Annotated in this window: 53 protein-coding genes; 15 read left to right on the top strand and 38 right to left on the bottom strand. The window is 67.4% G+C overall.

Going from position 1 to position 55,420, the window contains the following annotated elements; translation table 11 throughout:
• Both ACR80S_RS11525 and metH read right to left on the bottom strand, forming a co-directional pair.
• On the bottom strand, positions 1 to 575 hold a 575-nt coding region (locus tag ACR80S_RS11525; protein ID WP_435403242.1), incomplete at its 3' end, for an MATE family efflux transporter.
• Between the two features lie 57 nt (positions 576 to 632).
• Positions 633 to 4,364 carry a methionine synthase gene (metH, locus tag ACR80S_RS11530; protein WP_435403243.1) on the bottom strand — a complete coding sequence of 1,244 codons (3,732 nt, stop codon included), beginning with the start codon at positions 4,362 to 4,364 and terminating at the stop codon, positions 633 to 635.
• Positions 4,365 to 4,660: 296 nt separating this feature from the next.
• On the opposite strand from metH, the gene nfuA reads away from it, so the two are divergent.
• Complete coding sequence (nfuA, locus tag ACR80S_RS11535) at positions 4,661 to 5,251, top strand: Fe-S biogenesis protein NfuA (RefSeq protein WP_290909524.1); 591 nt, start codon at positions 4,661 to 4,663, stop codon at positions 5,249 to 5,251.
• A gap of 32 nt (positions 5,252 to 5,283) precedes the next feature.
• Here nfuA and ACR80S_RS11540 read toward each other — a convergent pair whose 3' ends face one another.
• Positions 5,284 to 6,333 (bottom strand): DNA-binding protein, encoded by a 1,050-nt coding sequence (locus tag ACR80S_RS11540; RefSeq protein WP_435403244.1) that lies wholly within the window; start codon positions 6,331 to 6,333, stop codon positions 5,284 to 5,286.
• 296 nt (positions 6,334 to 6,629) lie between these two features.
• Between ACR80S_RS11540 and ACR80S_RS11545 the strand changes: the two genes are divergently transcribed.
• Positions 6,630 to 7,757, top strand: coding sequence for a tyrosine-type recombinase/integrase (locus ACR80S_RS11545; protein WP_435400083.1), 1,128 nt, complete (start codon positions 6,630 to 6,632; stop codon positions 7,755 to 7,757).
• A 27-nt stretch (positions 7,758 to 7,784) separates the two neighbouring features.
• Positions 7,785 to 8,210 (top strand): SufE family protein, encoded by a 426-nt coding sequence (locus tag ACR80S_RS11550; RefSeq protein ID WP_435403245.1) that lies wholly within the window; start codon positions 7,785 to 7,787, stop codon positions 8,208 to 8,210.
• A gap of 20 nt (positions 8,211 to 8,230) precedes the next feature.
• On the opposite strand, the gene yidD is transcribed toward ACR80S_RS11550, so the two are convergent.
• The 6 genes from yidD to ACR80S_RS11580 form a co-directional block, all read right to left on the bottom strand.
• A complete protein-coding gene (yidD, locus tag ACR80S_RS11555) occupies positions 8,231 to 8,518 on the bottom strand; it encodes a membrane protein insertion efficiency factor YidD (RefSeq protein WP_435403294.1) in 288 nt (95 codons plus the stop codon).
• A gap of 66 nt (positions 8,519 to 8,584) precedes the next feature.
• A complete protein-coding gene (gene hisI, locus ACR80S_RS11560) occupies positions 8,585 to 9,025 on the bottom strand; it encodes a phosphoribosyl-AMP cyclohydrolase (protein ID WP_435403246.1) in 441 nt (146 codons plus the stop codon).
• Between the two features lie 26 nt (positions 9,026 to 9,051).
• Positions 9,052 to 9,495 (bottom strand): transcriptional repressor, encoded by a 444-nt coding sequence (locus ACR80S_RS11565; protein WP_435399710.1) that lies wholly within the window; start codon positions 9,493 to 9,495, stop codon positions 9,052 to 9,054.
• 67 nt (positions 9,496 to 9,562) lie between these two features.
• Complete coding sequence (locus ACR80S_RS11570; RefSeq protein ID WP_435399709.1) at positions 9,563 to 10,555, bottom strand: alpha-L-glutamate ligase-like protein; 993 nt, start codon at positions 10,553 to 10,555, stop codon at positions 9,563 to 9,565.
• Between the two features lie 20 nt (positions 10,556 to 10,575).
• The gene (locus ACR80S_RS11575; protein ID WP_435403247.1) at positions 10,576 to 12,081 is read right to left on the bottom strand and encodes a UUP1 family membrane protein; all 1,506 of its coding nucleotides are present in this window, start codon (positions 12,079 to 12,081) and stop codon (positions 10,576 to 10,578) included.
• Between the two features lie 43 nt (positions 12,082 to 12,124).
• Positions 12,125 to 12,967: an ATP-dependent zinc protease family protein gene (locus ACR80S_RS11580; protein ID WP_435399707.1), complete on the bottom strand. Its 843-nt coding sequence runs from the start codon at positions 12,965 to 12,967 to the stop codon at positions 12,125 to 12,127.
• 290 nt (positions 12,968 to 13,257) lie between these two features.
• Here ACR80S_RS11580 and ACR80S_RS11585 point away from each other — a divergent pair, with 290 nt between their 5' ends.
• On the top strand, positions 13,258 to 13,830 hold the full coding sequence (locus ACR80S_RS11585; protein ID WP_435403248.1) for a DUF3833 domain-containing protein: 573 nt from the start codon (positions 13,258 to 13,260) through the stop codon (positions 13,828 to 13,830).
• Between the two features lie 89 nt (positions 13,831 to 13,919).
• Here ACR80S_RS11585 and ACR80S_RS11590 read toward each other — a convergent pair whose 3' ends face one another.
• From ACR80S_RS11590 to gorA, 4 genes are all read right to left on the bottom strand, one after another.
• Positions 13,920 to 14,315, bottom strand: a complete 396-nt coding sequence (locus ACR80S_RS11590; RefSeq protein WP_435399705.1) for an ectoine synthase — start codon at positions 14,313 to 14,315, stop codon at positions 13,920 to 13,922.
• 89 nt (positions 14,316 to 14,404) lie between these two features.
• Positions 14,405 to 15,670: a diaminobutyrate--2-oxoglutarate transaminase gene (ectB, locus tag ACR80S_RS11595; RefSeq protein WP_435403249.1), complete on the bottom strand. Its 1,266-nt coding sequence runs from the start codon at positions 15,668 to 15,670 to the stop codon at positions 14,405 to 14,407.
• Positions 15,671 to 15,765: 95 nt separating this feature from the next.
• Positions 15,766 to 16,344, bottom strand: a complete 579-nt coding sequence (ectA, locus tag ACR80S_RS11600; RefSeq protein ID WP_435399703.1) for a diaminobutyrate acetyltransferase — start codon at positions 16,342 to 16,344, stop codon at positions 15,766 to 15,768.
• A 284-nt stretch (positions 16,345 to 16,628) separates the two neighbouring features.
• Positions 16,629 to 18,008: a glutathione-disulfide reductase gene (gene gorA, locus ACR80S_RS11605; protein ID WP_435399702.1), complete on the bottom strand. Its 1,380-nt coding sequence runs from the start codon at positions 18,006 to 18,008 to the stop codon at positions 16,629 to 16,631.
• Positions 18,009 to 18,182: 174 nt separating this feature from the next.
• On the opposite strand from gorA, the gene can reads away from it, so the two are divergent.
• Positions 18,183 to 18,830, top strand: a complete 648-nt coding sequence (gene can / locus ACR80S_RS11610; RefSeq protein WP_435399701.1) for a carbonate dehydratase — start codon at positions 18,183 to 18,185, stop codon at positions 18,828 to 18,830.
• On the opposite strand, the gene ACR80S_RS11615 is transcribed toward can, so the two are convergent.
• Positions 18,827 to 19,318, bottom strand: a complete 492-nt coding sequence (locus ACR80S_RS11615) for a cytochrome c (protein ID WP_435403250.1) — start codon at positions 19,316 to 19,318, stop codon at positions 18,827 to 18,829. The two genes, can and ACR80S_RS11615, sit on opposite strands and share 4 nt — an antisense overlap.
• Before the next feature lie 155 nt (positions 19,319 to 19,473).
• On the opposite strand from ACR80S_RS11615, the gene pepQ reads away from it, so the two are divergent.
• Positions 19,474 to 20,769, top strand: coding sequence for a Xaa-Pro dipeptidase (gene pepQ / locus ACR80S_RS11620; RefSeq protein WP_435403251.1), 1,296 nt, complete (start codon positions 19,474 to 19,476; stop codon positions 20,767 to 20,769).
• 7 nt (positions 20,770 to 20,776) lie between these two features.
• A complete protein-coding gene (locus ACR80S_RS11625; protein ID WP_435399698.1) occupies positions 20,777 to 21,811 on the top strand; it encodes a hydrolase in 1,035 nt (344 codons plus the stop codon).
• A 21-nt stretch (positions 21,812 to 21,832) separates the two neighbouring features.
• On the opposite strand, the gene msrA is transcribed toward ACR80S_RS11625, so the two are convergent.
• The 4 genes from msrA to ACR80S_RS11645 form a co-directional block, all read right to left on the bottom strand.
• Entirely contained in the window at positions 21,833 to 22,363 is a 531-nt protein-coding gene (gene msrA, locus ACR80S_RS11630; RefSeq protein ID WP_435399697.1) for a peptide-methionine (S)-S-oxide reductase MsrA, read from the bottom strand.
• Between the two features lie 29 nt (positions 22,364 to 22,392).
• Positions 22,393 to 26,409: an autotransporter assembly complex protein TamB gene (gene tamB / locus ACR80S_RS11635; protein ID WP_435403252.1), complete on the bottom strand. Its 4,017-nt coding sequence runs from the start codon at positions 26,407 to 26,409 to the stop codon at positions 22,393 to 22,395.
• The gene (gene tamA / locus ACR80S_RS11640; RefSeq protein ID WP_435403253.1) at positions 26,373 to 28,226 is read right to left on the bottom strand and encodes an autotransporter assembly complex protein TamA; all 1,854 of its coding nucleotides are present in this window, start codon (positions 28,224 to 28,226) and stop codon (positions 26,373 to 26,375) included. The genes tamB and tamA overlap by 37 nt, the downstream gene beginning before the upstream one ends.
• A gap of 68 nt (positions 28,227 to 28,294) precedes the next feature.
• The gene (locus ACR80S_RS11645; RefSeq protein ID WP_435403254.1) at positions 28,295 to 29,206 is read right to left on the bottom strand and encodes a coiled-coil domain-containing protein; all 912 of its coding nucleotides are present in this window, start codon (positions 29,204 to 29,206) and stop codon (positions 28,295 to 28,297) included.
• Positions 29,207 to 29,427: 221 nt separating this feature from the next.
• On the opposite strand from ACR80S_RS11645, the gene ACR80S_RS11650 reads away from it, so the two are divergent.
• The gene (locus tag ACR80S_RS11650) at positions 29,428 to 30,009 is read left to right on the top strand and encodes a superoxide dismutase (protein ID WP_435399693.1); all 582 of its coding nucleotides are present in this window, start codon (positions 29,428 to 29,430) and stop codon (positions 30,007 to 30,009) included.
• A 97-nt stretch (positions 30,010 to 30,106) separates the two neighbouring features.
• Here ACR80S_RS11650 and ACR80S_RS11655 read toward each other — a convergent pair whose 3' ends face one another.
• Both ACR80S_RS11655 and ACR80S_RS11660 read right to left on the bottom strand, forming a co-directional pair.
• On the bottom strand, positions 30,107 to 31,393 hold the full coding sequence (locus ACR80S_RS11655; RefSeq protein ID WP_435403255.1) for a UDP binding domain-containing protein: 1,287 nt from the start codon (positions 31,391 to 31,393) through the stop codon (positions 30,107 to 30,109).
• A gap of 4 nt (positions 31,394 to 31,397) precedes the next feature.
• Positions 31,398 to 32,288: a UTP--glucose-1-phosphate uridylyltransferase gene (locus ACR80S_RS11660; RefSeq protein ID WP_435399691.1), complete on the bottom strand. Its 891-nt coding sequence runs from the start codon at positions 32,286 to 32,288 to the stop codon at positions 31,398 to 31,400.
• A 235-nt stretch (positions 32,289 to 32,523) separates the two neighbouring features.
• Here ACR80S_RS11660 and ubiG point away from each other — a divergent pair, with 235 nt between their 5' ends.
• From ubiG to ACR80S_RS11675, 3 genes are all read left to right on the top strand, one after another.
• The gene (gene ubiG, locus ACR80S_RS11665; RefSeq protein WP_435399690.1) at positions 32,524 to 33,249 is read left to right on the top strand and encodes a bifunctional 2-polyprenyl-6-hydroxyphenol methylase/3-demethylubiquinol 3-O-methyltransferase UbiG; all 726 of its coding nucleotides are present in this window, start codon (positions 32,524 to 32,526) and stop codon (positions 33,247 to 33,249) included.
• A complete protein-coding gene (locus ACR80S_RS11670; RefSeq protein WP_435399689.1) occupies positions 33,246 to 33,929 on the top strand; it encodes an HAD-IA family hydrolase in 684 nt (227 codons plus the stop codon). The genes ubiG and ACR80S_RS11670 overlap by 4 nt, the downstream gene beginning before the upstream one ends.
• A 431-nt stretch (positions 33,930 to 34,360) precedes the next feature.
• Positions 34,361 to 34,861 (top strand): hypothetical protein, encoded by a 501-nt coding sequence (locus ACR80S_RS11675; RefSeq protein ID WP_435399688.1) that lies wholly within the window; start codon positions 34,361 to 34,363, stop codon positions 34,859 to 34,861.
• On the opposite strand, the gene ACR80S_RS11680 is transcribed toward ACR80S_RS11675, so the two are convergent.
• The 13 genes from ACR80S_RS11680 to ACR80S_RS11740 all read right to left on the bottom strand — a co-directional run bounded on the left by ACR80S_RS11680 (position 34,856) and on the right by ACR80S_RS11740 (position 45,773).
• Positions 34,856 to 35,620 carry a YciK family oxidoreductase gene (locus ACR80S_RS11680; RefSeq protein WP_435399687.1) on the bottom strand — a complete coding sequence of 255 codons (765 nt, stop codon included), beginning with the start codon at positions 35,618 to 35,620 and terminating at the stop codon, positions 34,856 to 34,858. The genes ACR80S_RS11675 and ACR80S_RS11680 overlap by 6 nt on opposite strands.
• Before the next feature lie 16 nt (positions 35,621 to 35,636).
• Positions 35,637 to 36,413: a tol-pal system protein YbgF gene (gene ybgF / locus ACR80S_RS11685; protein ID WP_435399686.1), complete on the bottom strand. Its 777-nt coding sequence runs from the start codon at positions 36,411 to 36,413 to the stop codon at positions 35,637 to 35,639.
• A 31-nt stretch (positions 36,414 to 36,444) separates the two neighbouring features.
• Positions 36,445 to 36,990, bottom strand: a complete 546-nt coding sequence (gene pal / locus ACR80S_RS11690; protein WP_435399685.1) for a peptidoglycan-associated lipoprotein Pal — start codon at positions 36,988 to 36,990, stop codon at positions 36,445 to 36,447.
• A 44-nt stretch (positions 36,991 to 37,034) separates the two neighbouring features.
• Positions 37,035 to 38,321, bottom strand: coding sequence for a Tol-Pal system beta propeller repeat protein TolB (gene tolB / locus ACR80S_RS11695; protein ID WP_435403256.1), 1,287 nt, complete (start codon positions 38,319 to 38,321; stop codon positions 37,035 to 37,037).
• On the bottom strand, positions 38,321 to 39,535 hold the full coding sequence (tolA, locus tag ACR80S_RS11700) for a cell envelope integrity protein TolA (RefSeq protein ID WP_435403257.1): 1,215 nt from the start codon (positions 39,533 to 39,535) through the stop codon (positions 38,321 to 38,323). The genes tolB and tolA overlap by 1 nt, the downstream gene beginning before the upstream one ends.
• 9 nt (positions 39,536 to 39,544) lie before the next feature.
• Positions 39,545 to 39,985, bottom strand: a complete 441-nt coding sequence (tolR, locus tag ACR80S_RS11705) for a protein TolR (protein WP_435399682.1) — start codon at positions 39,983 to 39,985, stop codon at positions 39,545 to 39,547.
• Between the two features lie 12 nt (positions 39,986 to 39,997).
• Positions 39,998 to 40,687, bottom strand: a complete 690-nt coding sequence (tolQ, locus tag ACR80S_RS11710; RefSeq protein WP_435399681.1) for a protein TolQ — start codon at positions 40,685 to 40,687, stop codon at positions 39,998 to 40,000.
• A gap of 11 nt (positions 40,688 to 40,698) precedes the next feature.
• Positions 40,699 to 41,115: a tol-pal system-associated acyl-CoA thioesterase gene (gene ybgC, locus ACR80S_RS11715; RefSeq protein ID WP_435403258.1), complete on the bottom strand. Its 417-nt coding sequence runs from the start codon at positions 41,113 to 41,115 to the stop codon at positions 40,699 to 40,701.
• Positions 41,112 to 42,149, bottom strand: a complete 1,038-nt coding sequence (ruvB, locus tag ACR80S_RS11720; RefSeq protein WP_435399679.1) for a Holliday junction branch migration DNA helicase RuvB — start codon at positions 42,147 to 42,149, stop codon at positions 41,112 to 41,114. The genes ybgC and ruvB overlap by 4 nt, the downstream gene beginning before the upstream one ends.
• 4 nt (positions 42,150 to 42,153) lie before the next feature.
• A complete protein-coding gene (gene ruvA, locus ACR80S_RS11725; protein ID WP_435399678.1) occupies positions 42,154 to 42,765 on the bottom strand; it encodes a Holliday junction branch migration protein RuvA in 612 nt (203 codons plus the stop codon).
• Between the two features lie 151 nt (positions 42,766 to 42,916).
• Complete coding sequence (gene ruvC / locus ACR80S_RS11730; protein WP_435400081.1) at positions 42,917 to 43,456, bottom strand: crossover junction endodeoxyribonuclease RuvC; 540 nt, start codon at positions 43,454 to 43,456, stop codon at positions 42,917 to 42,919.
• A gap of 127 nt (positions 43,457 to 43,583) precedes the next feature.
• On the bottom strand, positions 43,584 to 45,383 hold the full coding sequence (aspS, locus tag ACR80S_RS11735) for an aspartate--tRNA ligase (RefSeq protein WP_435399677.1): 1,800 nt from the start codon (positions 45,381 to 45,383) through the stop codon (positions 43,584 to 43,586).
• Positions 45,384 to 45,437: 54 nt separating this feature from the next.
• Positions 45,438 to 45,773, bottom strand: coding sequence for an FmdB family zinc ribbon protein (locus tag ACR80S_RS11740; protein WP_435403259.1), 336 nt, complete (start codon positions 45,771 to 45,773; stop codon positions 45,438 to 45,440).
• 181 nt (positions 45,774 to 45,954) lie between these two features.
• On the opposite strand from ACR80S_RS11740, the gene ACR80S_RS11745 reads away from it, so the two are divergent.
• The 3 genes from ACR80S_RS11745 to ACR80S_RS11755 are packed head-to-tail and all read left to right on the top strand — an operon-like array spanning position 45,955 to position 48,749.
• On the top strand, positions 45,955 to 46,890 hold the full coding sequence (locus tag ACR80S_RS11745) for a D-2-hydroxyacid dehydrogenase (RefSeq protein ID WP_435399675.1): 936 nt from the start codon (positions 45,955 to 45,957) through the stop codon (positions 46,888 to 46,890).
• Positions 46,891 to 46,905: 15 nt separating this feature from the next.
• Entirely contained in the window at positions 46,906 to 47,808 is a 903-nt protein-coding gene (locus tag ACR80S_RS11750; RefSeq protein WP_435403260.1) for a ribokinase, read from the top strand.
• Complete coding sequence (locus ACR80S_RS11755) at positions 47,805 to 48,749, top strand: nucleoside hydrolase (RefSeq protein WP_435399673.1); 945 nt, start codon at positions 47,805 to 47,807, stop codon at positions 48,747 to 48,749. The genes ACR80S_RS11750 and ACR80S_RS11755 overlap by 4 nt, the downstream gene beginning before the upstream one ends.
• Positions 48,750 to 48,758: 9 nt before the next feature.
• Here the strand turns inward: ACR80S_RS11755 and ACR80S_RS11760 are convergent, their stop codons facing one another.
• Complete coding sequence (locus tag ACR80S_RS11760) at positions 48,759 to 49,031, bottom strand: acylphosphatase (protein WP_435399672.1); 273 nt, start codon at positions 49,029 to 49,031, stop codon at positions 48,759 to 48,761.
• Positions 49,032 to 49,171: 140 nt separating this feature from the next.
• Positions 49,172 to 50,116: a YihY/virulence factor BrkB family protein gene (locus ACR80S_RS11765; protein ID WP_435399671.1), complete on the bottom strand. Its 945-nt coding sequence runs from the start codon at positions 50,114 to 50,116 to the stop codon at positions 49,172 to 49,174.
• Between the two features lie 136 nt (positions 50,117 to 50,252).
• On the opposite strand from ACR80S_RS11765, the gene ACR80S_RS11770 reads away from it, so the two are divergent.
• Positions 50,253 to 51,353, top strand: coding sequence for a bifunctional nicotinamide-nucleotide adenylyltransferase/Nudix hydroxylase (locus tag ACR80S_RS11770; protein WP_435399670.1), 1,101 nt, complete (start codon positions 50,253 to 50,255; stop codon positions 51,351 to 51,353).
• 4 nt (positions 51,354 to 51,357) lie between these two features.
• Here the strand turns inward: ACR80S_RS11770 and ACR80S_RS11775 are convergent, their stop codons facing one another.
• From ACR80S_RS11775 to ACR80S_RS11785, 3 genes are all read right to left on the bottom strand, one after another.
• Positions 51,358 to 52,275: a LysR substrate-binding domain-containing protein gene (locus tag ACR80S_RS11775; protein ID WP_435399669.1), complete on the bottom strand. Its 918-nt coding sequence runs from the start codon at positions 52,273 to 52,275 to the stop codon at positions 51,358 to 51,360.
• A 64-nt stretch (positions 52,276 to 52,339) separates the two neighbouring features.
• Positions 52,340 to 53,755 carry a cardiolipin synthase gene (gene cls, locus ACR80S_RS11780; protein ID WP_435399668.1) on the bottom strand — a complete coding sequence of 472 codons (1,416 nt, stop codon included), beginning with the start codon at positions 53,753 to 53,755 and terminating at the stop codon, positions 52,340 to 52,342.
• Positions 53,756 to 53,847: 92 nt separating this feature from the next.
• The gene (locus ACR80S_RS11785; protein WP_435403261.1) at positions 53,848 to 55,353 is read right to left on the bottom strand and encodes a fumarate hydratase; all 1,506 of its coding nucleotides are present in this window, start codon (positions 55,351 to 55,353) and stop codon (positions 53,848 to 53,850) included.
• Between the last annotated feature and the right edge of the window lie 67 nt (positions 55,354 to 55,420).

Genomic DNA, 55,420 nt, shown 5'->3' on the forward strand with positions numbered 1-55,420 from the left:
CCGGCGGCCCCCATGGCGGGCAGGCCCAGATAGCCGAAGATCAACGCCAGGCTCGCCGCCACATTGATGGCGTGCATCATCAGGATGATGCGCAGGTAGATGCCGGTCTGCTGGATGCCGTTCCAGTAGCCGCGAAAGCAGAAGATCATCGCCACGGCGACCAGCGACAGGACGCGCCAGCGGAAGTACTCCACCGCCACCGCATTCACCGCCGGGTCCTGATTGATCAGTGCCAGCAGGCGGGGCGCCTGCCACAGGCAGAGCGCCGTGATGGGCAGCGAGGCGATGACCGCGATCACCAGCCCCGCATTCAACGGCACAGCGCGGTTATCCCAGGCCTCTGCGCCATGGCGGCGGGCAGTCTGGGCCTGGACACCGGAGGAGAGGCCGAACACCAGGGCGGTGATCAGGAACATCGCATAGCCGCCGATGCCGACGCCGGCCAGGGGTTCCTCGCCCAGGGACCCCACCATGGCGGCATCGATCAGGTTGATCAGACTCTGGGAGAGCATGCCGGCGATGATCGGCAGGGCGAGGCGCAGGATCGTCTGGCGTCGAGTGGGCTCGGGGAGCATGGGCGTCCGTCGGGTCGGGGCCCGTCCGGCGGGCCCACTGGCAGCTGGCATGCCCGGTCAGGCCGGGTCGTAGGAGAGCACCGGCGAGAGCCAGCGCTCCATCTCGGCCAGGGTCATGCCCTTGCGCACGGCCAGGGCCTCGACCTGATCGCGGGTGATCTTGCCGGTGGCGAAGTACTTCGACTGGGGTTGCGAGAAATACCACCCGGCCACGGCCGCCGCCGGCCACATGGCGAAGCTCTCGGTGAGGGTCAGGCCGCTGTTGGCCTCGGCGTCGAGCAGGCGGAACAGGGTGGCCTTCTCGGTATGGTCCGGGCAGGCCGGGTAGCCGGGGGCCGGGCGGATGCCCTGGTACCTCTCGGCGATCAGGTCGTCGTTGTCCAGGGTTTCTTCCGGCACATAGCCCCAGATCTCCTTGCGCACCCGCTCGTGCATGCGCTCGGCGAAGGCCTCTGCCAGGCGGTCGGTGAGGGCCTGCACCATGATAGCGTTATAGTCGTCACCGGCGGCCTTGTAGTGCTCGGCCAGCTCCTCCACGCCATGCCCGGCGGTGACCGCGAAGCCGCCTATCCAGTCGGGCTTGCCGCTCGGCACGCCGTGGTCGTCATAACGGGGCGCGATGAAGTCGGCAAGGCTGTAGCAGACCCCGTCGCGGTTCTTGGTGCTCTGCTGGCGGATATGGTGCAGCCGCTCGATCACTGCCTGGCGCGACTCGTCGGCGTAGACCTCGATGACGTCGTCATCGACGGTGTTGGCCGGCCAGATGCCGATCACCCCGCGTGCTCGTACCCGCTTCTCGTCGATCAGCTTGGCGAGCATCGCCTGGGCGTCTGCGAACAGGTTGCGAGCCGCCTCGCCGACCACCTGATCGTCGAGGATCTTCGGGTACTTGCCGGCCAGCTGCCAGCTCATGAAGAAGGGCGTCCAGTCGATGTGCTCGACCAGCTCGGCGAGGTCGTACTCCTTGAACACCTGAAGGCCGGTCATGGTCGGTTGTGGCGGGGTGTAGCGCGTCCAGTCGATGGTGAACTTGCGCGCCCGGGCCTCGGCATAGCTGAGATCGGCGGCCTTGGGGCGTCGCTTGGCGTTGCGCTCGCGCACCTGCTCGTACTCGCTGCGGATGTCGGCGACATAGGCCTCCTTGAGGCCGGGAGAGAGCAGCTTGCCGGCCACGCCCACGGCCCGGGAGGCATCGGGCACATAGATCACCGGATGCGCGTAGCCGGGCTCGACCTTGACCGCGGTGTGGGCCTTGGAGGTGGTGGCGCCGCCGATCAGCAGCGGCAGGGTGAAGCCCTGGCGCTGCATCTCCTTGGCGACGTGGACCATTTCGTCCAGCGACGGAGTGATCAGCCCGGAGAGGCCGATGATATCGGCGTTCTCGGCCCTGGCTGCCTGCAGAATCTTCTCCGCCGGCACCATCACGCCGAGGTCAATCACCTCGTAGTTGTTGCACTGCAGGACCACGCCGACGATGTTCTTGCCGATGTCATGGACGTCGCCCTTGACCGTGGCCATGACGATCTTGCCCTTCGCCTGGCTCTCGCCCTGGGCCAGCTCACGCTTCTCTTCCTCGATGTAGGGGATCAGGTAGGCCACTGCCTGCTTCATCACGCGAGCCGACTTGACCACCTGGGGCAGGAACATCTTGCCGGCGCCGAACAGGTCGCCGACCACGTTCATGCCATCCATCAGCGGGCCCTCGATCACCTCGATGGGACGCGCCGCGGCGGCACGCGCCTCCTCGGTGTCCTCCTCGATATAGACGGTCACGCCCTTGACCAGGGCATGCTCGATGCGCTTGTTGACCGGCCAGGAGCGCCACTCGAGGTCCTCCTTTTTGGCCGGCCCCGATCCGTCGCCCTTGTACTTGTCGGCGAGATCCACCAGCCGCTCGGTGCTGTCGGCGCGGCGATTGAGCACCACGTCCTCGACCGCCTCGCGCAGTTCCTCGGGCAGATCATCGTAGACCGCCAGCTGGCCGGCATTGACGATCCCCATGCGCAGACCCGCGCGGATGGCGTGGAAGAGGAACACCGAGTGGATCGCCTCGCGCACCGGGTTGTTGCCGCGGAAGGAAAACGACACGTTGGAGACCCCCCCGGAAACCAGGGCGTGGGGCAGGTGCTCGCGAATCCACTGGGTCGCCTCGATGAAGTCCACGGCGTAGTTGTCGTGTTCCTCGATGCCGGTAGCGATGGCGAAGATGTTGGGGTCGAAGATGATGTCTTCCGCCGGGAAGCCGATCTCGTCGACCAGGATGCGGTAGGCCCGCTGGCAGATCTCGATCTTGCGCGCGAAGGTGTCGGCCTGGCCGGTCTCGTCGAAGGCCATCACCACCACGGCGGCACCATGGCGGCGGCAGATGGTGGCCTGCTCGCGGAAGGCCTCCTCACCCTCTTTCATGGAGATCGAATTGACCACGGCCTTGCCCTGCACACACTTCAGGCCCGCCTCGATGATCTCCCACTTTGAGGAGTCGATCATGATCGGCACCCGGGCGATGTCGGGCTCGCCGGCGATCAGGTTCAGGAAGCGCACCATGGCCTCCTGGGACTCGAGCATCCCCTCGTCCATGTTGATGTCGATCACCTGGGCGCCGTTCTCCACCTGCTCGAGGGCCACCTCCAGGGCGGTGGTGAAGTCCTCCTCCACGATCAGGCGCTTGAAGCGGGCCGAGCCGGTGACATTGGTGCGCTCGCCAACGTTGACGAACAGCGAGCCGGCGTCGATGTTGAAGGGCTCCAGGCCCGACAGGCGACAGGCCTTGGGGATCTCCGGCACCCGACGCGGCGTCAGGCCCTGGATCGCCCGATGGATAGCCGCGATGTGTTCCGGGGTGCTGCCGCAGCAGCCGCCGATAATGTTGACCAGGCCGCTCTGGGCGAACTCGGCGACGATGGCCGCCATCTCCTCGGGGGTCTGGTCGTACTCGCCAAACTCATTGGGCAGACCGGCGTTGGGGTGGGCGGAAACGAAGGTGTCCGCCTTGGTGGACAGCTCCTCCACGTAGGAGCGCAGTTCCTCGGCCCCCAGCGCACAGTTGAGGCCGACGCTGAGCGGTCGGGCATGGCGCACCGAGTTCCAGAAGGCCTCGGTGGTCTGGCCGGAGAGGGTGCGGCCGGAGGCGTCGGTGATGGTGCCGGAGATCATCACCGGCAGGCGTTCGCCGCGATCCTCGAACAGCGCCTCCAGGGCGTAGATCGCCGCCTTGGCGTTGAGCGTATCGAAGATGGTCTCGATCAGGATCAGGTCGCTGCCGCCCTCGATCAGGGCCTCGGCGGCCTCATAGTAGTTCTCACGCAGCGCATCGAAGGTCACGTTGCGCTTGGACGGGTCGTTGACATCCGGTGAGAGCGACGCGGTACGCGAGGTGGGGCCGAGCACCCCGGCCACGTAGCGGGGCACGCCGGTCTCGGCGGCCACGGCGTCACACACCTGGCGTGCCAGGCGGGCGGCCTCTCGGTTGAGTTCCACCACCAGCGCTTCCATGCCGTAGTCGGCCTGGGAGAGGCGAGTGCTGTTGAAGGTATTGGTCTCGACGATGTCGGCACCGGCCTCGAGGTACTCGCGGTGGATACGCGTCACAAGCTCAGGGCAGGTGAGCGCCAGCAGGTCGTTGTTGCCCTTGAGGTCGGAGGGCCAGTCGGCGAAACGATCCCCGCGGAAATCGGCCTCGGAGAGGCCGGCATTCTGGAGCATGGTGCCCATGCCGCCATCGAGCATGAGAATCCGCTCGTTGAGGCTATCGATCAGGGAGGCGGTCTGGGCAGTGGGAAGGGCGGCCATGGGCAGGTCTAGTCTCCAGCGAAAGTCGCATCCAGGGGCAGGGCCGCTCGGACGCCTCGGGGCGTCTTCTGTCTCGCGCAGCTGTCTCGCACAGCTGTCTTTGCATTGGGGCGGCCAGGAATGGCGGCCATGTTACCAAAAGGCGCTGCCCAGGGGCAGGCCGCGGCACAAAGACCAACCAATTCACTCGGGATTGTCAGCTCCGGTCCGCTGTCTTACCATGGGGATAGCCAAACCCTGATGCGCGGCCTGGCGAAGGAACCTCCCCAGGCCGCAGCCCGACCAGCGAGAACACCATGAGCAACCCGATCCAGATCACCGATAGTGCCCAGGACTACCTCGCCGAGCTGCTCGAGAAGCAGAATGTCGAGGGTATTGCCGTGCGCATTTTCATCACCCAGCCCGGCACTCCCTACGCCGAGACCTGCCTGGCCTATTGCCGGCCCGGTGAGGAGGAGCCCACCGACGAGCGTCTCGAGCTGCCCAAGCTGTCGGTCCACCTGGACAAGAACAGCCTGCCGTTTCTCGAGGAAGCGGTGGTCGACTTCAACAAGGACCGCATGGGCGGCCAGCTGACCATCAAGGCGCCCAACGCCAAGATGCCCAAGGTCAACGCCGACAGTCCCATGGAGGATCGCATCAACTACATCCTCTACAGCGAGATCAATCCCGGTCTTGCCGCCCACGGCGGCGAGATCAAGCTGGTGCAGCTCACCGACGAGCAGGTGGCGGTGCTGGCCTTCGGCGGCGGCTGCCAGGGCTGTGCGGCGGTGGACCTGACCCTCAAGGAGGGCGTCGAGAAGACACTGATGGAGCGTATTCCGGAACTGGCCGGTATTCGCGACGTGACCGACCATACGGACACCACCAACGCCTACTACAGGTAGGCCGGGCGTCTGCTCGGCCAGCCACCCGGGCATCAAGTTGTCTCTGAAGGCTCCGCTGCGGCGGGGCCTTCATCGTTCTCGGTGTTCTCTTCTTCTCTTTCTTTTTCCTCTCTCCCATGCGTAGCCGGGGTCTGCCACAGGCAGTGGTGGAGCTGCTGCTCCAGGTCGCGCAGGCGGTGGGTCTGCTCCTCCAGCATGCGCTTCTGTTCATCGATGCGCGCCTGCAGCAGGGCCTGCTCGTGCTGGCGGGTATCGGCCAGGGTCTCGGCCTGACGACGTGCCCAGTCGGTCTCCCTCTGGCGCTTCTCCTCCTCGGCCAGCTGTCCGCGCGCTTCCATGAGCTGCTGCTCCAGGCGCTCCAGGCGCGCACCGGCTTGCTTCTCCCGCTCCGCAGCGGCCTTCTCGCCCGCCAGGCGCTCCTGGCGGGCCTCGTCCAGCAATCCCATCAGCCGGGCCTCGGCGCTCTCGTGGCGCTGCTCCTCTCTGGCCAGACGCTCTCGCTGCCGGGCCTCCAGGTTTTCCACGGCCTGCTGGTGCTCGCTCGCCTGCTGGGCTATCTCGCTGCGAATCCGCTCAAGCAATCCCTCCAACTCGGCGTGCCGAGTCTCCAGGCGGCGGGCCGCCTCGTCGAGCTGCTCCCGCTGCGACTCGGCGCGGGCCAGGGCCGTGTTGCGCTCTTCGAGGCGCTGTCCGGTGGTGGCCAGGTGGGCCGCCAGGGCGGATTCGCGCTGCTCGGCATCCTCGGCCTGACGGCGGGCCTCGGCGATACGTGCCTCGGCCTCCTCGACGCGGCGGTCGGCTTCCACGCGGTAATGGATCAGCGACTCGTTGGCGCTCTCCTGGGCCTTCTGCCACAGCCCCTCCGCCAGCTCCTGCAGGGCGCCCGGCATGCCACGGGGCGGGGGCACGTCGCGGTTCTCCTCGCGCCGGGTGCGCCATTCTCGCAGGTGGTCGCTGATGGTGGTGAAGCTGCCGGTGCCCAGCACTTCACGCACCTTCTGCACGCTGGGTGACTCGTCCCGCGCCATCAGGACATCGACCGCCCGCTGTACGTCCTCGTACTGCACACCGCTGCGTGCCATCTCTCTGCTCCTTGCTCGATACAGGCCGGCGCGGGGTTGGGCGCCCTGGCACGGCCGTGAAGGGCGCAGCATAGCTCGAGAAGGGCCGAATGGGAATATAATTACATAAAACGTAATACGTAAAAAACATAATGATATTAAGCATAAAATCAAGATTACGCGGCTTATCTTGATTTTATGGGAAATGCAGCGGGATACTGGCCGGCAGGGAAATGCAGGCAGGGGGAGGCAGGGGAGATATGGACGAGCCGATCGTTGAGACGCACCAGGCGCTGACGCGGTATTACGCAGAGTCGATGCCGGAGACGACGCGAGGGCAGGGCAGCCGTATTGCGGCGGGCAGCGACGTGGAGGCGGTGGGCCAGTGGCTCACCGAGTATCGGGCAAGCCTTCAGACCCAGCGCGCCTATCGGCGGGAGGCCGAGCGCCTGCTGCTGTGGCTCGCCGAGCAGGGCCTGGGCCTGGCCGGGGTGAGGCGCGACCACCTGGTTGCCTTCGAGGCCTTCCTGGCGGATCCCAGGCCCCGGGAGCGCTGGATCGGGCCGCCCAGGCCGCGTCACGCCGAGGAGTGGCGGCCCTTTCGCGGGCCCCTGGCACCGGCCAGTCGCCGCCAGTCTCTAGTGATTCTGCAGGGAATGTTCGCCTGGCTCGCCGAGGCGGGCTGGGTGGCCCACAACCCCTTCCGGCTGATGCGCGACAAGCGCCGGCGGCTGGATAACCGCCAGGGCGGCATCGAGCGCTATCTCGAGCGCCCGCTGTGGGCGTGGTTCTGGGCCTGGCTGAACAGGGAGCTCAACCGGCCGGCGGAGGAGGGCGCGTCGCCACGACAGCGCTTCGAGCATCGGCGCCGGCGACTGGTGTTTGGTTTTGCCTATCTGCTGGCCCCGCGCATCGGGGAGATGAGCGCGGCGTACATGGGGGACTTCCAGCGCCGCGAGGGGCGCTGGTGGTGGCGGGTCACGGGGAAGGGCAACAAGACGGCGGTGATTCCGGTACCGCCGGACATGGCGGCGCTGCTGACGGAGTGGCGCGTGGGTCTGGGGCTCGCCCCGGAGCCGCTACCGGATGACGCCACGCCCCTGCTGCGCGCCCTGGATGGCCGGCGTGGCCTGGGTGACAACCGGCTCTATCGGTTGATCCGTGACGCCTTTCGCGAGGCGGCCGACACGCTGGAGGCGGAGCAGGGGGAGGGTGGCCGGCCCTGGGCGATGCGCCTGCGCGCCGCCACGCCCCACTGGCTGCGCCACACGGCGCTGACCCATCAGGCCCAGGCCGGGGTGGAGCTGCGCTACCTGGCCGCCACGGCGCGCCACTCGCGCCTGGATACCACCGCCCGCTACCTTCACGCCGAGGACGAGGCCTGGCACCACCAGCAATCCCTGCACCGCCTTGGGGCGGACGCAGACCGCGACGAGCCGGTATAATCACGCCATCGACCAGAAGGAGACCCCATGACGACCGAAGCCACCGCCGAGCAGGCGCAGCAGGCGCTGATTGAAGAATTCGAGATGTTCGACAACTGGATGGACCGTTACCAGTACATCATCGACATGGGCAAGGCGCTGCCGGACTTCCCCGAGGCGTGGAAGCGCGAGGAGCTCAAGATCCAGGGCTGCCAGTCCAATGTCTGGATGCGCCATGAGCGCGATGGCGAGCGGATCCACTTCGACGCCGTCTCCGATGCCGCCATCGTCTCGGGGTTGATCGCGGTACTGATGCGCATCTACAGCGACCGGACCGCCGCCGAGATCCGTGGCACCGGCCCGCACTTCCTCGCCGACCTGGGGCTCGACAAGCACCTCTCGCCGACTCGCAGCAATGGCCTGAACGCCATGCTCAAGCGCATCTACGAGGTGGCCGAGCAGGAGGCCGCCTGACGGCTTGACGCACCCGGGGCTCAACGGATGCGGGAGTCGTCCTCCGACTCCCGCGGCCTGAAGTGCTCGTCCAGTTCCGGGTCATCGCGGCAGAGTTGCTCGCTGGGTCCGCCGGGCACCGGGTCGATACCGCCTTCGCCGCCGGGATGGCAGCGAGCGATGCGCCTTGCGGCCATCAGCCCGCCTCTGAGCGGGCCATGGACCTGGATCGCCTCCACCGTATAGCTCGAGCAGCTTGGCCAGTACCGGCAACGGGGTCCGAGCAGCGGGCTCAGCGTCACCTGGTAGACCCTGACCAGGCCGATCATCAGCCAGCCGAGGCCGCGGCGTAGGGCGCGCAGCAGCCGGGCCAGCCAGGCGGCGAGGCAGGACACTCAGGCCTTGCCGTAGAGGGCATCTGGATCGATCAGCGGGGCCGTGGTGATGCGTGCCTCGTCGCCCTCCAGGGCCACGTAAAAACAACTACGCCGACCGGAATGGCAGGCGGGGCCGGTCTGATCCACCTGCAGCAACAGGGTGTCGCCGTCGCAGTCCAGAGCGGCGCCCTTCAGGTGCTGTTGCTGGCCGGAGCTCTCGCCCTTGCGCCACAGCTTGCCCCGTGAGCGAGACCAGTAGCAGACGCGGCCGCTGTGCAGGGTCTCGTCCAGTGCCTCTCGATTCATCCAGGCCATCATCAGCACCTCGCCCGAGTCATGCTGCTGGGCGATGGCGGGGAGGAGGCCGTCGGCGTTGAAGCGTGCGGCATCGAGGATCTCGGCCAGGGGGTAGCGGCTGTCGCATTCGGCCCGTTCGAGGGCCTTGAAGGTAGCTTGCATGGCGGGTCCGGTCGGCTGGGGTCGGCTCAGGGGGCGGCGTGGCACGCCTCGCAGTGGCCGAGCAGTTCAATGGTCTGGCGTTCCACGCGGAAGCCCAGGTCATGGGCCCGCCGCGAGAGCTGGGCGTTGATGTCGTCCAGATGCAGCTCCTCGACTCGCCCGCACAGCCGGCAGATCAGCAGCTGGAAGCCGTGGGCATGCTCCGGGCAGGGGCAAGCCACATAGGCGTTGAGCGATTCGATGCGATGCACCAGGCCCTGGTCGATCAAGAACTCCAAGGCGCGGTAGACAGTGGGCGGCCGGGCGGCGGCATGCTCCTCGGCCAGACGGTCGAGAAGGTCGTAGGCCTTCAGGCTGCCCGGTGCCTCGGCGATCATCTCCAGCACGCGCCGCCGGATCGGGGTGAAGCGCGCGCCGCGCTGCTGGCACTGCTGCGCTGCCTGGTCGAGCAGGGCACTGGAGTCTGGCATGACGACCATCAACTGGCGAAATGAAAGGGCTATTCTACGCGCCGGACCCCGACCCGGCCAGCGGGCGTCAGAGGGCCTCGGCGGTCGCCTCGGTGCTGGCCTCGAGTTCGCTGCGGCGGGCGAAGTGATGCTGGGCGAAGGCCACCCGTTCCTCGGGGGAAACCCCCGGCGGCTGACGCTCGATCAGGTCGAGGCGACGGCGCAGCCCCTCGCCGTTGGCCATCTGGATGGCAAGGCCCGGCCGGGCGTTGAGCTCCAGCAGCATGGGGCCGTGGTCGCGGTCCAGCACCACGTCGGTGCCGAGATAGCCCAGCATCCCGGTCATCTCGTAGCACCCGGCCGCCAGCAGCAGCAGGGTGCGCCAGTCGGGAATGTGCAGGCTGGCCAGCTCGTGGCCCGTGTCCGGGTGATCGAGGCGTGTGCGGTCGAACTGCACGCCGCGAATGGCGTTGCCGGTGGCGATATCCAGGCCCACCCCCACGGCGCCCTGGTGCAGGTTGGCCTTGCCGTCCGAGGCCGCGGTGGAGAGACGCATCATCGCCATCACCGGGTAGCCGAGGAAGACGATGACGCGGATGTCGGGAACGCCCTCGTAGGTGTACTCCGCCAGCCGCTCGTCGAAGTTGATCAGCGCCTCGACCACCGCCACGTCCGGGGAACCCCCCAGGGAGTAGAGGCCCGAGAGGATATTGGAGGCGTGACGCTCGACGTCCTTGAGGGTGAACCGGACGCCACTGGGCTTGACGAAGGCGCCGTCGTCGACGTGGTCAATCACCAGGATTCCCTTGCCGCCACTGCCCTTGGCCGGCTTGATCACGAACCCATCGTGGCCGTGAAGCATCTCGCGCAGGTGCTTGACCCCGAACTGGGTGGCGACGGTGCCGATCAGGGCCGGTGTGGTGATGCCGTGCTCCTGGGCCAGCAACTTGGTCTTGAGCTTGTCGTCCACCAGTGGATAGAGGCGCCGATCGTTGTAGCGGCCGATATAGCGGATATTGCGCCGATTCATGCCGATGATGCCCTTTACGCGCAACTTTGTGGGGGAGGTCCAGTTGCGCATCGTCCAATTCCACATGGCGCTCAATCCTCGGTAATCGGCTTGAAGCGTCGCAGCTCGAGCAGTCGGTAGCCGGTGTAGTTGCCGAGCAGAAGGATCAGCGCCATCAGGATCATCTGCACCCCCAGGAAGTTGAAGGTGATATGACGCACCCAGGGGTTGGTCATGGCCAGGAAGGCGAGCACCGCGGTGAGCAGGCTGCCGCCGCCCTGGATGAGCACCTCCCGGGGCCCTTCCTCCTCCCACAGGATTGACATCCGCTCGATGGTCCAGGAGAGGATGATCATCGGGAAGAAGGTGATGGTCAGCCCGGCATTGAGCCCGAAGCGGTAGGCGAGCACCGAGAACAGCGAAATGATGGCGATCACCGTGATGATCACCGCCGTGACCCTCGCCACCAGCAGCAGGTTGAGGTAGGAGAGGTAGTTGCGGATCACCAGGCCCACCGCCACGATCAGCAGGAAGCCGACCAGCCCGGTGATCAGGGTGGTCTGGATAAAGGCCAGGGCGATCAGCACCGGCATGAAGGTGCCGGAGGTCTTGATCCCCACCAGGATGCGCAGGATGACCACCACCAGGGCGCCGATGGGAATCAGCAGGATGGTCTGGAACAGCGCCTGCTCCTCGAGGGGCAGGCTATGGATGGAGAAGTTGAGCAGGGTGTCCTCGGCCAGCTGGCTGCGCACCGCGGCGGCTGCCGGCTGGTTGCGGTTGAGCATCGAGAAGGTGACCCGCGAGTTGGTCCCCCCCTGGACCTCGAGGACCGCCTGGCCAGAGGCTTCCCAGAGCAGCAGATTGTCGGGGCGCCCCTGTTCGCCGGTGGCCGGGTCGAACAGGGCCCAGCGCTCGCCGTCGAACACCTGCACCCACTGACTGAGGGTCTGGCGGCGGCGAGCGTCCTCCAGTAGCAGGCCACTGACCTCCCTGGCCGGCACGCCGGCCTGGTTGAGCAGCCGCACCAGCAGCGGACCACGCTCGAACTGGGTCAGCAGCAGGCGGGAATTCTCTCCCTGGCGCTCGTCGCCGAAGTCGCGGATCAGCTCACGCGCGAAGGTGAAAGCATCGGCACTGCGATTCCAGGCGCGTTCGATCACCTGGGCAGCCGCGGTATCGTAGGGGCGCTCCCAGAGGATGTCTCCGCGAAGCTCCGGGGGCCCTGTGGGCACAGGGCGGGCGTCCGGGGTCGCCAGCATCTGGGTAGTGTAGTAGAGCTGCTGACTGCCGGAAGCCTCACGGATCGACCACTGGGCGCGGCGGCCGCCGTTCTCTTGCAGGAAGGCGAGGCCATAGCCCGGCGAGGCAGTGTGCTCGGTGAGCAGTCGAAAGGACTGCTGGCTGGAGGGCAGCGCCATGTTGACCAGCACCGGGCCGTCCTGGGCGGTGAAGTTGACCAGCGCCTCGACCTCCCAGACCTCGCGCTGTTCGCCGGGGGTCCAGGGTACCTCTAGGCTGATGTGGCGATGGATGCTGAGGCCGATGCCGGCCACCAGCAGCAGGCCGACGAGCAGATAGAAGGGCAGTCGTGACATGAAGCTTCCTTGGCGAGGTCAGGAGGAGGCGTGGCCGGGCAGTTCAGCGCTCTTCGTCGTCCCGGTCATTCTCATCGGCTTCGGCCTCGTCGGCCGGGCGGCCGCCGGGGAACTCGGGCCGCTCGTGGAGGTAGGTTTCGGCAACGTCGATCACCGCGATATCCATCAGGAAGCGCCGGCCGAGCAGCACCGGATAGTTGAGGTGAGAGCGGTCGTTGAGGGTGAATTCGACGAGTTCGCGGATCGGGCCCAGGGTCATCATCAGGCTAACCACCGGGCGGGAGTCTTCGCCAACAGCCTGGACGATGCGTACCCGGCGTTCCACCGGGGCCTCGATCCACTCATCGCTTGTGCCATCCACCACCACGTCGTCATCGGTGAGGCCCAGCTTGAAACGTACCCAGTTGGCGCCGTCGCGCTCGAAGCGGGTGATCTCGCTGGCCGACAGCGATGAGGTGTTGGCGCCGGAGTCGACCCGCGCCTTGAGGTAGGTACCCACGTCCGGCAGGCCGATCCATTCGCTGCGGCCCACCACGGTCTTGGTGCCCAGGGCGGGCTCATCGGTGGCGCACTCCTGGACGATCGTCGTCGGTTCGCTTTCGACGCGTTCCAGTCGCTCGATGTCGGCGCGCAGGTGGCGCGCCAGGGTGCCGACCTCGCGCACGTCGGCCACCAGAGTCTCCTGACGACGCCCATGTTCGGCAAAGCTCGACTGCTGCAGGTCACAGCGGGCCCCCAGGTCGGTTTCCAGGCGGTCGATGCGCAGTGCAAATGCATCGGGGCTCAGCACGGGCTCAGGCTCGACTTGCTCGATGGGCATGGCGCAGCCGGCGATCAGCAGCAGACCGAGAGAGAGTGCACCGGTGGAGAGCAGGCGTCGCGACATGAGGCAGGGAGGATCCTTGGTTTGGTTGCGTGATGATAAGGAGTCGCTGGCAGGCTTGTCCAACCGGGGATGGGCAGAAGGGTGTGAAGAATGAGGCAATACAGGTGAAGAAGTGTCACCAGAGGGCCGCGAGGTCATGCGTTCATACTAGATTTAACATAATATACATTATGCGAATCAAGGAGCGAAGAAGTATCCAGCTGTTTGACCTGCCAGTTTTCGCTGGTCCTGGGCCTCGTCCGCGGCTAGGATGAAAATAACCTGTACATCTATTTGACGAGAAATGATCAATGTATCGGAAACTTCGATCTTATCCGCTGTGGATCTCGCTGTTGGTCCTGCCCCTGCTGCTCGCCGGCTGCAGCAGCGTCGACGTCGACCATTATGCCGATTCCGCGCCGGTGCTCGATATCGGCGAGTACTTCGACGGCCGCACCCGGGCCTGGGGCATCGTCCAGGATTATCGTGGCGAGGTGCAACGGCGCTTCGTGGTGGACATCGATGGCGAGCATGACGGCACCACCCTGGTCCTCGACGAGCACTTCGTCTATGACGACGGCGAGACCGATCGCCGGGTCTGGACCTTCGAGCGTCAGGGCGATGGCCGCTGGATAGGCAGTGCCAATGATGTCGAGGGTCCCGTGGAGGCCCGCCAGGCCGGCCACGCCTTCAACATGACCTATCGGCTGCCCGTGGAGGTCTCGGGGCGCGAGATCACTTTCACCATGGACGACTGGATGTTTCTGCAACCGGACGACCGCCTGATCAACCGCACGGACATGAAGAAGTTCGGGATCACCCTGGCGCGGATCACCCTTGTCTTCGAGCGCGTGGGCAGCGATCTAGACAACACCGACTCATAAGATACCAACGCAGACGCCCCCGGCACCGAAGGCGCCGGGGGCGTCATCCTGCTCTGGTGTGACTCGGCCTTGAGGCGCAGCCCCTGGGCTCAGCCCTCGTCGGAAGGCGCGTAGGAGCCGTCCTCGCGGTGAACTTCCTTGCCGGTCAGGCCCGGCGTGAACACGCAGGCGAGGTGCATGGTCTTGGACGCACGCAGCAGGTGCTCGTCATGCTGGTCGAGGATATAGATGTCGCCCGGCTTGATCGGCCAGATCTTGCCGTCGGCCAGTGTCTCCACTTCGCCTTCCCCCTCGATGCAGTAGACCGCCTCGAAGTGGTGCTTGTAGTGGATATGGGTCTCGGTCCCCTCGTAGATCCGAGTGATATGGAAGGAGCAGTTGCCGCCGTCGTCGGCCAGGCTCAGCCGGGTGCTGTCCCAGTTGCCGTTCTCGGCCTTGACCAGGCGGTCAGTCTTGCGGCATTCCTCGAGATTGCGAACGATCATGGATGGTCTCCAGTGGTGTCGATGTCAGACCGATAGGCCTCGCCGACCGGTCGTTGAACAGACCGCCCTAGGGCGGTCGTCTCAGACTATCAGGTCAGCGCCTGCCTGGCGCTCTCTTCCAGGATGTCCAGACCCTGCTGCAGATCCTCATCGGTGATGGTCAGCGGGCAGAGGCACTTGACCACCTCGCCGTCCTGGCCGCTGGTCTCGATGACCAGGCCGTTCGCAAAGGCCTGGTGGGTGATCTTGTCGGCGATCTCGCCGGTGCCCACGTCGATGCCGCGCATCAGGCCGCGCCCGCGCACGCTGGCCGCGATGCCCTTGGTGCCCAGCCAGGCGGCGATCTTGCCGAAGCGCTCGGCGACGACTTCACCCTTGCGCTGCACCTCGTTGGCGAAGCTGTCGTCGCGCCAGTAGTGGTTCAGGGCGGCGGCGGCGGTGGTGAAGGCCAGCGCGAAGCCGCGGAAGGTGCCGTTGTACTGGCCCGGTTTCCAGACGTCGAGTTCCGGACGTATCAGCACCTGGGCGAACGGCAGGCCGAGGCCGGAGAGCGACTTGGAGTTGGTGACAATGTCGGGCACCACGCCGGCCTCCTCGAAACTGAAGAACCTGCCGGTGCGGCCACAGCCCGCCTGGATGTCGTCGACGATCAGCAGGATGTCATGGGCCCGGCAGATCTGCTCCAGGCGCTTGAGCCACTCCGGGCTGCAGGCATTGATGCCGCCCTCCCCCTGCACGGTCTCGACGATCACACCGGCCGGTACATCGAGGCCACCGGACTTGTCGGTGAGCAGTTTTTCGAAGTAGTCCAGGGTGTCGGTGCCTTCGCCCAGGTAGCCATCATAGGGCAGGAAGGTGCCGCCCACAGTGGGCACGCCGCCGGTGGCCTCACGGAACTTGCGGTTGCCGGTGGTGGCCAGAGCCCCCATGGTCACGCCATGGAAACCGTTGGTAAAGGTGACGATGTTGTGTCGGCCCTTGGCGTTGCGCGCCAGGCGAATGGCGGCCTCCACGGCGTTGGTGCCAGTGGGCCCGGGGAACTGGACTTTGTAGTCGAGCCCGCGCGGCTTGAGGATTACCTCCTCGAGGGTCTCGAGGTAGTGGCGCTTGGCCTCGGTCCAGAAGTCCAGTCCGTGGATGATGTTGTCCTCGGCCAGGTAGTCGAGCAGGGCCTGCTTGATCTGGGGATTGTTGTGGCCGTAGTTGAGAGTACCGGCACCGGCCAGGAAGTCGATGTACTCGCGGCCGTTCTCATCGGTGATTCGGGCGTTCTTGGCCTTGGTAAAGACCACCGGGAAGGAGCGTGAGTAGGTCCGTACGTCGGATTCCATGCGTTCGAGGATCTGGGTCTGCATTGGCGACCTCCTGTCGGTAGGTGAGTCGAAAGGGAATAAAGGCGTAAGCTTGCCGTGACCGGTCACGGGACCGGCCATGGCGTTACATTCGAGGATCAGATGCGATCGGTCTGGAAGGGACCGATGCGCACCAGGTTCTCCGGGTCGTGTTCCCCGCCGAGCTGGTCGGTGGAGAAGTACTCGCGGCTGTTGAGCGGCGCCTGCCAGCGATCGGCGAGGCGGCGAAACAGCCCCCAGGAGGCCTGGTTATCCGGGGTGATGGTGGTCTCGAGGTGATGCACCTCGACCAGCTCGGGGCGGGACATGACGGCCTCGACCAGGCGTCGGGCCAGGCCGGTACCGCGGGCCTTCTCGCCCACCGCAACTTGCCACAGGAAGTAGGTATCCGGGGCGTTGCTCTTCACATATCCGGAAACGAAGCCGACGATCTCGCCCTCCTCGTTGGTGGCCACGGCGCAGCTGTCGCGAAATTGGGTGGCCAGCAGCAGATAGGCGTAGGCGGAATTCACGTCCAGCGGAGGGCAGGACTTGACCAACTCGTAGATGCCCCAGCCGTCATCCGGGTTGGGCTTGCGGATGAACAGCGACGCGCGCTCGGCGCCGACCACGGCGTCCGCCACGCTGGGGCGGGCCAGGTCGGCGGAGGGTGTGAAGGGTTCGGACGTTGTCATCATGGCAGGTTCGCTGTGCGAATTTGACATAGATTATACCAGCGCGGGCCGACATTTCAAACTGTTAATTATTTTGGAAGCCTTATTCCATAACAAATAATTATGGAGCTTGCCGCCCCTGCCAGCGGTATCGCCTGCCGGAGCCGGGTCGCGTGATGGGATCGGCCCTCCGTCCGATCAGTCTAGCCCAGCCTTGCGACGGTGGCGGGACCTAACGTCGTCGGGCCACACGGAGACTGGCCCGACGGCCGCTGCCGTGATGCGGGCGGCATCGGCGCGGCCCGGTATCAGCGACGCGTCGGCGTGCGCAGGGTGACGAATTCCTCGGCGCCGGTGGGGTGGATGCCCACGGTGGCATCGAAGTCGGCCTTGGTCAGGCCCGCCCGCACGGCGATGGCGATGCCCTGGATCACCTCCCCGGCCTCCTCGCCCACCATGTGGGCGCCGACCACCACGTCGCTGGCATCGTCCACCACCAGCTTCATCAGGCAGCGCTCCTGGCTTCCCGACAGGGTGTGCTTCATGGGACGAAAATCGGTGGCATAGACGCGGATCTCGCCGCACTGCTGGCGGGCCTGCTCCTCGGAGAGCCCCACGGTACCGATATTGGGGTGGCAGAACACGGCGGTGGCGATATTGCGGTAGTCCAGCGGCGCGGCCGGTGGTGTGTCGCCGAAGTGGTGGGCCACCAGGTGCATCGCCTCGGCCAGGGCCACCGGGGTCAGCTCGGGGCCGCCGGTCACATCGCCCAGCGCCAGGATCGAGGGCAGCGAGGTCTCGAAGCGGTCATTGACCTTCAGGTGGCCGCTGTCGGCGAGATCGACCCCCAGGGCCTCGAGGCCGAGCCCCTCGAGATGGGGCCGGCGCCCGGTGGCGGCCAGCACGGCATCCACCTCGAGCACCTCGCCGCTGGTCAGGGTCACCGCCAGGCCACCCTCGCCCTGCTCGATGCGCTCGATGTTGGTCTCGAAGTGCAGGTTGACGCCCTTGGCGGCCATCTGGTCCCGGGTGAACTCGCGCACCTGCTGGTCGAAGCCGCGCAGGAACAGGTCGCCGCGATGGATCAGGTGAGTCTCGCTGCCCAGGCCGTTGAAGATACTGGCAAACTCCACGGCGATATAGCCACCGCCCAGCACCAGAAAGCGCTTCGGGAAAGTATCCAGATCGAACACCTCGTTGGAGGTCATGGCCAGGTCGCTGCCCGGGAATTCCGGCACCCAGGGCCAGCCGCCCACCGCGACCAGGATGCGCTCGGCGCTGTGGGTCTCGCCGGCCACCTCGACGGTGTGCGGGTCAAGGAGGCGCGCTCGGCCCTGGATCAGGCGCACCCCGGCACCCTCCAGCAGGCGGGCATAGATGCCGTTGAGGCGCTTGATCTCGCCGATCTTGTTGTCGCGCAGGGTCGCCCAGTCGAACTGCGGTGCCTCGGACAGCTGCCAGCCGAAGCCGCCGGCGTCCTCGAAGGCGTCGTGGAAATGGGCGGCATAGGAGTAGAGCTTTTTGGGCACGCAGCCCACGTTCACGCAGGTGCCGCCCAGATAGCGATCCTCGGCCACGGCCACCCGGGCTCCGGTGGCGGCCGCCATGCGGGCCGCTCGAACGCCGCCAGAGCCGGCGCCGATTACGAAGAGGTCCCAGTGGTACTGGGCTTGGGAATTATCAGACACGGGAATCTCCTGTTGCTGGGGGCCAGCGGCCCGACACATCGTGGCGGCATGATAGCAGTCGGGCCGAGGCCTCGGCAGGCGTCGATTTGACCCAGCCCGGGTCGCCCGGGTAAAAATCTCCGACAATGGTCGAACGGCCGCCGTCCCTCCCACCCCTGATGCGAGCGTCCCCCGATGAAGAAGGAAATCGAAGGCCTGTTGGAGAACAACCGCGCCTGGGCCGAGCAGGTCTGCCGCGACGACCCGGAGTTCTTTGCCCGCCTCTCTCGGCAGCAGAACCCCGACTATCTGTGGATCGGCTGCTCCGACAGCCGCGTACCTGCCAACCAGATCATCTCGCTGCCGCCGGGCGAGGTCTTCGTTCACCGCAACGTGGCCAACCTGGTACACCACAACGACCTCAACGCCCTCTCGGTGCTGCAGTATGCCGTCGAGGTGCTGGGCGTTCGCCATATCATGGTGGTCGGCCACTACGGTTGCGGGGGGGTGCGGGCGGCGGTTGCCGGGGGCGACAACGGCATGGTGGACATCTGGCTGCACTCGGTGCGCGAGCTCTACAGCCGCCACCGCGACTCCCTCGCGTCGCTACCCCTGGACGAACAGGTGGATCGCATGTGCGAGCTCAACGTCGAGGCCCAGGTGATGAACCTGTGCCGCACAAAGATCATCCAGCACGCCTGGCAGCACGGCCAAGAGGTATCAGTGCACGGCTGGGTCTACGGACTGGCGGACGGCCGGGTCAAGGATCTGAACTGCAGCGTCTTCGGGCTCGACCAGATCGAGGCCCTCTATCGCATCGAGGGCCTCTCACCGACCGGCTAGTAGCGGTAGCGGCGGTGGCAACTGCGGCAGGTCAGGCTGAGATCGGACAGCTCGCGGGTCGCCAGGCGGTAGTCCTCCGCCTCGGCGGCATCGCGCAGGGCCGACACCCGCTCCTCCAGGGCCGCGAAGCCGGCCTCGAACTCCTCCCACTCCTCCCAGATGCGCGCGCGGGCCTCGGAGCCGCGCCCGTGGCTGCCTTCGATGAAGGCGGGCAGCAGATGCGCCCCGCTGGCAAGCTCGGCCAGCTCCTCCAGTCGCGGCGCCGCGCCCTGGGCGTCGCGATTGTTGACCAGATCGAAGCGCAGCTGGCGCACCAACCGCTCGATCCCCTTGAGCTCCTCGCGGCGCCAGGTGACGGCGTGGCGAGGGTCCTCGAAGAGCGGGCCCTCGTCGGCGGGCGTCTCGGCCTGAAGCGGGCCGGCTACTCCCAGAGCCAGTCCCAGGGCCATTCCCGGCGCCAAGACGGCCATCAGCGATTTTCGCAGCATCAACTTCTTTCCCCCATGATCGACGCTGCGCATCATGCCAGCCGAACCGGCCTCTGTCTGCCCTGCCCAGTGACCGGACGGAAGGCTACACTGCATCAGAAATGCGTCAGGCAAGCGTCTCGGCACACCCACCCTGCAAGGATATTTCAGGCCCCATGACGGACTCTGAACGCCAGCAGCACGCCCACCTGGACGGCCTGGCCCAGGCCTACGCCGAGGTGTTGGCGGCCCATGACATCGACGGCGTGCTGCTCTACAGCGGCCGGCCGGCCGGTCATTTCGGCGACGACCAGCACGCCAGCTTCGCCGCCTACGGGCACTTCGTGCACTGGACCGGCCAAGCGCAGCTGGCTCACAGCTGGCTGCTGGTGCGCCCTGGTAAGCCGCCGACGCTTACCCTGCATGCCCCGGCGGACTTCTGGCACCTGCCCGCCCGCCTGCCCGAGGAGCCTTGGATCGAGCGCTTCCGGGTCGAGGCCCGCGAGTCCACCGAGCCCCCTGTCCTGCCATCCGGGCGCTTCGCGGTACTAGGAGACGTAACTGACGACATGGCGCGGGCGCTGGTCGCCGAGGCCAATCCGCCTGGCCTGCTTGCCGCCCTGGACGAGCTGAGGGTACGCAAGAGCGACTACGAGGTGAGCTGCCTGCGTGAGGCCAACCACCGCGCCATGGCCGGTCACCGGGCGGCGCGTGAGGCGTTCGAGCATGGCGGCGCGGAGCTCGACATTCAGCTGGCCTACCTGAGCGGTGCCCGCCAGCGCGAGAGCGAGCTCCCCTACCCCAACATCGTGGGGCTCAACGCCCACGGCGGCGTGCTCCACTATCAGCACTACGACAAGGCGCCCCCGACGGCGCGGCGAAGCCTGCTGCTGGATGGCGGCAGGCGCTACCGCGGCTACTGCGCCGATATCACCCGCACCTGGGCGGGAGGCGATGCCGACCCCGAGTTCGCGCCGCTGATCGAGGGTGCCACCGCACTGCAGCGGCGGCTGATCGCTGCGCTCGCCCCCGGCGTGGACTATGTGGCCCTGCACCGGCGCATGCACGAGGGCCTCGCGGCGCTGCTGGTGGAGCAGCAACTGGTGACCGCCTCCCCTGAGGCGGTGCTGGCCAGCGGACTGACCCGCGCCTTCTGCCCCCATGGGCTCGGCCATCTGCTCGGCGTGCAGGTTCACGATGTGGCCGGCCGCGTGAACGCCGCCGGACACCCGCTGCCGCCGCCCGCCGAGCACCCGGCGCTGCGCCTGACCCGGGAACTGGAGGCCGGCATGGTGGTCACCATGGAGCCGGGGTTCTATTTCATCCCCATGCTGCTCGAGGCCCATCGCCATCGCCCCGAGGTGAACTGGGGGCGGGTGGAGCGCCTGGCCGACCACGGTGGCATCCGCATCGAGGACAACGTGCTGGTGACCGCCGACGGCCCCGTCAACCTCACCCCACAGGAGCCCTGAGTCCGCCATGATCGGTCAGCTGCATTGCGCCGACTTCGTCCCCCCAGCCGGGCTGGCCAACCGCCACCTCCAGACGCTGCTGCCTCGTCTACTGCCGCGTCGCCGCCTGCCCCACCGCTGGGAGACGATGACGCTGCCGGACGGTGACTTCGTGGAGCTAACCTGGGTGGCGCCGGGTCCCGAGAATGCCGCCGCGCCGCTGTTCATCCTCTTCCACGGCCTGGAGGGCTCCTTCGACTCCCCCTATGCCCGGGAGCTGCTGGCCGCGGCCGACGCCCTGGGCTGGCGGGCGGTGCTGATGCACTTTCGCGGTTGCGGCCGCCTGCCCAACCGCCTGCCCCGGGCCTACCACAGCGGCGACACCGCCGACGCCTACTGGCTGATCGGCCAACTGGCCCAGCGCTATCCCCGGGCGCTCAAGGTGGCCGCGGGGGTCTCGCTGGGCGCCAACATGCTGGTCAAGCTGGTGGCCGAACAGGGCGGCGATGGCCTCGACCTGGCGGGCGCCATCGCCATCAGCGCCCCGCTGGATCTCGCCGCCAGCGCCGATTGCCTGCAGCAGGGCTTCACGCGGGTCTACCAGCGGCACCTGCTCTCCTCGCTCAAGGCCAAGGTGGCTCGACGGCTGGCAGACTTCCCGCTGGATCTCGACGCCGAGGGGCTGGGGCGGCTGCGCACCCTGCGCGACTATGACGACGTTGTCACTGCGCCGCTGCACGGTTTTCTCGATGCGGAGGACTACTACCGCCGCGCCTCCGCAGGGCGCTGGCTGGGCGAGCTCGAGCTGCCCACCCTGATCCTCCACGCTGAGGACGACCCCTTCATGCCGCCGGACCTGTTCGACCGGCTGCCGCCGCCCGGCGAATCGGTACGGGTCGAGCTTGCCCGTCACGGTGGGCACGTGGGCTTCATGGAGTGGCGTGACGGCCGGCTGCGCTCCTGGCTGGCGCGCCGGGTGAGCCGCCAGCTCGAGGACTGGGCGCCGAGCTTCGCCGGTAGGCCCCGTCGCCTGCCCGTCGAGAGCGAGCCGCCGGGGCGCTGACGCCGGCGCGAGTTTCCCGCGTCAGCCTTTCAGCCGGTCAGCGAAGCGCTGGGCCAGCTTATGGCGCTTGGGGGGGATCACGAACTGGCAGTAGGCGTTGCCGGGGTTCTTCGTGAAGTAGTCCTGGTGGTAGGCCTCCGCGGGATGGAAGGTCGCCAGGGGCACCACCTCGGTGACGATGGGGGCCGAATAGTCCCTCGCCAGCTCGGCGATCATCTCTCGCGCCTGCTGCGCCTGGGCCTCATCCAGGGTGAAGATCGCCGAGCGGTACTGGGTGCCCACGTCGTTGCCCTGTCGGTTGAGCGTGGTGGGGTCGTGCAGGGAGAAGAAGATCGTCAGCAGGTCGCGAAAGCCGATCACCGCCGGGTCATAGGTCAGCTCCACGACCTCGGCGTGGCCGGTGGTGCCTCGGCAGACCGCCTCGTAGCTCGGCGCCGGGTCCTGTCCCCCGGCATAGCCGCACACCACCTGTTCCACACCCTCCACCAGGCGATAGCTGGCGTCCAGGCACCAGAAGCAGCCGCCGCCCAGTACACAGGTTTCTGTCGCCATGTTGCGTTCCCTCCACGGGTTGATGTCAATCACTCGGTGATCCTCGGCGGCTTGCCGGGACGACTGAAGGCGTAGACCAGATCCACTGCCTGGGCCGCCCCGGAGACCGCCTGCAGATAGAGGTTGCGCCACAGGGTATAGCGCAGCGTCAGCTCGGCGATGGGCGAGAAGACGCCAACACCGTAGCTGATGCGCAGGTCATCGGTCAGCTGACCGCTCACCACCACCTGGCTCTCGTCGCCGGTGCCGGCGGTTTCCAGGCCCAGGTCGGAGATGCCGAAGGCCTCGCCGATGGCGCCCACGGCACCGCCGGTCTGCCCCAGGGTCAGGCCGATCAGGGCCTGCGTCAGGGCCCCGTCGGTATCGCTGTCGTCCGGGGCGCGGCCGCGCAGCAGGTAGGAGAGCGCCCGCACCTCGTCCATGGCCGGTTCGGAGAAGACCCTCAGCTGAGGCTCGGCAGCGGTGCCGGTGACGCGCAGGCCGGCGATCACGCCGTCCTGGGTGACGTTGGGGTTGCGCACCGCCTCGAAGTTGAGCAGCGGCTGGTCCGGCGGGCCGCTAAAAAGCAGCTGCCCCTCGCGAATCAGCAGGTCCTGGCCGTAGGCCCGGAAGCGGCCATCCACCAGGTTGACGTCGCCGAACAGCTGCACCGGCCCGCTCCGCTGGCGCACCTCCAGGGTGCCGGAAAGTCCGGCTTCCAGACCGTAGGCGGCCAGCTGCATGTCGGGCCCCAGGCGCAGCCCGATCTGCACATCCACCACCATGCCGGCCTGGGCCAGGGCCTGGGCGGCATTCGCGCCGGTCTCGCCGTCGGCCATCTCGGCGGCACGTTCGGCCTGGCGCTGAGCGCGCTCCTCATCCCGGCGGGTGATGATGATCTCATCCGGGCTCGGTGCCACGGCGGAGGGTGGCAGCTCGCCCACCTCCAGGCGGGCCCAGGGCACCCTCACCTCGCCGCGAACCTGCAGCAGCGTCGGTGTCACCAGCACGGTCATGTCCGGTGCCAGGCGCAGGCGACCGAAGGCCGGCAGGACCGCCAGCAGCGGCTGGTCGCGGCCATCCAGGGCGATGCTGATACGCCAGTCGTCGGCGCTGGGCCAGGCCGCATCACCGCGAATGGCCAGGCGGCCCTCCTCGGCGGCGATGAAGCCGTCGATGCGGCCCTGGTCGCCGGCCAGCTCGATCGCCAGCTCGCCGTCGCGGACCTCTACCGGGATGTCGGCGCCGCGCAGGCGCAGTTCGGTCAGGGCGATGCGACCATTGAGCGCAGGCGTCTGGCTCGTGCCGGTGATGGCGACCTGGCCGTCGAGGCGGCCCTCCAGGGTCTCCATGCCCGCTACCAGGCTTCGATAGCGGTCCAGGCGCAGGTCGTTCAGGGTCAGGCTTCCATCGAGGCGGCCGCCGCCCACCGGGTCGTCGATGACCAGTTCGAGGCCCAAGCGCCCGGCTTCGGCCAGGGTCAGGTCGAGGTCGACATCGGCCCGGGCCGGGGTGGCGGAGACCCGGGCGGAGAGGCGAGAGGCCGGCAGCGACCAGGGCTGACCGTAGGCGTCGAGCCCTTCGAGGGCCAGGTTGCTGGTCAGGCGCAGGTCGGCCTCCCAGACGCTGCCGCCCTGGCGCCATTCGGCCACCAGGTCGAGCTCGCTGTCGCCCTCCAGGGTCCACTCCTCCGGCACCCACTCCTCGAGCAGCGACATGGGCAGCTCGCGCAGGGTCAGGGCGGCGCGTCCGCTATCTGCAGAAGCCTGAAGCGCCTCGCTCAGGCAAAGCTCGCCGCCCTGCTCGCGGCGCAGGCAGAAGGGCTGAACGGCGACGCTGCCGGCGGGCAGGTTGGCCTCGAATGCCAGCGGCTGGGCCAGGCGGATATCGCCGAACTCGGTGTCGACCTCCAGCGGCAAAAACTCGCCACGGTAGCGCTCCCGGGTGCCATCCAGGCCACCCTCCAGGGTCAGCGCCGCCCGGGAAAGCGGCATGCCGCTCTCGGCCTGGGCCGCCAGGGTGAGACGGTGAGCAGATAAGAGACCCTCGAGCCCCAGGGTGATCTCGCTGAAGCCCTGGCCGGCGGCGTTGAGACGCTCGAGCTCCAGGCTTACGTCCAGGGCGGGGTCCTCGATGCCGCTGACATTGGCGCTCAGGCGCAGCGCTGCCACCCGGTTGTCGGCGAAGGCCAGGTCGCCGCCGCTGAGCTCGAGGTCGAGCTGCGGGGCCTCCAGACTGCCGCCGGCGTTGAAGCGACCGGCCAGGCTGCCGCTGAGGTCCTCGTGAAGGCTCGACAGGGCCGGCATGTCCAACTCGCCGGCGAGATCGATGACGGCCTCGCTGACCTGCCCCGCCGCGTTGAGGCGGTTCTCTCCCTGACGGAAGTCGAGGGTCTCGATCTCCCAGCGCATGTCGCTGTCGCCCGCCAGGCGGGCATTCAGGGAGAGGGGCAGGTCCTGCAGCACGCCGGCGATGGCGAGGGTCGGGATGTCCAGGTGCCAGCCCTCCTCGGTCTGGGTGAAGCGCGCCTCGATGTCGCCATCCAGGCGCCCGTCGAGGCCTTCCACGAACCGCCCGGGTTCGAACCGATCCAGACGCGCCACCGCCTCCACCGCCAAGGCCTCGGCCCAGTCGATGCGGCCGCGGGTTACCAGGGAGCCGCCGGCCAGGCTCACTGCGAGCGGGGTCCAGGCGAAGTGCTCGAGATCGCCGCTGCCAGCCAGGGCCAGGCGGGTGAAGGGCACATCGGGCCCCTCCACCATCAGCGAGGCGGCCAGTCGATAGTCGGTCAGTCGGCCCTCGGCGCGCAGACTCAGCGCCTCCACCAGCCAGGGCTCAGGCGGATCCTCGTCGTCGTCGGGGATGGCGCCAGGCAGCGGCCACTGCAGCAGGTCGCTGGTCATCAACGCGCTGAAGGGCAGCGTCGGCTCGAGGGCATCAAGGCGGGCGTCCAGAGCGGCGTTGACCGGTCCGTCGAGTTCGAGCCGGACCAGCAGGTCGTCCAGGCTGCCATCCAGGGCCAGATCGATGCGCTGGCCGGCGAGTTCGGGGAGCTGGTCCGGCAACCACAGAGCGCTCTGCAGCCGCGCCTGGAGCGGATAGCCGTCGCGCAGCGAGACCCGTGCCTGGAGCCGGGCATCGGCATCGCGGCTGCTCACCTCCAGCGGATGGAGCTCCACGTCGTGTCCGCGGGCGGAGAGCGTCAGCGCCAGGCGCTCGATCTGGTACTCCACGGCGCCTTCCAGGGCGGTGTCCTCCACCAGCAGCTCCGGCACCTCCAGGCGCAGCGGCAGGCGGATCTCGGGCAGTTCGTGGCGGGGCTGCTCCGTCAGCGGCGAGGCAGCGAGCCCCTCGAGTTCGGCGGCCACCTCGGCGGGCAGCGGCGAATGCACGGCGATGGCGGCATCGATGGCCGCGCCGGAGATCCGTGGGCCCTCATGCTCGGCCTCGCTCAGAGCGAGCTGCGCCCCCGCCGAGAGGGGCAGCAGCAGCCGGGTTCCGATCAGGCGCGTGGGCAGCAGGGTAATGCTGTCCGCTTCGGCCAGGGCGCCGCTGGTGAAGCTGTCCCAACGTAGCCGGGTGCCGTCGGCCAGCACCACTTCCACGTCGTTGAGCACCAGGGCGCGCAATTCGACCGGGAATGGCAGGCGGATCTCGTCCGGCGGTCCGCCGGGGTCATCCGGCTCCTCGTCGCTCTCCTCCCCCGCCCCGATCCGGATACGGGCGCCTTCCACGGCCAGGGTGTCGAGACACAGTCGACCCTTCAGCAGGCAATCATCGCCCCAGGCAAGCTCGAGGCGCTGCAGTGCCACCCGGGCCGGGCCCGCCTCGAACTTGAGGTCGTGCAGCACCAGGCGATCCAAGGGCGCGCCCTCGTGGGACGCCAGGGTGTAGAAGCCCTGACGGGCGCCGGTGTCGAGCAGAAGACCCGTGCCCCAGGGCGACAGCGCCACGCCCAGGGCGAGGATGACCAGCCCCAGCAGGGTGATGGGCAGCACGATCAGCAGCCGTAACAGGGCCCAGAGCAGGCTCAGAACTCGGGACCGATGGCGAAGTGGATGCGCCACGCATTGTCCTCGTCGTCGAAGGGGTGAGCGATGTCGAAACGGATCGGGCCCACCGGGGAGATCCAGCGGACGCCGAGACCGGCACCGGTGTTCAGGTCATCGGGGCCCCAGGATTCGAAGGCATCGCCGGTATCGATGAAGGCCGCGCCCCACCAGTCGCCGGTCACTCGGCGCTGCAGTTCGGCGCTGGCGGTCAGCAGCTGCTGGCCGCCGGTCAGCTTCCCTTCCTCGTTGCGTGGCGAGAGGCTCTCGTAGGCATAGCCGCGAACGCTGCGATCGCCGCCGGTGAAGAAGCGCAGCGACGGGGGAATCTTGTTGAAGTCATCGGTCTCCATGGCGCCGAAACCCATACCGGTCACCAGGCGGGTGTCATCGCCGAACATGCGGATCCACTGGGTCTCGCCGGTCATGCGCAGGAAATCGGCCTGGGAGCCCCACATGCCGTCGGAGACCTCGAAGGCGATGCGTTGGCGGTCTCCCCAGGTGGGAAAGGTGGGATTGCGGGTGCGGGTGCGCGACCAGCTGATACCGGGATAGAGGATCACCACCTGCTCGTCGTCGCCCGCCTGGGTGAAGTCCTCGAAGGTGCTACGCACGTAGATCGTCTGCACCCATCGATTCTCGAACTCCCAGCGTCGCGCCCCCTCCAGGGTTGCTTCAAGCGCGCGGGTGTCCTGATTGTCGCGATGGCGAAAGCCGTACTGGAAGCGGTAGCTGTCGCGCAGCGGGTCATCCAGGGGCATGTTGTAGACGCCGGCGAAGCGCTGCTCCGGTGCGGAGATGAAAAGGTCATGGTCCAGGCCGTGGCCATAGCGATTGATCCACGGCTGGTCCCAAGAGAAGCGCAGGCGCGGCCCCACGTCGGTGGCATAGCCCACCCCGACCTCGAACTGGTGACGGTCGGCCGGCGTGAGGGTGACGTCGATGGGCACCTCGGGGGGGCCGCGCCGCACCAATGACACGGCGGCATAAACCGCCGCCATCTCAAGACTGGGCGCATCGTGTTCCGCGGACTCGACATCGAGCTCGGTCAACCAGCCGTTGACGTCTGCGGGGGCCGCGTCGCGAATCAGCGCCTCGCCCTCCATCAGTCGTGGGCGCACGCTGATGGAACCAAACCAGCGGGTCTGGCCGAGGCGCTGGTTGTAGCGGGCCAGTTCGCCGGCCAGGTAGGGGTCGCCGGGGGCGAAGGTGAGCAGGTTGCGTAGGCGGGCGGGCTCGATATGGCTGCCGCTCAGGGTCACGTCACCGAAGCGATAGCGGGGGCCACTGTCCAGGGCGAGATAGAGACGTGCGCTCTCGGCGAAGGGGCGCACCTCCATGCGACGGTCGGTGAAGCGCCAGTCGAAGTAGCCCCGCTCCAGAGACAGGTTGGCCAGTCGTGCCCGCAATCGATCATAGGGGGCATGCACCAGGGGATCGCCCTCGTCCAGGGGAAAGGCGTCGATGGCCTCCTGGAAGGGCGGGTCCTGGCGGGCTTCGCCTGCCAGGCGAAAGGAGAGGCTCTCGATGGTGACGCGGGGGCCGGGGTCGATCACCAGCTCGATGTGACGTGGCGGGTTGCGCTCATCCAGGCGCAGCTGGATGTCGGGTTCGTAGTAGCCGTAAACCCGCATCGCCTCCCGGGTGCGTCGCTGGGCCTCGCCCTCCACCCGGACGCGGCTGAACTGCTCGGGGTCCAGCCCATCCAGGTAGTGGCGGATGTTGTCGGCCACGTTGCCGTCGATGCCGTCGATGCGCACATCCAGGGCAAGGGCCCAGCCCGGCATAAGGGTCAGGGCGGCTATCAGAGTCGCGGTTCCCAGGCGTATTCCCACATGATTCTCCATCTCTCGACGCCTTCGTCCCGCGCGACTCGTGTGCCTGCCCCGCCGGCTGGCCCGCATCAGGGACGCAGAGCCTCGAGGCGCGCACTGAATGCTAGTTGGGTCCGTCTCAGCTCGCCGATCTCCATCTCCAGCGCGGCCAGGCGCGCCGCCAGGGCATCGTCATCTCTGCGCTCATCATCCCCTGCCTCGGCCAGGGCTTCAACCTCTGCCCCCAGAGCGGTCAGGCGTTCTTCCAGGGTCTGCCGTTCGCGCTCGGCGCCCGCCTCCGATTCGTCGAGGCGGTCGGCCAGGGCCTGTTGATCTGACGCCAGGCGCTCCAGGGCCTCGTCCTGGCCGGTCTCGGCGGCCAGGACGGCGAAGCGCTCGTCGAGCGCCGCCAGACGGCGACTCTCCCGCGCCTGTGCTTCGAGCAGATCGTCCAGCTGCCCCTGATGGGTCGCCAGGGTATCGCCGATGGCCGCCCGTCCCTCGGCGCCGGCACGCTCCAGGGCATCCAGGGAGACCTGGGTCGCCGCCAGCATCGCTTCGCGGGTGGCGGCGGCCTCGGCGACACGCACCAGACGCTGCTGGAGGGCCTCCAGGCGCGCCTCCTGGGCCTCCAGTCCCGCGACAAAGTCCTCCTCGAGCACCGCCAGCAGGCCATCATGGGCCTCATCGCGGCGCGCCTGAGCGGTCAGGCGCGCCTCGATATCGGACAGCGCATCGCCCTCGCCGAGGGCGGCATCGAAGCGCGCGTGAACGTTGGACAGCTCCCCTGAGAGACGAGATAGATCGGCGTTGAACCGCGCTCGCTCCTCCCAGGCCAGATAGCCTACCCCGCCCCCGGCGGCGATCAGGCCAAGCACCAGCAGCCACAGAGGCCACACCCTCGGTGGGGGCGGCCCGCGCCGGCGCTGGGACGCCAGGCTGGCCTCGGGGTCGGGCACGATGGCAGCGGCATGGCGGCGGTCATCATGGCGATCAGCCATGGTCAACTCCTTCTCTGGCGGTGGTCGGGGAGCACAATTGGCGCTCCCTGCGACGGGTGCTATGATGCCGCGGCACCCTGTACAGCGTCGTCGTAGTGTAAGGTTTTTTTGCCCCACGGCGCACGGGGTCCGGCCAACGGAGCGGCCCCCTTGAAGTCCAGGCAAGTCAAACCCACCATGGATGAACGCTGTGACACACTGTAAGACCGAGGAGAACCTGAATGGCATTTGAACTGCCCGCCCTGCCGTACGACAAGAATGCACTCGAGCCGCACATCTCCGCAGAGACCCTCGAGTACCACTACGGCAAGCACCACCAGGCCTACGTGAACAAGCTCAACGAGCTGATCGAAGGCACCGCGGATGCCAGCAAGTCTCTGGAAGAGATCATCAAGTCCTCCTCCGGCGGCCTGTTCAACCAGGCGGCCCAGGTGTGGAACCACACCTTTTACTGGCACTGCCTGGCGCCCAACGGCGGCGGCGAGCCCAGCGGTCCCCTGGCCGAGGCCATCAACGCCAAGTTCGGCTCCTTCGACACGTTCAAGGAGACCTTCAACGCCAACGCCGTGGCCAACTTCGGCTCCGGCTGGACCTGGCTGATCAAGACCGATGACGGCGGTGTCGACATCGTCAACACCAGCAACGCCGATACCCCGCTCGCTCACGGCCAGACCCCGCTGATGACCATCGATGTGTGGGAACATGCCTACTACATCGACTATCGCAACGCGCGCCCCAAGTACCTGGAGAGCGTGTGGAATGTTCTGAACTGGGACTTTGTCGCCCAGAACTTCGCCGGCTGATCGGCGAGCACGTCCAGCGTCAGTGACGCCCTGCAACGACGAGCGGCCCCGCCATTGGCGGGGCCGCTCGCGTATGCCGGCAGCGTCCTGGACGCCTTCAGGGATCCGCGCGGCGCCCGATCCCCCGGTAGTGCAGCCCCTGGGCCGCGACCCAGCCGGGATCGAAGATGTTGCGGCCGTCCAGCAGCAGGCCCTCGCCCAGCAGGCTGGCGATCCGTTCCCAGTCGGGGTTCCAGTAGGCCTTCCATTCGGTCACCAGCATCAGCGCGCAGGCCCCCTCGCAGGCGACGTGGGGATCGCCATCGAACACCTCCAGCAGCGGTTGCTCGCCCACCTCGTCCAGCAGCGCCGGAATCGCCGCTGGATCGTGGAGGCGCACCTTCACCCCCTCGGCCCAGAGGGCGCGCAACAGGCGCAGGACCGGGGCGTGATCGATGCGCGCGGTGCCGGGCTTGAAGGCCGCGCCCCAGATGGCCACGGTGCGCCCCTCCAACCGCCCGTGAAAGTGGGCCCACAGCTTGCGAAACAGCGTCTCCTTCTTGTGCTCGTTGATGTCGAGCACCTGCTCGAGCAGCGCCGAACGGCGCCCGCTGGCGGACTGGACATCGGCCAGGCGCATCAGATCGCGAGAGAAATTGGGGCCACCGAAGCCGCAGCCGGGGTAGAGGTACTCGTAGCCGATGCGCGAATCGGCGCCCATGCCCTGGCGCACATACTCCACGTCGACCTCCAGGCTGTCGGCCAGGCCAGCCATCTCGTTCATGTAGCTGATGCGGGTGGCCAGCATGCCGTTGATGGCCAGCTTGGTGAGCTCGGCGGCGCGGCGCGGCATGCGTTGGATCACCTCGCTGCGGCGGTTGAAGGGTCGCAGCAGCTCCCGCATCCGCGCCTCGGCGCTGGCATCGTCGCTGCCGAGCAGCCAGCGCGCCGGCCGCGTAAAAATGTCCCAGGCGCGCCCCTCTTCCAGCAGATCCGGCAGGGACACCGTCCGGCCACCGCCGCCAAGCTGGGCCTCCAGGCGCTCGGTCTCGCCCACCGGGAAGGTGGAGTTGTTGACCACCAGCAGCTCACCCGCGTCGGTGCAGAGCGCCGCCAGCAGCTCGCCCAGGTCGCTGCGCTGACCGGGCGAGACGGCCAGCCAGACCACCTCCTGATCACCCGGGCATGCCGCGTCGAGTCCGTCGACGATCCGCAGGCTTCCGCCGTCTCGCGACTCGTCAAGCTGGGCCAGCAGACGAGGTTCGCGCCGCAGCCAATCGGCGTGCTCGAGCTGGGCCCAGGGGGTGTCGGGGTGGGTGAGCCAGGTGACACGGTGACCCACCGAGGAGAGCGCAGCGGCGGCGGTGGCCGCGGCCAGTTCACTGCCGTGAATCAGTACACGCATGGGGTCAGACCTCGCCGGCGTAGCGGGTGAGCAATTCGCGGAAGCCTTCGCCGTAGCGAGCATGGCGTCGCCCGTAGGCGAGGATCGCCTCGAGGTAGCCGAGCTGATGGCCGCAGTCGTAGGTCTTGCCGCGCATGCGGAAGGCGTCGACGCCCTCGCGCAGCCTGAGGGTCTCGATGGCGTCGGTGAGCTGGATCTCGCCGCCGGCGCCGGGAAGCGTCTCGGCCAGCAGCTTGAAGATGCTGCCCGGCAGCGCGTAGCGACCGATCACCGCGAGGTTGGAGGGTGCGACCTCTACCGCCGGTTTCTCCACCACGCCATCCAGCGGGCGAGACTCGCCGGGGGCGGGCATCTGGTCGCCGGTATCGACGATGCCGTACTTGTAGGTCTGCTCCCGCGGTACCTCTTCCACCATCAGCTGGGCGCGGCCGCTGGCATCGAAGGCATCGAGCATGCAGCCCAGGTCGTTGCGCGCGAGGCCCTCGCCGTCCACCAGCACGTCGGGCAGCAGCACCGCGAAGGGCTCGTGGTCGCCCAGCACAGGACGGGCGCAGAGCACGGCGTGGCCGAGCCCCAGGGGTTCGGGCTGGCGCACGCTGATGATATTGACGTCATCGGGCACGATGCTGCGCAGCTCGGCGAGTAGTTCGTGCTTTCCCTTGGCCTCCAGGCTCGCCTCCAGCTCGAAGTGCTTGTCGAAGTGGTTCTCGATGGCCGACTTGCTGCCGTGAGTGACCAGCACGATGTCGCGAATGCCAGCGGCCACCGCCTCCGCCACCACGTACTGGATCACCGGGCGGTCGACGATGGTGATCATTTCCTTGGGAATCGCCTTGGTGGCCGGCAGGCAGCGGGTGCCGAAGCCGGCGACGGGGAGCACGGCCTTCTTGATCATGGTGAAATCCTTGTCCATAGGTCATCGTCAGTGGATGTCGGCGCGGGAGGGGCAGGCGCTGTGGTCGGCCCACCCTTCCGCGTCGGATAACTCCCGGTCCCTGCCATGGGAATGCGGCCTCGAGAGCGGGTAGAATACCCCTCATGATACCGGACGAGCTTCGACCTGCCACTGTGTCGACTCGGCAACATCTCAAGTTCAATAAAGCATCTTGATGTCAGAACGGAGAGCTCAGATGGGCGCAACGCAAACGCAGGCGTGCAACGTGGATCCCGGCGAGATCGCCAAGTTCGAGGCCCTGGCCAGCCGCTGGTGGGACCCGGAGAGCGAGTTCAAGCCGCTCCATGAGATCAACCCGCTGCGCCTGGACTTCATCGATGCCCGTGCTGGCCTCGCCGGCAAGCGGGTGGTGGATGTGGGCTGCGGCGGCGGCCTGCTGGCCGAGGCCATGGCGCACCGCGGTGCACGGGTTACCGGCATCGACCTGGGCGAGGCCCCCCTGGCGGTGGCCAGGCTGCACGCCGATGAGAGCGGTGTCGAGGTCAACTACCGCCGGATCAGCGTGGAAGCGCTGGCCGACGAGATGCCCGGCGAGTTCGATGTGGTGACTTGCCTGGAGATGCTCGAGCACGTGCCCAACCCCGCCTCGGTGGTGCACGCCTGCGCCGCGCTGGTCAAGCCCGGCGGCCAGCTGTTCTTCTCTACCCTCAACCGCAACCCCAAGGCCTATGCCCTGGCGATCCTCGGTGCCGAATACGTGCTGGGCCTGCTGCCCCGCGGCACCCACGACTACCAGAAGTTCATCCGTCCGGCGGAGTTGGCCGGCTGGTGCCGCGCGGCGGGCATCGAGGTGCAGGAGCAGAGCGGCCTGGTCTACAACCCGCTGACGCGTCGCTACCGCCTGCATCCCACCGACGTGTCGGTGAACTACCTGATGCACTGTCGTCGGGAGGTCGAGTGAGCGCCCTCACGCGACCCGCGGCCCTGCTCTTCGACCTTGACGGCACCCTGGTGGACACCGCACCGGATCTGGCTCGGGCCACCAACGCCCTGCGCGCCCACCACGGGCTTGCCCCCCTGCCCTATGGGGTGATTCGCGCCCAGGTCTCCAACGGCGGCAGCGCCCTGGTGACCCTGGCACTGGGCCTGGCGAAGGAGGCGGCGGGCCACGACCCGGCGCGCACCTTCCTGCTGGCCGCCTACGGCGAGGCGGTGGCCGACGAGAGCCGCGTTTTCCCTCCACTGTCGCCGCTGCTGGCCGCCTGGGAGGCCGCTGGTCTGCCCTGGGGCATCGTCACCAACAAGCCACGGGGCTTTGCCGAGCCGCTGATCGACGCCCTGGCCCTGACGCCGGGGGCGCTGCTATGCGCCGATGACCTGCCGGTGAAGAAGCCCGATCCAGCCCCGCTGCTGGAGGCGGCCCGCCGCCTGGGGGTGGCGCCGCACGCCTGCTGGTACCTGGGCGACCACCTGCGCGACATGCAGGCCGCCCGCGCCGCCGGCATGGCGGCGGTGGCGGTGGGCTGGGGCTACGTGGAGGAAGGCGACGACTATCACCTATGGCCCGCCGATCTCTGGTTCGAGACCGGCGAGGCCCTGGCAGCGGCCATCGCCTCGACTGAGATGCCTCCCACCCGCTGATCAGGAATTTGATCTAGTCGTCCCTCCCCCCACCCAGGATACTGGACGCCATGGCAGCCGCCCGTTACGGTCGACGTCATGCGCCCTGGCGGAGGGGCCACACGATGAAGCGCTGTCCGCACTGCGCGAGCTATGGCATCTACAGAAACAAACGAACTCTCTGGCGTCGCCTGATCAAGCGTCCCCCAACCTATATCTGCATCGACTGCGGGGCCAACGTTACCCGAGAGCAGTTCCTCGACCCGACATCCCACCAAGCTCCAGAACGGCACCAGCCCGATAGCGTTTCGCAGCCGCTCGAGGCGCTGAGGCAATGGGGGCTGGCCGTCGGCCGCCTGTCAAGCCGGCTCGCAGGGCCCGTACGGTCGTCACGACGCTGGGGGCAGGGGGCGCTCAGGGGGCTTCAGGGGTTGCTGCAACGCGTCGGGGGGTTGCCCATCCGAGTCTGGGTGATCAAGCAGGTGGACGCCGACATTCTGCACCTCTGCGGCATCGGCACGCTCTATCATCCCCGTCAACGGCCCTGGGTCGCTCTGAACGCCCTGAAGCAGCACGGCTACCAGGGAGGCGTACGCATAGCAAGCACCGGCATCGTGCTCAACAGCCGTCTGTTTGCTGCCCTGGTTCCCCTCGATGCCATGACCCTAAAGGGTCCGTCGTTTGCCTGCTGGGAGGGGCGCTACTGGCGTATTTCCCGGGTGCCGCGGCGCAGCTGGGAGCACGAGGGGCGGCTGGTGGTGGACCCTGAGAGGAACGGCGACGTCGAGCGACTGATCAGTGGAGAAGACGTCTCGCAGATCCGTGACCATGTCGACCGGCAGAACGCTGACCCCGGGGTTGCCATCTTCCAGCCGGGCAGTGGTCGTGCCGGCAACAACCGGGGGGTGCAAGGATCGATTCCACGAGGACCGATTCGGGGGCGAGATTCATGACCGAGGCGGCTGGGCGTCGAACTGTTCCCCGTTATTCCCCTTGCTCTCCGGACCCATCAGCCACAGGTAGGTGGGCATGATCTCCTCGGGGGCTCGCAGGCTCTCCGGCAGCTCGCCCGGGTAGGCCTGCTTGCGCATCTGGGTGCGAGTGGCGCCAGGGTTCAGGCTGTTGGCCCGGACGTTACCCAGGTTCTCGAGCTCGTCGGCCAGCACCTCCATGAAGCCCTCGGTGGCGAACTTGGAGACCGCATAGGCCCCCCAGTAGGCGCGCCCGCGGCGGCCGACGCTCGAGGAGGTGAAGACCAACGAGGCGTCCTCCGAGGCCATCAGCAGCGGCAGCAGCGCCTGGGTCATCCACACCGGACCGTTGAGATTGACCTGCATCACCTGCTCCCACAGCTCCGGATTGTACTGCTCGAAGGGCGTGATGCGCCCTAGCAGTCCGGCGTTGTGAAGGATGCCATCGAGCCGACCAAACTCCCTTTCCAGGGTCTCGGCCATGTCGTGGTAGTCCTTGAGGGTGGCCCCCTCGAAGTTGAGCGGGAAGATTGCCGGCTGGGGGCCTCCCGCGGCCTCGATCGCGTCGTAGACCTTCTCCAGCTTGGCGATGGTGCGCCCCAGCAGGATCACCGTGGCCCCGTGACGGGCAAAGGCCAGGGCCGCGGCCCGACCGATACCGTCGCCGGCTCCGGTGACCAGGATGATGCGTCCCTGGAGCAGGTCGGCGGGCGCCTGGTAGTGGATCTTGCAGGTCGTCATGGGGTCTCCTTGGTGATCAGTTGGCGGACTGGCGCAGGAAGTCGTTGGCCAGCCCCGCCGCGGTGCTCTCCGGGTAGTCGTCGCGCACCCGCTCGAGCAGCTCGCGACTGGCCTGGGGATCGCCCTGGCGCGCCTTGAGCAGACCCAGCTTGTAGAGCGAGTCCGGCACCTTGTTGCTCTGGGGGAAGTCGTCGAGCACGGCGCGGAACTCACGTTCGGCGTCATCGAGGTTGCCCTCGGCGGTGTGGAGCTCACCCAGCCAGTAGTAGGCGTTCGCGGTCAGGCTGTTGTCGGGATGCTGGGCCACGAAGCGCTCGAAGGCGCCGATGGCCTCGCCGAACTCCCGGGCCTGGACCCGGGCGAAGGCCTGCTGATAGGCCTGCTGGGCCTCGGGACTGGCACCGCTGGGCGAAGGCGCCTGGGCCACCTGGCGAGCGGTCTCTTCATCGACCTGGGCGGTGGCATCTCCCCCCACGCCGACCGGCGCCGAGACGAGGCGATCCTCGAGGTCCAGGTACTGGTCGCGGGTCTGGCGACGCAGCTGCTCGAGCTGATGACGCAGCTCCTCGACCTGGCCGCGCAGCTGACGAATTTCCTCCTCGTGCTGCTGTACCTGATTGAAGATCACCAGCGTGCCGCCCGCCGCCTCGCGGGTTTCCGTCTGCTGATAGAAGGAGCGCGGCTGGGCGGTGAGGTCTTCGACCACCGGCTGCTGCGCGACTGCGGGAAGCCATACGGACAGCGGGAGCACCAGGGCTCCCGCGCCGCACAGTCCTTTCAGACCGTGTTTCATGCGTGTCTCCATCGACGCGGATGCCGCCGACTCAGTAGGCGAAGACGACCCGGCGGTTTTGGGCGTAGGTTTCCTCGTTCTGGCCGCGGGCGGCCGGACGCTCCTCGCCGTAGCTCACCACCTCGACCTGGGAGGGCGACACGCCCTGCACGGAGAGGAAGCGCTCCACGGAGCGGGCGCGACGCTCGCCCAGTGCCATGTTGTACTCGCGAGTGCCGCGCTCGTCGGTATGGCCCTGCAGGACCACGCGGGAGCCGCCATTCTCGCGCAGGTAGCGGGCGTGAGAGGCCAGCACCGGCTCGAACTCACTGCGGATTCGGTCGCTGTCGAACTCGAAGTAGATGGTGCGCTGCTGGGGGATGCGGCCGTCGGCCTCCTGGCCCGCGGCACCGCTGCCAAAGCCGGTGCCACCGACCTGGCTGCCGGAGACACCGCTGCCGGCCACGCCGGTGCCGGTGCCGTCGCCGCGAGTGCCGTCCATGGACCCGTCCTGGGTCCCGCCACCGCTGGAACAACCTGCCACGAAGGCCAGGGACAGAGCGACCGCCAGGGTCCTGGCGAAGGGCTTGAGTTGCATTGTGTTACTCCTTGCTGAATCGAAGAGCACGAACATCACTGTGGTCAGTTGAGGAAGGGAGACCATGCGGGTTCACGCACGTCACCCGATGCGGAAGGCAACCGGAAGGACGCACGTCCATCAGCGGTCACTGCCCCCAATACCCCGTTGTTACCCTGCTGGGTGGCGAAGATTACCATGGTCCCGTTGGGCGCAACACTGGGTGATTCATCAAAGCGCGAGTCGCTCAGCACGACCAGGCGTCCGCTGTCCAGATCCTGGCGGGCGACTTGAAACCCGTTGCTGGATCGGTGGATCAGGAAGATCGCTTCTCCGTCGGGCGAGAAGCGCCCGCGGGCATTGTAGTTGCCGGTGAAGGTGAGCCGTTGCTGCTCGCCGCTGGCGAAATCGTGGCTGTAGAGCTGCGGCCCGCCGCTGCGGTCCGAGGTGAACAGCAGGCTGCGACCGTCCGGCGCCCAGGCCGGCTCGGTGTCGATACTGGAGCTGTTGGTGACCCGGTCGAAGCTGCGCGAGGCGATATCCATCACGTAGATCTCCGGCTGGCCATCCTTGGAGAGCGACATGGCGAGCCGGCGGCCGTCCGGGGACCAGGCCGGCGCGCCGTTGATGCCCTGGAAGGAGGTCGCCCGAACCCGCTGGCCCGAGGACAGGTCCTGGATATAGATGGCCGGACGCTCGGTCTCGAATGAGACATAGGCCAGGCGGCGACCGTCCGGCGACCAGGCCGGCGACAGGATCGGCTCCTGGGAGCTCAGCACCTGCTGGCTGTTGCGGCCGTCGGCGTCCGCCACGTAGAGAGTGAACTGCATGTTGTCGCCCACCCCCTGGGCCGCCACATAGGCGATGCGGGTCGCGAAGGCGCCGCGAATCCCGGTGATCGCCTCGAAGATCTGGTCGCTGATGTAGTGGGCGGCACCGCGCAGCTCGTTCTGATCGGCGGTGACCACCTCGCCCAGCATGCGGCGCTCACCGCTCACGTCCAGCAGCTCGTAGCGCAGGCGATAGCCGTTGCCCTCGCGGCTGGCCCGGCCCACCACCAGATAGCGCACGTCGAGGCCGCGCCAGTTGCCGTAGCGCACCTCGTCGCTCTCGCTGGGGCGGTCGAGCATCTGGCGGCGCGGAAGCGGGTCGAAGTAGCCGCTACGCTCCAGGTTGTCGTGGATTACCTGGGCGACGTCCTCGGGAAAGTCGTCGCCGCCGGTGAAGGGCACCACCGCGACCGGGGTGGCCCGATCGCTGCCGCGGGTGATCTCGATGGTCAGGTTGGCCTGGGCCAGGCCGCTGAACATCAGCAGCATGGCGACCAGCCAGGAAGTGATCAGAGCTTTCATCAGCGCACATCTCCCGGAGTGAAGTCCAAGTTAATTTGACGGTAGTCCCGTTGCAGGTTGGCTGGCAACTGTCGCAGTTCGGCGAACGGTGCCGCGGCCTCCACCGCCTGGATCGCCGAGCGATCGAAGGCGCTGTCTCCACTTGAGCGCACAATTTCGACCTGGAAGATCTCACCTGATGGCCCCAGTCGGATTCTAACAACTGCCCTGGCATCGGAGGGCATGTTGGGAGGAATCATCCAAGCTTGCTCTACGGCGATCTTGACTAAATTAACGAAATTGTTAGCGGCCTCCTGGCCTTGTCGCGCATTGGCGACGGCGTCAGTCTCGCCCTCGATAGCGCGATCGAGACCCTGACTAGAGGCCTCGGCGGCACGCCGTGCGGCCTCCTCGGCTTGGCGTTGACGCTCGGCTTCCGCTTCGGCCTGGCGCTGGCGTTCGGCTTCGGCTTTCGCTTCAGCTTCAGCCTGGCGCTGACGTTCGGCTTCGGCTTTCGCTTCAGCTTCAGCCTGGCGTTGACGTTCGGCTTCGGCCTCCTGTTCGGCCTGGCGTTGGCGTTCGGCTTCGGCCTCCTGTTCGGCCTGGCGTCGACGTTCGGCCTCCTGTTCCGCCTGACGCTGACGCTCGGCCTCCTGTTCCGCCTGGCGCTGGCGTTCGGCCTCCTGTTCGGCCTGGCGCTGACGCTCGGTCTCCTGTTCCGCCTGGCGCTGACGCTCGGCTTCCGCTTCGGCCTGGCGCTGACGCTCGGCCTCCTGCTCCTGCTGTTCGCGCTGCGCTTCACGTTGCTCTTGACGTAGCTGGGCCTGGCGTTCGGCCTCCTCGGCGCGTCGGCTCGCATCGGCCTCTGCCGCCTCGGCGGCACGGCGGGCCTCTTCCTGAGATTGTTCCTCCGCCTGGCGCTGGGCCTCGCGCTGTGCTTCCTGGGCTGACTGCTCGGCGGCGGCGGCTTCCTCGGCCTGGCGCGCGGCCTCTTCGGCCTCACGCTGCTCGTCCGCTTGCCGGGCCAGGGCGCGGGCCCTGGCCGCCTCGGCACGCTGGGCCTGGTCGGTCACAGTCTCGGTGCTGACCAGGGTCGCCTGGACGATGGAGGATGAGCTCGGTACCGGCTCGCTGGTCGGCAGGCTGATCACGCTGAAAAGCACCACCGCCACGTGCAGCGCCACCGCCAGGATCGTTGGCAGGCCGTACCCCACCCGTGGGTCCTGTCTGGCCATCGTTACTCCTCAGCCTTCCCCGCTGGGTGGTTCGGAGATCAGCCCAACGTTGGCGACGCCGGCGACCTGCAGGGTGCTCATCAGGGTGACGACCTGGCCGTAGGAGACGCTGTGGTCTCCTCGCACCATCACCGGCGTGCCGGGGCTGCGCTCCAGCAGGATGATCACCCGATCGGCGAGTTCGTCCAGGCTCACTGGCGTCGAGTCACTGCCCATCTCCAGGTAGATCTGCCCCTCGCGGTCAAGCGCGACGATAATTGGCTCACTGTCCTCCGGCGTTTCAATAGGCTCGGAGGTGACCTGGGGAAGATCGACCTGGACGCCCTGGGTCATCATGGGGGCGGTGATCATGAAGATCACCAGCAGCACCAGCATGACGTCGATAAAGGGCACGACGTTGATTTCGCCCATGGGCTTGCGCCCGCTGCCGCGATGGAAAGGTCCATTCATTTCCAGACTCCCTCAGGCGGCGCCGGATTCGGCCCGGCCCTGCAAGTTGCGGTGCAGAATGGAGTGGAACTCCTCGGCGAAGTCCTCGTACTTGCCCAGCAGACGACCCGATTCGGAGGAGAGCCGGTTGTAGAAGATCACCGCGGGAATGGCGGCAAACAGTCCCATGGCGGTGGCGATCAGCGCCTCGGCGATCCAGGGTGCCACCGTGGCAAGCGTCGCCTGCTGGGTCATGGAGAGCGCCTGGAAGGAGCCCATGATGCCCCACACGGTGCCGAACAGGCCGATATAGGGGCTGGCCGAGGCCACGGTGGCCAGGAAGACCAGATGCAGGCTGAGGCGCTCCTCCTCCCGGGACCAGGCGACCCGCATGCTGCGCTGGACACCGTCGAGGACGGCCTGGGGGCTGCGGGTCTTGGGCAGCAGGCGGTTGAACTCGCGAAAGCCGGCACGGAAGACGTGCTCGGCGCCCTGGGTCTCCTGCTCCGCCGGGGTCTCCCGGTAGAGCTCGTTCAGATCGACCCCGGACCAGAAGCGCTCCTCGAAGGCCTGGTGAGTCTTGCGGGCGTCACGCATCACAAAGGTGCGCTGGAAGATCACGACCCAGGAGAGGATCGAGCCCACCGTGAGCAGCAGCATGACCAACTGCACCACGGTACTGGCGCTCATGATCAGGTGGGGTATGGACATGGAGTCGTTCACGGGCATCCTCGTTAGGCTTGCGGTTGGGCAGAGGGGTATGACAGCCGTGCGGCCAGGGCCGGCGGCCAGGGGATGGGCTTGAGGCGCGTCGCATCGATGCAGGCGATGTCGACCCGCGCCTCGCACAGGGGTTCCCCGCGACTGCTCACGACCTGGGCGAACTGCAACCGGACGCGGCCATGGGATCGGATCTCGGCGCTCACCTCGAGCGCGTCGTCCAGTCGGGCGGGCTTGGCATAGCGGCACTCCAGACGGTGAACCACCAGCTGGATGCCGGATTCGAACAGCTCGCGCTGGGTGATCCCCTGCACGCGCAGCCACTCGCTGCGTGCCCGCTCCATGTATTTCAGGTAGTTGACGTAGTAGACGATGCCACCGGCATCGGTGTCCTCGATATAGACGCGTACCGGCAACCGGAACTCGCTCACGGCCGAGTCTCCCCCGCGGCGTCCGCGGCGTGCTCGTCCGGGGCCAGGCCGAAATGCAGCCAGGCCTGGCGGGTCACCACCCGCCCGCGGGCGGTGCGCATCATCAGCCCCTGCTGGATCAGGAAGGGCTCGATGACATCCTCGATGGTATCACGCTCCTCGCCGATGGCGGCGGCCAGGGAGTCGACCCCTACCGGGCCGCCGTCGAACTTCTCGATCATCGCCAGCAGCAGGCGGCGGTCCATGTGGTCCAGGCCGTGATGGTCGACGTGCAGCATATCCAGCGCCCGGTCGGCGATCTCGGCGTCGATGCGACCGCTGCCGCGCACCTCGGCGTAGTCGCGCACGCGGCGCAGCAGGCGGTTGGCGATGCGCGGCGTGCCCCGGGAGCGACGGGCCACTTCCAGGGCGCCTTCGCTGTCGGTCTCGACCCCCATCAGCCGCGCCGAGCGGGTGACGATCTCGGTGAGCTCACCGATGGCATAGAACTCCAGGCGCTGGACGATCCCGAAACGATCCCGAAGCGGCGAGGTGAGCAGTCCCGCCCGGGTGGTCGCCCCGACCAGGGTGAAGGGCGGCAGGTCGAGCTTGATGGAGCGTGCCGCCGGCCCCTCCCCGATCATGATGTCGAGCTTGAAGTCCTCCATGGCGGGATAGAGGATCTCTTCTACCACCGGCGAGAGGCGGTGGATCTCGTCGATGAACAGCACATCGCCGGCCTCGAGGTTGGTGAGCATGGCGGCCAGGTCGCCGGCCCGCTCCAGCACCGGGCCGGAGGTGGACTTGAGCCCCACGCCCATCTCCGCGGCGATGATGTTGGCCAGGGTGGTCTTGCCGAGCCCGGGGGGGCCGAACACCAGGGTGTGGTCGAGGCTCTCGTCACGTTTGCGTGCGGCGCCGATGAAGATCTCCAGCTGCTCGCGCACCCGCGGTTGGCCGATGTAGTCCACCAGCCGCTTGGGCCGGATGGCGCGGTCGATGGGCTCCTCGCCGTGGCGGACGTCGGCGGCGATCAGGCGATCGTTCTCCAGCATCGCGCTACCCCGCCATCCGGCGGCTCAGGGCCGCCTTGATCATCGCCTCGGTGCTGCCCTCGCCCTCCAGGCCCGCCAGCATCCTGCCCGCCTCGGTGGGCTTGTAGCCCAGGCTGACCAGAGCCGCCTCGGCGTCGGCCAGGGGGTCGTGGCGGCTCGGGGACGGTGCGGCGCCGCCGGCCAGGCCCGCCAGGGCATCGTCACCGGGCTCCCAGTGGGGGAAGCGGTCGCGCATCTCGATGATCAACCGCTCGGCGGTCTTCTTGCCCACGCCGGGCAGGCGCATCAGCGACTTCACGTCGTCATCGAGCACGCAACGCTGGAAGGCCGCCTCGTCCATGCCGGAGAGGATCGCCAGGGCCAGCCTCGGGCCGACGCCATTGACCTTGATCAGCGCACGGAACAGCGCCCGCTCCTGCTCCCGGGCGAAGCCGTAGAGCAGGTGGGCATCCTCACGCACGATCAGGTGGGTGTGCAGGGAGACGGCCTCGCCGGTGACCGGCAGGGCCACCAGGGTGGTCATGGAGGCCTCGAGTTCGTAGCCGACCCCGGCCACGTCCACCACCAGCCAGGGAGGCTGCTTCTCGAGCAGGGTGCCACGCAGGCGTCCAATCATGGAGAAATCTGTGTCCTTCATGTCAAGCGGGGCGGCAGAGGCCGCCGATGCCGTCACTATACGGGTCGCTCGCATGGCTGGCCAGTCCGTGATGAAACAGCGTTCGACAACCCGGGCAGCCCCTCGGGGGCGTCGCCGCGGGGCGACATCATCAGGGCCGAAAATCCCGCCAGGAGCCGCCCTTCCTGCGGCTCTTGTGGCCGCCGAAGCTGCCCGTCTGCAGCAGGCCAAGGCGCGCGTGGGCGTGGGTCAGGGCAATGGCCAGGGCATCGGCGGCATCGGCCTGGGGCGTGGCGGACAGGCCCAGCACCGCCGTCACCATATGCTGCACCTGGGCCTTGTCGGCGCCGCCGGTGCCGGTCACCGCCTGCTTGATCTGACGGGGACCGTACTCGCTCACTGGCAGGCCGTGGTTGGCGGCGCAGACGATGGCGGTGCCGCGGGCCTGACCGAGCTTGAGCGCCGAGTCGGCATTCTTCGCCATGAACACCTGCTCGATGGCGAACTCCGCCGGACGATGCACGGCGATCAACTCGCTGACGCCCGCGTACACCTGGGCCAGCTTCTGGGCCAGATCGTCGGCCTGAATGCGGATGCAGCCGCTGGCCACGTAGCGCGGCCTCGAGGTGGAGACATCGAGCACGCCGTAGCCGGTGATCCGCGAGCCGGGGTCGATGCCGAGGATCAGCATGGTCGCCCGCACGCGGCGAGCCGGAGAGATATCGGCATGGTGGCCTCCTTGACCTGGCGAGTCGTCATCATACGATACCGGCGCCCCTGGGGCGCCGGTGTCATGCTGCGTCAGGCAAGGATCGCGATTACTCCTGGCCTTCCGGCATGGTCTGCTGGCCGTCTGGCTTGGCCTTCTGGCGCAACCGGATGCTGAGCTCGCGCAGCTGATCGCCGCTCACCTCGCCCGGGGCGTCGGTCATCAGGCAGCCGGCGCTCTGGGTCTTCGGGAAGGCGATCACCTCGCGGATGGTGCGGGCACCCGCCATCAGCATCACCAGGCGGTCGAGGCCGAAGGCCAGGCCGCCGTGGGGCGGTGCGCCGTACTGCAGGGCGTCGAGCAGGAAGCCGAACTTCTCGCGGGCCTCTTCCTCGCCGATGCCGAGGATCTCGAACACGGTGCTCTGCATGGCCGGGTCGTGAATACGGATGGAACCACCGCCCAGCTCGGTGCCGTTAAGCACCATGTCGTAGGCCCGCGACAGAGCCGCGGCCGGATTGGCCTTGAGCGCATCGGGAGTGCACGACGGAGAAGTGAAGGGGTGGTGCAGCGGGCTAAGGCGGCCGTCGTCGTCGGCCTCGAACATCGGGAAGTCCACCACCCACAGCGGGGCCCAGGCGTGGGTATAGAGGTCGAGATTCTCGCCCAGTTTGACGCGCAGCGCGCCGATCGCCTCGTTGACGATGCTCGCCTTGTCGGCGCCGAAGAAGATGATGTCGCCGTCCTCGGCGTCCACCCGGTCGAGCAGCGCCTCGACTACGTTCTCCATGAACTTGACGATGGGCGACTGCAGGCCCTCGATGCCCTTGGCCCGCTCGTTGACCTTGATCCAGGCCAGGCCCTTGGCGCCGTAGATGCCGACGAACTTGGTGTACTCGTCGATCTCCTTGCGCGAGAGCTTCGCCCCGCCCGGCACGCGCAGGGCGGCGACGCGACCATCCTCGGCGCTGGCCGGTCCGGAGAAGACCTTGAAGTCCACCTGCTGCATCAGGTCGTCGACGTCGGTGAGCTCCAGGGGGATGCGCAGGTCCGGCTTGTCGGAACCGAAGCGGTTCATCGCCTCGGTCCAGGTCATGCGAGGGAACTCGGGCAGTTCGACGGCCAGCACCTCTTGGAACAGCTGGTGGATCATCGCCTCGGTGATGCCCATGATGTCGTCCTCGGAGACGAAGGAGGCCTCGAGGTCGATCTGGGTGAACTCCGGCTGGCGGTCGGCGCGCAGATCCTCGTCGCGAAAGCACTTGGCGATCTGGTAGTAGCGGTCGAAGCCAGCCACCATCAGCAGCTGCTTGAAGAGCTGCGGCGATTGGGGCAGCGCGAAGAAGCTGCCCGGATGGGTGCGGCTCGGTACCAGATAGTCGCGGGCCCCTTCCGGGGTGGCACGGGTGAGGATCGGGGTCTCGATGTCGAGGAAGCCCTGCCCCTCGAGGAAGGCGCGCACGCTGTGGGAGATCCGCGATCGCAGGCGTAGCTTCTCGATCATCTCGGGCCGACGCAGGTCGATATAGCGGTGCTTGAGACGCACCTCCTCGCCCACCTTGCCGTGCTCATCGAGCTGGAAGGGCGGCGTGGCAGCGGTGTTGAGCACCTCCACCTCTTTGGCCAGCACCTCGATCATGCCGGTGGGCATGTTGGCGTTCTGGGTGCCCTCCGGGCGCAGCCGTACACGGCCCTGGATGCGCAGCACATACTCGCTGCGAGCGCGGTCGGCGGTGGCGAAAGCCTCGGCGGTGTCGGGGTCGACCACGACCTGGGCGATGCCGTCGCGATCGCGCATGTCGAGAAAGATCACACCCCCGTGGTCACGGCGGCGGTGTACCCAGCCGCACAGGGTGACCGTCTGGTCCACCAGGGTCTCGTTGAGCTGGCCGCAATAATGGCTGCGCATGTCGTATCCTGTTTTATAGCGTAATGAGGGAAGTGGCGGGACGCTGGACGGCCCTCAGGCCGCCGCGCCCTTCTTTTTCGGCGATGCCGTGTCTGGCGATGTCGGTTTCGACGAGGCCTGGTTCGACGAGGCCTGGTTCGACGAGGCCTGGTTCGACGACGAGGCGTCACCGGAGGCGGCCGAATCACCGGCCAGATTCTTCTTGCTGCCCGACTTGAAATCGGTCTCATACCAGCCGCCGCCGGCCAGGCGGAAGCCGGCCGCCGAGACCAGCCGCACCAATTCGGGGGCCGTGCAGGCGGGGCAGTCAGTCAGCGGCGCGGCGCTGAGCTTCTGGAGCTTTTCCAGGCGCTGGCCGCAAGCCTTGCACTCGTATTCGTAGATGGGCATGGTTTGATCACTCCGGAAAGTCACGTTATCCCGATCAGGACGCTGCCGGGTGTGCCCGGCGAGAACGACTAGGTGGCCGGCCCGCAGTGAAACCAAGCCTGCCAAAGCGCGACATTATAGCGTGCCCGGCACCCTTGGGGGCAAGGCGCGCCGTCCAAGGCACGACAAGGAAGCCCAACCGATGAAAGCCGTTATCCTCGACGCTGCCAGCCTCGGCTCCGATATCGACCTTGCCCCGATTCGCGATCGGGTCGATTCCCTTGAGGTGCATGACCAGAGCACTCCTACAGAAGCCCGCGAGCGCCTGTCCGGCGCCCGGGTCGCCATCGTCAACAAGGTGGTACTCGACGGCCCCACCCTGGAGGCCCTGCCCGATCTGAAGCTGATCTGTGTACTCGCGACGGGGACCAACAATATCGACATGGCCGCCGCCGAGCGACTGGGCATCGCGGTGAAGAACGTCAGCGCCTATGGCACCGCCAGCGTGGCCCAGCACACCCTGATGCTGATGCTGACCCTGGCCAACCGCTTGCCGCTTTACCAGCGCGACGTGGTCGAGGGACGCTGGGGTCGGAGCGCCTTCTTCTGCCTGATGGACCACGGCACGCTGCAACTGGAAGGCAAGCAGCTGGTCATCGTCGGCCAGGGGGTGCTGGGCAGTCGAGTCGCCCAGCTGGCCGAGGCCTTCGGCATGGACGTGACCTTCGCCGCCCGTCCGGGCAACGAGGCCGCCGACACCCGCCCGAGCCTGGCCAGTCTCGCCCCCGATGCCGACATCATCAGCCTGCACTGCCCGCTGAGCGACGCCACCCGCCACCTGATTGATGCCGACCTACTGGCCACCCTCACGCCCGGCGCCTTGCTGGTCAACTGCGCCCGGGGCGGCATCATCGATGAGCCGGCGGCGCTGGCCGCCCTGCGCGAGGGTCGCCTGGGCGGGCTAGGCGTCGACGTGCTGCCAGAGGAGCCGCCCCGGGATGGCCATCCGCTGATCGATGCCCTGGGGGAGCCGCTGAACCTGATCGTCACGCCCCACAACGCCTGGATCACGCCGGAGGCGCGCCAGAAGATCGTGGCGCTCACCGCCGAGAACCTTCGCGACTGGCAGGCCGAATGAAGGAGGAGCAGGCCCATGCTGCACAACTTCGGCTCCATCAATCTCGACCACGTCTACCGTGTCCCCCACCTGGTGAGGCCTGGCGAGACCCTGGCCAGCGATGACTACCGGATCGGCCTGGGTGGCAAGGGGGCCAACCAGTCCCTGGCCATGGCCAGGGCCGGAGGACGCGTCTGCCACTGGGGCCGGCTTGGCCGCCAGGACGCCTGGGCCCGGGACACCCTCTCCCGGGCCGGTGTCGACGTCTCGCGGGTGAATCTTCTGGATGAACCCAGCGGCCACGCGATCATCCAGGTGGATGAGCAAGCTGAGAACGCCATTATCCTCTTCCCCGGGGCCAACCATGGCTTCCGCCGCGCCGACCTGAACGAGCTGGTGGCCGCGACCCAGCCCGGCGACTGGCTGCTGACCCAGAACGAGTGTCTCGGGCTCGCCACCCTGATCCCCCTGGCCGACGACCATGGGCTGAAGATTGCCTTCAACCCCGCCCCCATGTCCGCGGAGGTGCTCGGGCTGCCGCTGTCGCGCTGCCGACTGTTGTTCGTCAATCGCAGCGAGGCGGCCGGTCTCACCGGCCTGGCGCTGGACGCCGGCGCAGACGCCCTGCTCGACGCCCTGGCCGCGCAGCTGCCCGCCACCGAGGTCGTGCTGACCTTGGGCGGCGAAGGCGCCTGGTACCAGCAGGGTGACCAGCGGCTCTTCCAGCCGGCGCTGCCGGTCAAGGCCGTGGACACCACCGGGGCCGGCGACACCTTCATCGGCTACTACATGGCCGCCCGGCAGGCGCGGCTGCCGGGCGGCGAGTGCCTGAAGCGAGCCGCCACCGCCGCGGCCCTGGCCGTCCAGCGACCCGGCGCCGCCGAGAGCATCCCCGACCTCGCCGAAGTCGAGCGGGCATTGCAAGGAGAGACGTCATGAAACAGCCGATCATCTTCGACACCGATCCCGGAGTGGACGACGCCCAGGCCATCGCCATTGCCCTGCGTCACCCCGAGCTCGACCTGCTGGGCCTTACCACCACCTACGGTAATGTGGACGTGGAGGTGGCGACCCGCAACGCCCTGCTGCTGGCCCAGCTGGCCGGCCGCGAAGATCTCCCAGTCGCCCAGGGAGCCGCCGCGCCGCTGGTCAAGACTCGCTACCCGCCGCCCGCCCACATCCACGGCGCCAATGGCCTGGGGGATATTGTGCTGCCCGAGGTGAAGGGCAAGACGGATCCCCGAAGCGCGGCGCAGTTTATCGTCGATACGGTCAATGCCCGTCCCGGCGAGGTCACTTTGGTGGCGGTAGGACCCCTGGGCAACCTGGCAGCGGCCCTGCAGCTCGACCCAACCCTCACCGAGCGGGTCAGGCAGGTGGTGATCATGGGCGGTTCGATCCGCGAAGGGGGCAACGTGACCCCGGTCGCCGAGGCCAACATGTTCAACGACCCCCATGCGGCGAGCCGCGTGCTGACCGCCGGCTGGCCGCTGACCCTGGTGGGGCTCGACGTCACCCACCGCTGCGTGTTGACCCCGGCGCACATGGCGCGCATCGAGGCCGGCCAGGGCGAACTCGGCCGGGTGTTGGCCGGCAGCTACGCCTTCTATCGCGACTTCTATCGGGAATTCCTGGGCATCGACGGCTGCTGTCCCCACGACAGCTGCGCCCTGGCCTGGCTGCTGCGTCCGGAGCTGTTCACCACTGCCCGCGGCCACCTGACGGTCACCACCGCTGGCGACGGCGAGGGCCAGACGATCTTCGCCCCCCAGGGTCGACCCTTCATCGCCTCACGCTGGTCGCGGACGCCGCCGGTGGACGTCTGCCTCGGGGTGGACGGCGAGGCGGTGAGCGACTGGATCGCCGAGGTATTAGGTTAGGGTCAGGAGCTAGTTGGTCCGAAAATCATCGGGCACATGGGTCTCGATCACCTCGAGTTCCACGTGGGTGACCCGTGCGTTCTCCGGACCCTTCCAGAGCCACTGGCTGACTGCCTTCACGGCATCGGGGCCGCCGCACAGCAGCACTTCCACTCGCCCGTCGGGCAGGTTACGTGCATGGCCGGTGACCCGATGCTGGAGGGCCTTCTCCTGAGTCGCTCGGCGATACCAGACTCCCTGGACCTTTCCCGTCACCAGGGCCTTCACGCAGCATGTCTCCATGGTCCCCTCCCACCTCTTGTCGCGATGATGCTCCTTTGTACCAGCCTCCCACCCGCCGCCGCCAGCCCTGCTTCCCAGGCCGCCGAAATCGCCTGGCGCCGCCGCGACGACCATGACCGAGCGGCGGTGATGGGCCAAAGTCAGCTCTGGTTGCCGTCCAGCAGTTCCCGCCTGACCACCACCGCGGTATTGCGCGGCACCACCGGGCGACCACGCTCGTCCAGGTGGCAGCGGGTAAAGGCGGCGCCGAACAGCAGGATCAGCGAGCTGTAATAGACCCAAAGAAGGATCATCACCACGGAGCCGGCGGCCCCGTAAGTGGAGGCAGTGGCGGTGTGGGAGAGGTAGATGGCAATCCCCGAGCGCCCCACTGCAAACAGCACCGCCGTGACCACGGCACCGACCAGCACGTCCTTCCAGCGCAGCACCACGTCGGGCAGCACCTTGAAGATGGTGGCAAAGAGCGCCGCGATCACCGCCAGGGAGACCAGGAACTCCACTCCCGTGGTCAGAAACCCCACGTAGGGCATCAGATCATCGGCGGCCTGGAGCATGGCCCGCACCGCGACCCCCAGCACCAGTGACACCAGCAGGATAAAGCCAATGGAGAGCACGACGGTCAGCGACATCAAACGGTTCTTGATGAACACCAGGGCGCTGTTGGCGCTGGGACGCGCGGTCACCCCCCAGATGGTGTTCAGGGAGAACTGCATCTGCGCGAAGACCGTGGTGGCACCCACCATCAGCGCGCCGAAGCCGAGCAGGGTCGGCAGCAACCCCGACTCCTCGATGCGCGACTGGGCGACCGCCTGCTCGATGGCCGCCGCGGCGTCATGGCCCATGGTGTCCTGAAGCTGGGCAACGATCTGCCCTTGGGCGGCATCCTCCCCCAGCACGAGGCCGATCACGGTGACCGCGATGATCATCGTGGGAGCCAGCGAAAAGAGCGTGTAGAAGGCCAGCGACCCCGCATAGCTGAAGGCGTTGCGCTCCAGCCACAGGCGAATCGCGTTGTGGGTCACGTTCCACCAGAAGCGCAGCATGGCGCCGAGGGCGGATGGCATCAGTGTACGAAGGTTGATCATGAGGTTCCCCGCATGCCTGTGTTGCCAACAGGATACGCGACTGGAAGCCCCCCTGCCGCCCCCGCGCGCATTGCCAAGCCCCGGACGGGCCAACCATAATGGGCCGCTGCTGCCCACCCTCTCTTCAGGATCCGCCATGCCAGCCTGCCCGGATATCGACCGCGACGCCTTCGACTTCGACTGCCTGGTATTCATCGGTCGCTTCCAACCGCCCCACCTGGGGCACCTGGCGGTGATTCACGAGGCGCTCAAGCGGGCTCGCCAGGTCATCGTGCTGGTGGGCTCCTCCTGGCAGGCGCGCTCGATGCGCAACCCCTGGCACTTCAAGGAGCGCCGCTCCATGCTGCGCAGCGGCTTCGATGATGAGGAGAACGCCCGTCTGGCCGTGGTGCCGCTGCTCGACGCCCTCTACAACAACGATGTCTGGGTGCGCGACGTGCAGCGCAAGGTGCGTGACATCGCCAGCCCCCATGGCGCCAGACTGCCACGTATCGGCCTGATCGGCGCAAGCCGCGGCCAGTCGAGCTACTACCTCTCCCTGTTCCCTCAGTGGGAGTCGGTGAGCGTGGCGCTGGTGGAGGGCATCTCGGCCAGCCAGATCCGCGAGCGGTTGTTTCGCTCCGCCTCCTCCGCCGACGACTATCTGACGACCGGGGCCTCCCACGACCTGCCGCCAGGAGTGGTCAGCGCCGTACGCACCTTCTGCACCGGCGAGCACTTTCGGCAGCTGAGCGAGGAGCAGCGCCTGCTGGACCAGTACCGCAGCGCCTGGGCCCAGGCGCCCTATCCGCCCATCTTCGTGACGGTGAATGCGGTGGTGGTGCAGTCGGGTCATGTGCTGCTGGTGCGCCGTACCGCGGCGCCCGGCAAGGGGCTACTCGCCCTGCCTGGTGGCTTCATCAATTCCCATGAGCGGCTGCTGGATGCCTGCCTCAGGGAACTGCGCGAGCGGATTCGTCTCAAGGTGCCGGAGCCGGTGCTGAAGGGTTCCCTGCGCGGCCAGCGACTATTCGACGAGCCCCATCGCAGCTGGCGGGGTCGCACCCTGGCCGAGGCCTTCTACTTCGCCCTGACCCCGGATCAGCAGTTGCCGCGCCTCAAGCCGGTGAAGGGCGGTGATCACGCCCGCTGGGTACCCTTGGCCGACCTGGACCCGGAAACCCTCTTCGAGGACCACTTCTTCATCATCCAGAATTTTCTCGGCTTGCCCGCCGATCTGGGCGGCAATCAGCCGTGAAGGTTCAGGCCTGGAGGAAGTCCCGCGGCAGCTTCTGCATCTGCCGCCACAGTTTCTCCACGCCGGGCTTGTGGACCATGGAGCAACGATAGAGGCGGATCTCCAGGGGGACATCCCACTCCTCGCCTCCGGCCCGTACCAGGCGCCCGCTCTTGAGCTCCTCGCGGATGCAGAAGTCGGGGATCCAGGCCATCCCCATGCCCTGCATCACCATCCCCTTGAGGCCCTCGGCCATGGCGGTCTCGTAGACGGTGCGTAGCCGTAGACGCAGGGCATCGTTCTTGAGCAGCATGCGAACGCTGCTCCCCAGGAAGGCCCCCTGGGTGTAGGCGAGATAGGGAATCGACTCGCTGCCCTCCAGCGGGAAGCGAGCCTTGCCCTCGTCATCGGGCAGGCTGACGGGGAGCATCTTCACCTGGCCGATGGAGAAGGAGGGAAACAGCTCCGAATCGAGCTGCATGCTGGCGTAGGGATCGTAGTAGGCCAGCATCAAGTCACACTTGCCCTCCCTCAGCACATGGATCGCCTCTCCCACGTTCATGGCCACCAGCCGGGTGGGCAGCTCCCCGATGCCCTGCTGGAGACGCGAGATCCACGGGGGAAAGAAGCTCAGCGCGAGCGAGTGGGCGGCGACGATATCCAGCGCCTCGTTGGCGATGGCCAGGCCGCGCAGGTGTCCCAAGCTCTCGTTGAGCTGTTCCACCAGGTTGCGAGCGGTGACCAGGAACAGCTGTCCCTCGGAGGTGAGATCCACGGGCGTGGTGGACCGATCCACCAGGGTGGCCCCCACGGCCTGTTCTAGAGCCCGAATGCGGCGACTGAAGGCGGGCTGGGTGACGTGTCGCTGCCGCGCCGAGGCGGAGAAGCTGCGGGTATTGGCCAGAGCGACAAAGTCTTCCAGCCACTTGGTCTCGAGGTTCACCTTGACTCCCGGTCCGCGGATGGCAGGGTGGCCGACGCGTCGGCCATCGTGAAACGGTAATGTATCACTGGATGGGCGACAGGAGGTAGGCGGCCCGCGAGACCAGCTTGCGCCACAGCGGTCGCGAGGTGATCTCGTCAAGACCGATGCGCCGGCAGTTGGCGAAGTCCTTCTCCAGCATCAGGCGCACCTGGGCGGCAAAGAGCCGATCCGGCAGGAAAGCGGTGATCTCGAAGTTGAGCCGGAAGGAACGATTGTCGATATTCACGGTGCCGACGCTGGCCGCCGAGTCGTCGATCAGCATCACCTTCTGGTGCAGGAAGCCCGGCTGATAGCGATAGACCTTGACCCCGGCCTTGAGCATGTCGGGCAGGAAGGAGAAGGCCGAGAGGAAGACCAGCAGGTGGTCGGGGCGCTCGGGTATCATGATGCGCACATCGACCCCGCGCATGGCGGCCAGGCGCAGGGCGTCCTGGACCCCCTGGTCGGGCACGAAATAGGGACTGGTGACCCAGAAGCGTTCGCGAGCACTGTGGATCGCATGCTGCACCAGCAGGCCGGCGGTATCCTGGCGGTCGGCCGGCCCCGAGGGCACGATCACCACCTGGTGGCACTCCTCGCAGGTCACCTGGGGGGTCCAGGAGAGGGATATCACCTCACCGGTGGCCCAGTGCCAATCCTCCCAGAAGGCCTCCTGGAGGCCCAGCACGCTGGGCCCGGCAAGCTTGAGGTGGGTATCCCGCCAGGGCCCGTGGCGCCCCTGCCCCAGATACTCCACGCCGACGTTGAAGCCGCCGACCCAGCCCTCGCGGCCGTCCACCACCAGCACCTTGCGATGGTTGCGGAAGTTGAGCTGAAAGCGATGGCGAAACCCCCGCGACGAACGGAAGGCGCTCACCTCCACCCCGCTGCTGACGAGATCACGCAGGTAACCCTCATTGAGCTTGTGGCTGCCCACCTCGTCATAGAGGAAGTAAACCCGCACCCCGCGCTCGGCGGCCCGCTGCAGGCGCTGCTTGAGCTCGATGCCCAGCGCATCGTTTCGCACGATGAAGAACTGGATGACGATATACTCCTCGGCGCGCTCGATGCCGTCGAAGAGGCTGTCGAAGGTGGCCTCGCCATCGACCAGCAGCTCGGCGCGGTTGCCGCTGGTCATCGGCATCATCGCCAGCTGCTCCACGGCGCGTACGTCGGGGTCACGGGTGTCGGCCACGAAGGGCGCCAACTGCTCGCGATAGCGGGCCAGCACCCGGCGCAGCACGGTGTCGCGCTCGCCGCGGGCGGAGACGTAGCCGTAGAAGCGCGGCTGGCCGAAGATCCAGTAGGCGGGCACCGCCACGTAGGGCAGCGTGATCAGGGAGAGGATCCAGGCGATGGCACCCTGCGAGGTACGGCTCGACAACAGGGCCAGCAGCGCCGAGACGATCCCCAACACGTGGAAAAGGAAGATGGCCAGGCCGAACAGCCAGGAGGTCATGCTCTCTCCCGAAAAAAACAGCGTTCTACAGGATACCCAAAGGCGAGCGGCCCGCCATCTGGCGGGGCCGCTCGCTAGCCTTGGGACGGGGATCAGACGCGCTCGGCGATGATCTCCTTCCACTTGGCGGGCCCGGTCTGGTGCACCGAAGTGCCCTGGCTGTCCACGGCCACGGTCACTGGCATGTCCTCCACCTCGAACTCGTAGATGGCCTCCATGCCGAGGTCCTCGAAGCCCACTACCCGAGACTTCTTGATCGCCTGGGCGACCAGGTAGGCGGAACCGCCCACGGCCATCAGGTAGACCGCCTTGTTGTCGCGGATCGCCTCGATGGCGGCAGGGCCGCGTTCAGCCTTGCCGACCATGCCCAGCAGGCCGGTCTCTTCCAGCATGGTGCGGGTGAACTTGTCCATGCGGGTGGCGGTGGTGGGACCGGCCGGGCCAACCACCTCGTCACCCACCGGATCCACCGGACCCACGTAGTAGATGAAGCGCCCCTTCATGTTGACGGGCAGCGGCTCGTCCTTGGCGATCATGTCCACCATGCGCTTGTGGGCGGCGTCGCGGCCGGTGAGCAGCTTGCCGTTGAGCAGCAGGGTGTCGCCGGGCTGCCAGGTCTGCACCTCTTCCGGGGTCACGGTATCGAGGTTGACACGCTTGACGTTGTCGCCCGCCTCGCGGGTGATCTCCGGCCAGTCCTCGAGCTTCGGTGCCGGTAGCGCGGCGGGACCGGCGCCATCCAGGGTGAAGTGGGCATGGCGCGTCGCGGCACAGTTGGGAATGATCGCCACCGGCTTGTTGGCCGCATGGGTCGGGAAGTCCCTCACCTTGATGTCGAGCACGGTGGTCAGGCCTCCCAGCCCCTGGGCGCCGATGCCGCTCCTGTTGACCTTGTCGAACAGCTCCAGGCGCAGCTCTTCAGCGCGGTTGGAGGCACCGCGGGCCTGCAGCTCCTGGATGTCGATGGGGTCGAGCAGCGCCTCCTTGGCGATCTCCATGGCCTTCTCGGCGGTGCCGCCGATGCCGATGCCCAGCATGCCGGGCGGGCACCAGCCGGCGCCCATCTTGGGAAGTTGCTCCATCACCCAGTCGACCACGCTGTCGGAGGGATTGAGCATGGCGAACTTGGACTTCGCCTCGCTGCCGCCCCCCTTGGCGGCCACGTAGACCTCGACGGTGTCACCGGGAACGATCTTGTGGTGGATGATCGCCGGGGTATTGTCGCCCGTGTTCTTGCGGGCGCCATCCGGGTCGGCCAGCACGGAGGCGCGCAGCACGTTGTCGGGCAGCGCATAGGCGCGTCGCACGCCCTCGTTGACCATGTCGTCCAGGCTCATTTCGGCATCCCAGCGCACGTTCATCCCCACATGCAGGAAGACCGTCACGATGCCGGTGTCCTGGCAGATCGGCCGGTGGCCCATGGCACACATCCGCGAGTTGATCAGGATCTGGGCGATGGCATCCTTGGCCGCCGGGTTCTCCTCTCGCTCATAGGCCTGGGCCATGGCGTCGATGAAGTCCTTGGGGTGGTAGTAGGAGATGTACTGAAGCGCATCGGCGACGCTCTGGATCAGATCGTCCTGGCGGATCACGGTCATGGGCAAGGGGCTCCTTGGCGTTGTCGGCATGCCCGCTCATCAATGGCGGCAAGGCCAATGGGCGGGC

This window comes from Halomonas salsilacus, from assembly GCF_051216275.1.
In the GTDB taxonomy this organism is placed as follows: Bacteria; Pseudomonadota; Gammaproteobacteria; order Pseudomonadales; family Halomonadaceae; genus Halomonas.

What these genes read in the sequence shown, in the direction of transcription:
- tolA (WP_435403257.1), bottom strand. Translation starts at nt 39,535, where the DNA reads ATGGCCAGACAGGACCCACGGGTGGGGTACGGCCTGCCAACGATCCTG.
- ACR80S_RS11550 (WP_435403245.1), top strand. Translation starts at nt 7,785, where the DNA reads ATGACGACCGAAGCCACCGCCGAGCAGGCGCAGCAGGCGCTGATTGAA.
- yidD (WP_435403294.1), bottom strand. Translation starts at nt 8,518, where the DNA reads ATGATCGGCCTGGTCAGGGTCTACCAGGTGACGCTGAGCCCGCTGCTC.
- hisI (WP_435403246.1), bottom strand. Translation starts at nt 9,025, where the DNA reads ATGCAAGCTACCTTCAAGGCCCTCGAACGGGCCGAATGCGACAGCCGC.
- ACR80S_RS11590 (WP_435399705.1), bottom strand. Translation starts at nt 14,315, where the DNA reads ATGATCGTTCGCAATCTCGAGGAATGCCGCAAGACTGACCGCCTGGTC.
- ACR80S_RS11565 (WP_435399710.1), bottom strand. Translation starts at nt 9,495, where the DNA reads ATGCCAGACTCCAGTGCCCTGCTCGACCAGGCAGCGCAGCAGTGCCAG.
- tolB (WP_435403256.1), bottom strand. Translation starts at nt 38,321, where the DNA reads ATGAAAGCTCTGATCACTTCCTGGCTGGTCGCCATGCTGCTGATGTTC.
- ACR80S_RS11760 (WP_435399672.1), bottom strand. Translation starts at nt 49,031, where the DNA reads ATGGAGACATGCTGCGTGAAGGCCCTGGTGACGGGAAAGGTCCAGGGA.
- nfuA (WP_290909524.1), top strand. Translation starts at nt 4,661, where the DNA reads ATGAGCAACCCGATCCAGATCACCGATAGTGCCCAGGACTACCTCGCC.
- ACR80S_RS11655 (WP_435403255.1), bottom strand. Translation starts at nt 31,393, where the DNA reads ATGCGTGTACTGATTCACGGCAGTGAACTGGCCGCGGCCACCGCCGCC.
- metH (WP_435403243.1), bottom strand. Translation starts at nt 4,364, where the DNA reads ATGGCCGCCCTTCCCACTGCCCAGACCGCCTCCCTGATCGATAGCCTC.
- pepQ (WP_435403251.1), top strand. Translation starts at nt 19,474, where the DNA reads ATGACGGACTCTGAACGCCAGCAGCACGCCCACCTGGACGGCCTGGCC.
- ACR80S_RS11745 (WP_435399675.1), top strand. Translation starts at nt 45,955, where the DNA reads ATGAAAGCCGTTATCCTCGACGCTGCCAGCCTCGGCTCCGATATCGAC.
- ACR80S_RS11755 (WP_435399673.1), top strand. Translation starts at nt 47,805, where the DNA reads ATGAAACAGCCGATCATCTTCGACACCGATCCCGGAGTGGACGACGCC.
- ACR80S_RS11585 (WP_435403248.1), top strand. Translation starts at nt 13,258, where the DNA reads ATGTATCGGAAACTTCGATCTTATCCGCTGTGGATCTCGCTGTTGGTC.
- ybgF (WP_435399686.1), bottom strand. Translation starts at nt 36,413, where the DNA reads ATGAAACACGGTCTGAAAGGACTGTGCGGCGCGGGAGCCCTGGTGCTC.
- ACR80S_RS11545 (WP_435400083.1), top strand. Translation starts at nt 6,630, where the DNA reads ATGCCGGAGACGACGCGAGGGCAGGGCAGCCGTATTGCGGCGGGCAGC.
- ACR80S_RS11625 (WP_435399698.1), top strand. Translation starts at nt 20,777, where the DNA reads ATGATCGGTCAGCTGCATTGCGCCGACTTCGTCCCCCCAGCCGGGCTG.
- ACR80S_RS11580 (WP_435399707.1), bottom strand. Translation starts at nt 12,967, where the DNA reads ATGTCGCGACGCCTGCTCTCCACCGGTGCACTCTCTCTCGGTCTGCTG.
- pal (WP_435399685.1), bottom strand. Translation starts at nt 36,990, where the DNA reads ATGCAACTCAAGCCCTTCGCCAGGACCCTGGCGGTCGCTCTGTCCCTG.
- aspS (WP_435399677.1), bottom strand. Translation starts at nt 45,383, where the DNA reads ATGCGCAGCCATTATTGCGGCCAGCTCAACGAGACCCTGGTGGACCAG.
- ACR80S_RS11750 (WP_435403260.1), top strand. Translation starts at nt 46,906, where the DNA reads ATGCTGCACAACTTCGGCTCCATCAATCTCGACCACGTCTACCGTGTC.
- ACR80S_RS11765 (WP_435399671.1), bottom strand. Translation starts at nt 50,116, where the DNA reads ATGATCAACCTTCGTACACTGATGCCATCCGCCCTCGGCGCCATGCTG.
- ubiG (WP_435399690.1), top strand. Translation starts at nt 32,524, where the DNA reads ATGGGCGCAACGCAAACGCAGGCGTGCAACGTGGATCCCGGCGAGATC.
- ACR80S_RS11680 (WP_435399687.1), bottom strand. Translation starts at nt 35,620, where the DNA reads ATGACGACCTGCAAGATCCACTACCAGGCGCCCGCCGACCTGCTCCAG.
- ACR80S_RS11650 (WP_435399693.1), top strand. Translation starts at nt 29,428, where the DNA reads ATGGCATTTGAACTGCCCGCCCTGCCGTACGACAAGAATGCACTCGAG.
- ACR80S_RS11540 (WP_435403244.1), bottom strand. Translation starts at nt 6,333, where the DNA reads ATGGCACGCAGCGGTGTGCAGTACGAGGACGTACAGCGGGCGGTCGAT.
- ectB (WP_435403249.1), bottom strand. Translation starts at nt 15,670, where the DNA reads ATGCAGACCCAGATCCTCGAACGCATGGAATCCGACGTACGGACCTAC.
- ectA (WP_435399703.1), bottom strand. Translation starts at nt 16,344, where the DNA reads ATGATGACAACGTCCGAACCCTTCACACCCTCCGCCGACCTGGCCCGC.
- can (WP_435399701.1), top strand. Translation starts at nt 18,183, where the DNA reads ATGAAGAAGGAAATCGAAGGCCTGTTGGAGAACAACCGCGCCTGGGCC.
- ACR80S_RS11785 (WP_435403261.1), bottom strand. Translation starts at nt 55,353, where the DNA reads ATGACCGTGATCCGCCAGGACGATCTGATCCAGAGCGTCGCCGATGCG.
- ACR80S_RS11615 (WP_435403250.1), bottom strand. Translation starts at nt 19,318, where the DNA reads ATGCTGCGAAAATCGCTGATGGCCGTCTTGGCGCCGGGAATGGCCCTG.
- ruvC (WP_435400081.1), bottom strand. Translation starts at nt 43,456, where the DNA reads ATGCTGATCCTCGGCATCGACCCCGGCTCGCGGATCACCGGCTACGGC.
- msrA (WP_435399697.1), bottom strand. Translation starts at nt 22,363, where the DNA reads ATGGCGACAGAAACCTGTGTACTGGGCGGCGGCTGCTTCTGGTGCCTG.
- ACR80S_RS11575 (WP_435403247.1), bottom strand. Translation starts at nt 12,081, where the DNA reads ATGTCACGACTGCCCTTCTATCTGCTCGTCGGCCTGCTGCTGGTGGCC.
- ACR80S_RS11740 (WP_435403259.1), bottom strand. Translation starts at nt 45,773, where the DNA reads ATGCCCATCTACGAATACGAGTGCAAGGCTTGCGGCCAGCGCCTGGAA.
- ruvB (WP_435399679.1), bottom strand. Translation starts at nt 42,149, where the DNA reads ATGCTGGAGAACGATCGCCTGATCGCCGCCGACGTCCGCCACGGCGAG.
- ACR80S_RS11770 (WP_435399670.1), top strand. Translation starts at nt 50,253, where the DNA reads ATGCCAGCCTGCCCGGATATCGACCGCGACGCCTTCGACTTCGACTGC.
- ACR80S_RS11645 (WP_435403254.1), bottom strand. Translation starts at nt 29,206, where the DNA reads ATGGCTGATCGCCATGATGACCGCCGCCATGCCGCTGCCATCGTGCCC.
- tolR (WP_435399682.1), bottom strand. Translation starts at nt 39,985, where the DNA reads ATGAATGGACCTTTCCATCGCGGCAGCGGGCGCAAGCCCATGGGCGAA.
- ACR80S_RS11660 (WP_435399691.1), bottom strand. Translation starts at nt 32,288, where the DNA reads ATGATCAAGAAGGCCGTGCTCCCCGTCGCCGGCTTCGGCACCCGCTGC.
- cls (WP_435399668.1), bottom strand. Translation starts at nt 53,755, where the DNA reads ATGACCTCCTGGCTGTTCGGCCTGGCCATCTTCCTTTTCCACGTGTTG.
- ruvA (WP_435399678.1), bottom strand. Translation starts at nt 42,765, where the DNA reads ATGATTGGACGCCTGCGTGGCACCCTGCTCGAGAAGCAGCCTCCCTGG.
- ACR80S_RS11570 (WP_435399709.1), bottom strand. Translation starts at nt 10,555, where the DNA reads ATGCGCAACTGGACCTCCCCCACAAAGTTGCGCGTAAAGGGCATCATC.